Source organism: Phytomonospora sp. NPDC050363 (assembly GCF_040655735.1).
GTDB lineage: Bacteria > Actinomycetota > Actinomycetes > Mycobacteriales > Micromonosporaceae > Phytomonospora.
Genome location: NZ_JBFAKK010000025.1, coordinates 1 through 53,503, shown reverse-complemented (window position 1 = coordinate 53,503; position 53,503 = coordinate 1). Strand labels below are relative to the sequence as shown.

The 53,503-nt window shown below is 70.1% G+C and carries 55 protein-coding genes; 24 read left to right on the top strand and 31 right to left on the bottom strand.

Annotated features, from left to right (window positions below):
* Positions 1-162: 162 nt before the first annotated feature.
* Positions 163-1,437, bottom strand: a complete 1,275-nt coding sequence (locus tag AB0I28_RS38000) for a DUF4253 domain-containing protein (protein ID WP_357500977.1) — start codon at positions 1,435-1,437, stop codon at positions 163-165.
* A gap of 112 nt (positions 1,438-1,549) precedes the next feature.
* Between AB0I28_RS38000 and AB0I28_RS37995 the strand changes: the two genes are divergently transcribed.
* Positions 1,550-1,906, top strand: a complete 357-nt coding sequence (locus tag AB0I28_RS37995; RefSeq protein ID WP_357500976.1) for a VOC family protein — start codon at positions 1,550-1,552, stop codon at positions 1,904-1,906.
* Here AB0I28_RS37995 and AB0I28_RS37990 read toward each other — a convergent pair.
* Entirely contained in the window at positions 1,890-2,021 is a 132-nt protein-coding gene (locus AB0I28_RS37990) for a hypothetical protein (RefSeq protein WP_357500975.1), read from the bottom strand. The genes AB0I28_RS37995 and AB0I28_RS37990 overlap by 17 nt on opposite strands.
* Before the next feature lie 155 nt (positions 2,022-2,176).
* Between AB0I28_RS37990 and AB0I28_RS37985 the strand changes: the two genes are divergently transcribed.
* Together AB0I28_RS37985 and AB0I28_RS37980 are read left to right on the top strand one after the other, a co-directional pair.
* On the top strand, positions 2,177-4,567 hold the full coding sequence (locus AB0I28_RS37985; RefSeq protein ID WP_357500974.1) for a phosphoketolase family protein: 2,391 nt from the start codon (positions 2,177-2,179) through the stop codon (positions 4,565-4,567).
* A 369-nt stretch (positions 4,568-4,936) separates the two neighbouring features.
* The gene (locus AB0I28_RS37980; RefSeq protein ID WP_357500973.1) at positions 4,937-6,655 is read left to right on the top strand and encodes a GAF domain-containing sensor histidine kinase; all 1,719 of its coding nucleotides are present in this window, start codon (positions 4,937-4,939) and stop codon (positions 6,653-6,655) included.
* Between the two features lie 217 nt (positions 6,656-6,872).
* On the opposite strand, the gene AB0I28_RS37975 is transcribed toward AB0I28_RS37980, so the two are convergent.
* Both AB0I28_RS37975 and AB0I28_RS37970 read right to left on the bottom strand, forming a co-directional pair.
* Positions 6,873-8,024, bottom strand: a complete 1,152-nt coding sequence (locus AB0I28_RS37975; RefSeq protein ID WP_357500972.1) for a serine hydrolase domain-containing protein — start codon at positions 8,022-8,024, stop codon at positions 6,873-6,875.
* Positions 8,025-8,203: 179 nt separating this feature from the next.
* Entirely contained in the window at positions 8,204-8,992 is a 789-nt protein-coding gene (locus AB0I28_RS37970) for an SGNH/GDSL hydrolase family protein (protein WP_357500971.1), read from the bottom strand.
* A gap of 153 nt (positions 8,993-9,145) precedes the next feature.
* Between AB0I28_RS37970 and AB0I28_RS37965 the strand changes: the two genes are divergently transcribed.
* Positions 9,146-9,766 (top strand): hypothetical protein, encoded by a 621-nt coding sequence (locus tag AB0I28_RS37965; RefSeq protein WP_357500970.1) that lies wholly within the window; start codon positions 9,146-9,148, stop codon positions 9,764-9,766.
* Positions 9,767-10,035: 269 nt separating this feature from the next.
* On the opposite strand, the gene AB0I28_RS37960 is transcribed toward AB0I28_RS37965, so the two are convergent.
* Complete coding sequence (locus AB0I28_RS37960; RefSeq protein ID WP_357500969.1) at positions 10,036-10,602, bottom strand: hypothetical protein; 567 nt, start codon at positions 10,600-10,602, stop codon at positions 10,036-10,038.
* Positions 10,596-10,871 (bottom strand): hypothetical protein, encoded by a 276-nt coding sequence (locus tag AB0I28_RS37955; protein ID WP_357500968.1) that lies wholly within the window; start codon positions 10,869-10,871, stop codon positions 10,596-10,598. The genes AB0I28_RS37960 and AB0I28_RS37955 overlap by 7 nt, the downstream gene beginning before the upstream one ends.
* 312 nt (positions 10,872-11,183) lie before the next feature.
* Between AB0I28_RS37955 and AB0I28_RS37950 the strand changes: the two genes are divergently transcribed.
* Entirely contained in the window at positions 11,184-11,657 is a 474-nt protein-coding gene (locus AB0I28_RS37950) for a carboxymuconolactone decarboxylase family protein (protein WP_357500967.1), read from the top strand.
* Positions 11,658-11,900: 243 nt separating this feature from the next.
* Here the strand turns inward: AB0I28_RS37950 and AB0I28_RS37945 are convergent, their stop codons facing one another.
* Positions 11,901-12,458, bottom strand: coding sequence for a TIGR03086 family metal-binding protein (locus tag AB0I28_RS37945; protein ID WP_357500966.1), 558 nt, complete (start codon positions 12,456-12,458; stop codon positions 11,901-11,903).
* Positions 12,459-12,523: 65 nt separating this feature from the next.
* Here AB0I28_RS37945 and AB0I28_RS37940 point away from each other — a divergent pair, with 65 nt between their 5' ends.
* Complete coding sequence (locus AB0I28_RS37940) at positions 12,524-13,339, top strand: AraC family transcriptional regulator (protein ID WP_357500965.1); 816 nt, start codon at positions 12,524-12,526, stop codon at positions 13,337-13,339.
* Positions 13,340-14,073: 734 nt separating this feature from the next.
* Here AB0I28_RS37940 and AB0I28_RS37935 read toward each other — a convergent pair.
* Both AB0I28_RS37935 and AB0I28_RS37930 read right to left on the bottom strand, forming a co-directional pair.
* Entirely contained in the window at positions 14,074-14,721 is a 648-nt protein-coding gene (locus tag AB0I28_RS37935; protein ID WP_357500964.1) for a TetR/AcrR family transcriptional regulator, read from the bottom strand.
* A 45-nt stretch (positions 14,722-14,766) separates the two neighbouring features.
* Positions 14,767-15,192 carry a nuclear transport factor 2 family protein gene (locus AB0I28_RS37930; RefSeq protein ID WP_357500963.1) on the bottom strand — a complete coding sequence of 142 codons (426 nt, stop codon included), beginning with the start codon at positions 15,190-15,192 and terminating at the stop codon, positions 14,767-14,769.
* A 146-nt stretch (positions 15,193-15,338) separates the two neighbouring features.
* Between AB0I28_RS37930 and AB0I28_RS37925 the strand changes: the two genes are divergently transcribed.
* From AB0I28_RS37925 to AB0I28_RS37895, 7 genes are all read left to right on the top strand, one after another.
* Positions 15,339-17,480 carry an MMPL family transporter gene (locus AB0I28_RS37925; RefSeq protein WP_357500962.1) on the top strand — a complete coding sequence of 714 codons (2,142 nt, stop codon included), beginning with the start codon at positions 15,339-15,341 and terminating at the stop codon, positions 17,478-17,480.
* Between the two features lie 92 nt (positions 17,481-17,572).
* Positions 17,573-18,187 (top strand): TetR/AcrR family transcriptional regulator, encoded by a 615-nt coding sequence (locus AB0I28_RS37920; RefSeq protein WP_357500961.1) that lies wholly within the window; start codon positions 17,573-17,575, stop codon positions 18,185-18,187.
* Between the two features lie 19 nt (positions 18,188-18,206).
* On the top strand, positions 18,207-19,538 hold the full coding sequence (locus AB0I28_RS37915) for a biotin carboxylase N-terminal domain-containing protein (RefSeq protein WP_357500960.1): 1,332 nt from the start codon (positions 18,207-18,209) through the stop codon (positions 19,536-19,538).
* Positions 19,535-20,446 (top strand): hydroxymethylglutaryl-CoA lyase, encoded by a 912-nt coding sequence (locus AB0I28_RS37910; RefSeq protein WP_357500959.1) that lies wholly within the window; start codon positions 19,535-19,537, stop codon positions 20,444-20,446. The genes AB0I28_RS37915 and AB0I28_RS37910 overlap by 4 nt, the downstream gene beginning before the upstream one ends.
* 131 nt (positions 20,447-20,577) lie before the next feature.
* Positions 20,578-21,810, top strand: a complete 1,233-nt coding sequence (locus AB0I28_RS37905) for a hypothetical protein (RefSeq protein WP_357500958.1) — start codon at positions 20,578-20,580, stop codon at positions 21,808-21,810.
* A 277-nt stretch (positions 21,811-22,087) separates the two neighbouring features.
* Entirely contained in the window at positions 22,088-23,023 is a 936-nt protein-coding gene (locus tag AB0I28_RS37900; protein ID WP_357500957.1) for a chaplin family protein, read from the top strand.
* A gap of 130 nt (positions 23,024-23,153) precedes the next feature.
* Positions 23,154-24,176, top strand: a complete 1,023-nt coding sequence (locus AB0I28_RS37895; protein WP_357500956.1) for a chaplin — start codon at positions 23,154-23,156, stop codon at positions 24,174-24,176.
* 69 nt (positions 24,177-24,245) lie between these two features.
* Here the strand turns inward: AB0I28_RS37895 and AB0I28_RS37890 are convergent, their stop codons facing one another.
* The 6 genes from AB0I28_RS37890 to AB0I28_RS37865 all read right to left on the bottom strand — a co-directional run bounded on the left by AB0I28_RS37890 (position 24,246) and on the right by AB0I28_RS37865 (position 30,019).
* On the bottom strand, positions 24,246-24,995 hold the full coding sequence (locus AB0I28_RS37890; protein ID WP_357500955.1) for an SDR family oxidoreductase: 750 nt from the start codon (positions 24,993-24,995) through the stop codon (positions 24,246-24,248).
* Positions 24,996-25,064: 69 nt separating this feature from the next.
* On the bottom strand, positions 25,065-25,895 hold the full coding sequence (locus tag AB0I28_RS37885; protein WP_357500954.1) for a helix-turn-helix transcriptional regulator: 831 nt from the start codon (positions 25,893-25,895) through the stop codon (positions 25,065-25,067).
* Between the two features lie 199 nt (positions 25,896-26,094).
* Positions 26,095-27,363: a PQQ-binding-like beta-propeller repeat protein gene (locus AB0I28_RS37880; protein WP_357500953.1), complete on the bottom strand. Its 1,269-nt coding sequence runs from the start codon at positions 27,361-27,363 to the stop codon at positions 26,095-26,097.
* Positions 27,364-27,389: 26 nt separating this feature from the next.
* Entirely contained in the window at positions 27,390-28,166 is a 777-nt protein-coding gene (locus tag AB0I28_RS37875) for a hypothetical protein (protein ID WP_357500952.1), read from the bottom strand.
* Between the two features lie 27 nt (positions 28,167-28,193).
* Positions 28,194-29,030: a hypothetical protein gene (locus AB0I28_RS37870; RefSeq protein WP_357500951.1), complete on the bottom strand. Its 837-nt coding sequence runs from the start codon at positions 29,028-29,030 to the stop codon at positions 28,194-28,196.
* Between the two features lie 443 nt (positions 29,031-29,473).
* Positions 29,474-30,019, bottom strand: a complete 546-nt coding sequence (locus AB0I28_RS37865; RefSeq protein WP_357500950.1) for a DUF488 domain-containing protein — start codon at positions 30,017-30,019, stop codon at positions 29,474-29,476.
* 96 nt (positions 30,020-30,115) lie between these two features.
* Between AB0I28_RS37865 and AB0I28_RS37860 the strand changes: the two genes are divergently transcribed.
* From AB0I28_RS37860 to AB0I28_RS37845, 4 genes are all read left to right on the top strand, one after another.
* On the top strand, positions 30,116-30,910 hold the full coding sequence (locus tag AB0I28_RS37860; RefSeq protein ID WP_357500949.1) for a hypothetical protein: 795 nt from the start codon (positions 30,116-30,118) through the stop codon (positions 30,908-30,910).
* Between the two features lie 310 nt (positions 30,911-31,220).
* Entirely contained in the window at positions 31,221-31,709 is a 489-nt protein-coding gene (locus AB0I28_RS37855; protein WP_357500948.1) for a chaplin family protein, read from the top strand.
* A 138-nt stretch (positions 31,710-31,847) separates the two neighbouring features.
* A complete protein-coding gene (locus AB0I28_RS37850; protein WP_357500947.1) occupies positions 31,848-33,392 on the top strand; it encodes an acyl-CoA carboxylase subunit beta in 1,545 nt (514 codons plus the stop codon).
* A gap of 14 nt (positions 33,393-33,406) precedes the next feature.
* Positions 33,407-34,555, top strand: a complete 1,149-nt coding sequence (locus tag AB0I28_RS37845; RefSeq protein ID WP_357500946.1) for an acyl-CoA dehydrogenase family protein — start codon at positions 33,407-33,409, stop codon at positions 34,553-34,555.
* A gap of 53 nt (positions 34,556-34,608) precedes the next feature.
* On the opposite strand, the gene AB0I28_RS37840 is transcribed toward AB0I28_RS37845, so the two are convergent.
* Genes AB0I28_RS37840 through AB0I28_RS37830 form a run of 3 tightly spaced genes read right to left on the bottom strand, consistent with a single transcriptional unit; the run spans position 34,609 to position 36,313 of the window.
* A complete protein-coding gene (locus AB0I28_RS37840; RefSeq protein ID WP_357500945.1) occupies positions 34,609-35,019 on the bottom strand; it encodes a VOC family protein in 411 nt (136 codons plus the stop codon).
* Positions 35,020-35,079: 60 nt separating this feature from the next.
* Entirely contained in the window at positions 35,080-35,475 is a 396-nt protein-coding gene (locus tag AB0I28_RS37835; protein WP_357500944.1) for an AraC family transcriptional regulator, read from the bottom strand.
* Between the two features lie 7 nt (positions 35,476-35,482).
* Positions 35,483-36,313, bottom strand: coding sequence for a helix-turn-helix transcriptional regulator (locus AB0I28_RS37830; protein ID WP_357500943.1), 831 nt, complete (start codon positions 36,311-36,313; stop codon positions 35,483-35,485).
* 81 nt (positions 36,314-36,394) lie between these two features.
* Here AB0I28_RS37830 and AB0I28_RS37825 point away from each other — a divergent pair, with 81 nt between their 5' ends.
* Entirely contained in the window at positions 36,395-37,102 is a 708-nt protein-coding gene (locus tag AB0I28_RS37825; RefSeq protein WP_357500942.1) for an SDR family oxidoreductase, read from the top strand.
* A gap of 341 nt (positions 37,103-37,443) precedes the next feature.
* Here AB0I28_RS37825 and AB0I28_RS37820 read toward each other — a convergent pair whose 3' ends face one another.
* Both AB0I28_RS37820 and AB0I28_RS37815 read right to left on the bottom strand, forming a co-directional pair.
* Positions 37,444-38,223: a rhomboid family intramembrane serine protease gene (locus AB0I28_RS37820; RefSeq protein ID WP_357500941.1), complete on the bottom strand. Its 780-nt coding sequence runs from the start codon at positions 38,221-38,223 to the stop codon at positions 37,444-37,446.
* A gap of 140 nt (positions 38,224-38,363) precedes the next feature.
* Positions 38,364-38,888 carry a peptidylprolyl isomerase gene (locus AB0I28_RS37815; protein WP_357500940.1) on the bottom strand — a complete coding sequence of 175 codons (525 nt, stop codon included), beginning with the start codon at positions 38,886-38,888 and terminating at the stop codon, positions 38,364-38,366.
* Between the two features lie 119 nt (positions 38,889-39,007).
* Between AB0I28_RS37815 and AB0I28_RS37810 the strand changes: the two genes are divergently transcribed.
* Complete coding sequence (locus AB0I28_RS37810; protein ID WP_357500939.1) at positions 39,008-39,538, top strand: YtxH domain-containing protein; 531 nt, start codon at positions 39,008-39,010, stop codon at positions 39,536-39,538.
* Between the two features lie 153 nt (positions 39,539-39,691).
* Positions 39,692-40,081: a YciI family protein gene (locus AB0I28_RS37805; RefSeq protein ID WP_357500938.1), complete on the top strand. Its 390-nt coding sequence runs from the start codon at positions 39,692-39,694 to the stop codon at positions 40,079-40,081.
* 129 nt (positions 40,082-40,210) lie between these two features.
* On the opposite strand, the gene AB0I28_RS37800 is transcribed toward AB0I28_RS37805, so the two are convergent.
* Positions 40,211-40,345 (bottom strand): hypothetical protein, encoded by a 135-nt coding sequence (locus AB0I28_RS37800; RefSeq protein WP_357500937.1) that lies wholly within the window; start codon positions 40,343-40,345, stop codon positions 40,211-40,213.
* A gap of 127 nt (positions 40,346-40,472) precedes the next feature.
* Between AB0I28_RS37800 and AB0I28_RS37795 the strand changes: the two genes are divergently transcribed.
* Complete coding sequence (locus tag AB0I28_RS37795; RefSeq protein WP_357500936.1) at positions 40,473-41,978, top strand: alpha/beta hydrolase; 1,506 nt, start codon at positions 40,473-40,475, stop codon at positions 41,976-41,978.
* Here AB0I28_RS37795 and AB0I28_RS37790 read toward each other — a convergent pair.
* From AB0I28_RS37790 to AB0I28_RS37750, 9 genes are all read right to left on the bottom strand, one after another.
* Positions 41,959-42,606 carry a response regulator transcription factor gene (locus tag AB0I28_RS37790; protein WP_357500978.1) on the bottom strand — a complete coding sequence of 216 codons (648 nt, stop codon included), beginning with the start codon at positions 42,604-42,606 and terminating at the stop codon, positions 41,959-41,961. The two genes, AB0I28_RS37795 and AB0I28_RS37790, sit on opposite strands and share 20 nt — an antisense overlap.
* Positions 42,597-43,820, bottom strand: coding sequence for a sensor domain-containing protein (locus AB0I28_RS37785; RefSeq protein ID WP_357500935.1), 1,224 nt, complete (start codon positions 43,818-43,820; stop codon positions 42,597-42,599). Before AB0I28_RS37785 ends, AB0I28_RS37790 begins: the two co-directional genes overlap by 10 nt.
* Positions 43,821-43,924: 104 nt before the next feature.
* Positions 43,925-45,079, bottom strand: a complete 1,155-nt coding sequence (locus AB0I28_RS37780; RefSeq protein ID WP_357500934.1) for an FAD-dependent monooxygenase — start codon at positions 45,077-45,079, stop codon at positions 43,925-43,927.
* A gap of 71 nt (positions 45,080-45,150) precedes the next feature.
* Positions 45,151-46,005, bottom strand: a complete 855-nt coding sequence (locus AB0I28_RS37775; protein ID WP_357500933.1) for a potassium channel family protein — start codon at positions 46,003-46,005, stop codon at positions 45,151-45,153.
* Positions 46,006-46,230: 225 nt separating this feature from the next.
* A complete protein-coding gene (locus AB0I28_RS37770) occupies positions 46,231-46,557 on the bottom strand; it encodes a hypothetical protein (RefSeq protein ID WP_357500932.1) in 327 nt (108 codons plus the stop codon).
* A gap of 124 nt (positions 46,558-46,681) precedes the next feature.
* Positions 46,682-47,380 carry an SDR family oxidoreductase gene (locus AB0I28_RS37765; RefSeq protein ID WP_357500931.1) on the bottom strand — a complete coding sequence of 233 codons (699 nt, stop codon included), beginning with the start codon at positions 47,378-47,380 and terminating at the stop codon, positions 46,682-46,684.
* Between the two features lie 103 nt (positions 47,381-47,483).
* The gene (locus tag AB0I28_RS37760) at positions 47,484-47,663 is read right to left on the bottom strand and encodes a DUF397 domain-containing protein (RefSeq protein ID WP_357500930.1); all 180 of its coding nucleotides are present in this window, start codon (positions 47,661-47,663) and stop codon (positions 47,484-47,486) included.
* A 221-nt stretch (positions 47,664-47,884) separates the two neighbouring features.
* Positions 47,885-48,805, bottom strand: a complete 921-nt coding sequence (locus AB0I28_RS37755) for an aminoglycoside phosphotransferase family protein (protein ID WP_357500929.1) — start codon at positions 48,803-48,805, stop codon at positions 47,885-47,887.
* 529 nt (positions 48,806-49,334) lie between these two features.
* Positions 49,335-50,435: a PLP-dependent aminotransferase family protein gene (locus AB0I28_RS37750; protein WP_357500928.1), complete on the bottom strand. Its 1,101-nt coding sequence runs from the start codon at positions 50,433-50,435 to the stop codon at positions 49,335-49,337.
* Positions 50,436-50,489: 54 nt separating this feature from the next.
* Between AB0I28_RS37750 and AB0I28_RS37745 the strand changes: the two genes are divergently transcribed.
* Together AB0I28_RS37745 and AB0I28_RS37740 are read left to right on the top strand one after the other, a co-directional pair.
* Positions 50,490-51,545 (top strand): serine hydrolase domain-containing protein, encoded by a 1,056-nt coding sequence (locus AB0I28_RS37745; protein WP_357500927.1) that lies wholly within the window; start codon positions 50,490-50,492, stop codon positions 51,543-51,545.
* Positions 51,535-52,065 (top strand): YbhB/YbcL family Raf kinase inhibitor-like protein, encoded by a 531-nt coding sequence (locus AB0I28_RS37740; protein ID WP_357500926.1) that lies wholly within the window; start codon positions 51,535-51,537, stop codon positions 52,063-52,065. Before AB0I28_RS37745 ends, AB0I28_RS37740 begins: the two co-directional genes overlap by 11 nt.
* An 18-nt stretch (positions 52,066-52,083) precedes the next feature.
* Here AB0I28_RS37740 and AB0I28_RS37735 read toward each other — a convergent pair whose 3' ends face one another.
* Complete coding sequence (locus AB0I28_RS37735) at positions 52,084-52,503, bottom strand: PH domain-containing protein (protein ID WP_357500925.1); 420 nt, start codon at positions 52,501-52,503, stop codon at positions 52,084-52,086.
* Between the two features lie 163 nt (positions 52,504-52,666).
* Here AB0I28_RS37735 and AB0I28_RS37730 point away from each other — a divergent pair, with 163 nt between their 5' ends.
* The gene (locus AB0I28_RS37730) at positions 52,667-53,359 is read left to right on the top strand and encodes a DUF6348 family protein (RefSeq protein WP_357500924.1); all 693 of its coding nucleotides are present in this window, start codon (positions 52,667-52,669) and stop codon (positions 53,357-53,359) included.
* The last annotated feature ends 144 nt before the right edge of the window (positions 53,360-53,503 follow it).

Sequence of the window (53,503 nt, the reverse complement as noted above, 5' to 3'; positions counted from 1 at the left end):
GGGGTGGGTCGGCCGCCCGCTGTCCCCCGTCCCGTCCTGTCGGTGTCGGGGCTCCCGTCTGTGTTCCGCCCCCCCCCTTACCGGCGGGGGCGCCCCGTGGGCCCCCCCCGCTTCTCGTGGTGATGTTTCACGTGAAACATCGAAAAGTCGGAGGTGTCCGGCTCAGTCGTTCCACCGGAAGTACCAGGCCTTGCTCTTGACCATGTGCACCGCGAGGTCGTCGAGGGTCGGCACGCCCGCCGCCAGCAGATCCGGGCAGTAGGCGTAGACCTCCTGCGCCAGGTCGACGGCGTCGGCGGTATCGGTCGGCGGCTCGGCGACGTAGAGCTCCAGCACGTCCCACGACATCGCGACGACCTCGACGTCGACGCGCTCGTCCCACCGGCGCAGGACCGCGGCGTGCTCGGCGCCGAAGATCTCCCAGTTCGTCGATCCGGCCCACGGCAGCAGCGCCGGGACCTGCCAGCCGTGCTCGGCCTGCACCAGGCCCAGCAGCCCGGACGTCTTGGCGATGGTGAAGGTCGAGTCGCCGCGGGTGGGGAGGGTCGCCACACCGCGCGGGGGCTCACCGGCCTCGGCGGCCTTCGTGCGCAGCAGCTCCTCGACGTCGACCTCGGCGAGGCGGGCGAGCTCGTCGTCGCCTTCGTGGAGGACGCTCTCGGCGTCGTCGAGCCAGCCGTCGGCGGGTCCGAGGAGGACGGGCAGCCAGCCGGTGCGGTCGTGGACGCGGCGGATCTCCAGCCACCAGCCGAGGGCCTCGTGGTCGGCGACGGGGAAGGCCCACAGTCTCGCCGAGCCGCGTGTGGTCACCAGTTGCATGTGCGGGACGGCCACACCGGCTGAGCGCAGGGCGGCGCGCGGGGAGCCGGAGGCGTCGACGGGCAGGTCTTCGACGACCGCCTCGGCCTCGCCGGGCTCCGGCTCGGGCGCGGCGGGCGGGTCGATGCTGAGGAGTTCACGGCGGGGGCGCGAGGGCGTGAACAAGTCGGGGAACTCCGGCGCACGGGACGTGGGGCGTGGGATGTCCTCGACGGGAGGGGGCGGGGTCACCGGCTCCTCGGACATGCCTCCGCGGAACGGCAGGACCGTCGCCAGTGGGGCGTCGTCGGTATCCGTCGAGGACGCGGTCACGATGGGCACCGGCTGCTCCGCTTCGTTCTCGGGTTCGTCGTCACCCGGGGAGTCGGGCGGCTCGGCGACGGTGGCGGGAGAGTCGCCGACGTCGGCGGGTGGAGTCTCGGCGGCCTGTTCGGGTCCGGATTCCGGCTCGGGCTCCGCGGCGGGCTCGGGCAGTGGCGCGGCGTCACCGAGCACACCGCCGTCCGACCCCGGCCGGGCCGTGGTTTCGTCTGGGCTCGCCTCGACCCCGCCGGTCGCGTCGGCGTCGTCCGCCGACTCGTCCGCCGGACGCCCGAAAAGCCGCTGAAGGAGTCCCACAATGTCGAATCTTGCCCGCTTGGTACGACAACAGCAACATGGGGCTCGCATATGGACACGGATATCCCCGTTGCGCCATAAAGCTTCTCATGTTTCTGCGAGACTGACTCACATGCTCACCGTCGGAACGGTCGTCCTGGGCGTCGAAGACGTCCCGCGCGCGGCCGCGTTCTGGTGCGCGGCCCTCAACCTCGTTCCCCGTGACGTCGTTGACGGCGACTTCGCCGTCCTCGTCCCCGGAACCGGGCACGGCACCTCGATCGCCCTCGGCCGCTCGGCCACGCCGGTCCAGAAGCATCCCCGGGTCCACCTCGACCTCTACTCCGAGGACCCGGCCGCCGACATCGAGCACCTGCTCGGCCTCGGCGCCACCCGCGTCGCCGACTGGGACCTGTACCCGGCCGACCCCGACTTCACGGTGCTGGCCGACACCGAGGGCAACCGCTTCTGCGTCATCGACAAGAGCTGACGCACTCCACCGGCCCTTCCGACGCGCGGGCGCTCAGCGCCCCGGTCACCATCCCCAGGACCATGCCGCCGGCGAGTGCGACGGCGGCGAGTCTGAGCAGACGCTTCCAGGTCATCACGATCCCCCTCCGCTCGCGGGACTCGGGAAACCCACGAACGACGACAAACTATATGAAACGCCCCATGATCGCCGAACATCGGCCAGTTGATCACTGTCCTCGATTGCCCGGAACCGGCCCGCGCGGACGTGCTTTCGCGCCACAGTGGCCTCATGACGAGCACCGAGACCAACTCCCCGGCCGCCCTGACGCCCGATGAGCTCGGCCGTGTCGAAAGGCTGTGGCGCGCGGCGAACTACCTGACCGTCGGCCAGATCTACCTCCTCGACAACCCCCTGCTGCGCCAACCGCTGCGGCCGGAGCACATCAAGCCGCGCCTGCTCGGCCACTGGGGCACCTCACCGGGCCTCAACCTCCTCTACGCCCACCTCAACCGCCTCATCCGGGCCCGCGACCTCAACGCGATCTACATCGCCGGTCCCGGGCACGGCGGGCCGGCGCTGGTGGCCAACACCTGGCTGGAGGGCACCTACACCGAGCGGTATCCCCTGATCACCCGCGACGGCGAGGGCATGCGCCGGCTCTTTCGCCAGTTCTCCTTCCCCGGCGGTATTCCCAGCCACGTCGCGCCGGAGGTCCCCGGCTCCATCCACGAGGGCGGCGAACTCGGCTACTCCCTCGCGCACGCCTACGGTGCCGTCTACGACAACCCCGACCTGCTGGCGCTGTGCGTCGTCGGCGACGGCGAGGCCGAGACCGGTCCGCTCGCGGCGAGCTGGCTGTCCAATGTGGTCCTCAATCCGGCGCGTGACGGCGCGGTGCTGCCGGTGCTGCACCTCAACGGATACAAGATCGCCAACCCGACCTTCCTGGCGCGCATCCCCGAGCCCGATCTGCTGAGCATGATGCGCGGCTACGGATACGAGCCGCACGTCGTGCACGCCCGGCCCGGCGACGACCACGCGCAGGTGCACCGCCGGCTGGCGTCGGTGATGGACCTGTGCCTCGACCACATCAGCGTGATCCAGCATCATGCGCGGACGACGTCGCGCCCTACGCGCCCGCGCTGGCCGATGATCGTGCTGCGCACACCGAAAGGCTGGACCGGGCCGTCGCAAGTGGACGGCGTTCAGGTGGAGGGCACCTACCGCGCCCACCAGGTGCCCCTCTCAGGCGTCCGCGACAATCCTGCGCACCTGGAGATGCTGGAGCGGTGGATGCGCTCTTACCGGCCCGATGAGCTGTTCGGCGCCGACGGCGCGCCGGTCGAGGAGATCAGTCTGGCCACACCCGAAGGCGACCGGCGGATGAGCGCCAACCCGCACGCCAACGGCGGGGAGCTGCTCAAGCCGCTGATGCTCCCCGACCACCGGGCCTTCGGCGTCGAGTGCCCCTCGCCGGGTTCGGCGATGGAGGAGTCGACGCGCGTGCTCGGCCGCTGGCTGCGGGATGTCATGCGCGCCAACGACGATCGCTTCCGGCTGTTCGGTCCCGACGAGGTCGCCTCGAACCGCTTGGACGCGGTCTTCGAGGTCACCGACCGGGTCTTCGTCGCCGACATCGAAGGCACCGACGACCATCTGGCACCTGACGGCCGCGTCATGGAGGTCCTCTCCGAGCACCTGTGCCAGGGCTGGCTGGAGGGATACCTCCTCACCGGCAGACACGGCCTGTTCACCTCCTACGAGGCCTTCATCCACATCATCGACTCGATGTTCAACCAGCACGCCAAATGGCTCAAGACCACAAGGGACATCCCCTGGCGGCGGCCGATCGCGTCGCTGAACTACCTGCTGTCGAGTCACGTGTGGCGCCAAGACCACAACGGCTTCTCCCACCAAGACCCCGGCTTCATCGACCACGTCGTCAACAAGAAAGCCGAGATCATCCGCGTCTACCTGCCACCCGACGTCAACACGCTGCTGTCGACGATGAACCACTGTCTGGGCAGTCAGCACTACGTCAACGTCGTGGTGGCCGGCAAGCAGCCGCAGCCGGTGTGGTTGTCGATGGCCGAGGCCGACGCGCACTGCCGTCGCGGGATCGGGATCTGGGACTGGGCGAGCAACGACGACGGCGACCCCGACGTCGTCATGGCCTGCGCCGGCGACGTTCCGACGCTGGAGACGATCGCCGCGGTCGACCTGATCCGCCGCCACATGCCCGGCCTGAAAGTCCGCGTCGTCAACGTCGTCGACCTCATGCGCCTCCAGGACGAAAAGGAGCACCCGCACGGTCTGTCCCCACGGGAGTTCGACGCCCTGTTCACCACCGACAAGACCGTCATCTTCGCCTACCACGGCTATCCGTGGCTGATCCACCGTTTGACCTACCAGCGCACCAACCACGACAACATTCACGTCCGCGGCTACAAAGAAGAAGGCACCACCACCACACCCTTCGACATGGTCATGCTCAACGACCTCGACCGCTTCCACCTCGTCATGGACGTCATCGACCACGTTCCGGGTCTGGCGGTCAAGGAGGCGGCACTGCGGCAGCGGATGTTCGACGAGCGGCAGCGCGCGAGGGACTACACGCGCGCTCACGGGGAGGACGCTCCGGAGATCAGCGACTGGGTCTGGCCCGACTCGCCCGTCTGAGACGGGCTCGCTCGTCTGGACCATCTCGCTGGTTCGGGACTGCCCTGCGGCTTAAGCGCGGTGTGGCCCCTCTACCCCGGCACGGTAGAGGGACCACACCTCCGCATCCCCGCCGAAAAGCGCGGGCACGGACCGCCATCGGCCGATGACGGGCGTAGTGGGCAGAGTCCTTGGGAAGCGTCCTCGGGTTGAGTTCGCATGAACACTTCCTGACTCAAAGAATCCCTCGATAACAGTGCAGCGGGGAGGCCCATTCGTCCTGAACACCTGGGCCGAATGTCTTGAGTGGACGCTGCGGCCGGTTGATCTTCACTCGCGGTGATCATCACGCCACTGGCATGATCTCCTCATTCTCCGTAACATCGAAGGGTGGCCGAGCACACACCGATCACCTCGCGCTGGCCAGGTCTCGACATCCCCCCGCTGGGCGAAGTCCAGCTAGACGCCCTCTTGGAGGAGCTGCTCACCCGCGTTCGCGACATCACCCTCGGACGCGAACGACTCGGCGGCCTGCTGGACGCCGTGGTCAGCATCGGCAGCGACCTGGAACTGCCCGCCGTGCTCGACCGGATCGTCACCGCGGCCTGCAAACTCGTCGACGCCAGATACGGGGCGCTCGGCGTCCTCGGCCACGACCGCCGGCTCGTCGCCTTCCACACCCACGGCATCGGCAAGGACAAGCGCGACGAGATCGGCGCGCTCCCATGCGGTCGGGGGATTCTCGGCCTTCTCATCGACGACCCTTCGCCGGTGCGCCTGGCCGACCTCGCCTCGCACCCGAAGTCGCACGGTTTTCCCGCCGGACATCCACCCATGCGCAGCTTCCTCGGTGTGCCCGTGAGCATCCGCGAACGCGACTTCGGGACTTTGTACCTCACCGAAAAGCTGAGTGCCGAGGAGTTCAGCGAGGACGACGAGCGCGTCGTCGTCGCGCTGGCCGCCGCGGCCGGCATCGCCATCGAGAACGCACGGCTCTACGACATCAGCCGCCGGCGCCTGCGCTGGCTGGAGGCCGCCGCCGAGATCACCGACGTCGTGATCGGCTCCATCGACCAGCAGGCCGCCCTGCGCCTGGTCGCCAAGCGCGCCATGGAGACCTCCAACGCCGAGGTCGCGATGGTCCTCGTCCGCGACCCCGGCGACATGAGCGAGGTCGTCGTCGAAGTGGCCCTCACCGCCGAGGGCGACCTCCCCATCGCCGGTGAGCGCGTGCCGCTGACCGACGACGCTCTCGGCGGCGTCATCATCAACCGGCGCCCGACCCAGGTCGAGGACCTCGGCAAGTCGGCGGCCTGGCCGCACCCGATCGAATGCGGCCGCGCGCTCCTGGTTCCCTTGGCCACCAGCGAGACCGCCTATGGCGCGCTGGTGGTCGGGACGGTCAGCTCGGTCTCGCTGAACTACTCCTCGGCCGAGATCGGGCTGCTGGAGTCCTTCGCGGGGCAGGCGGCGCTGGCCCTCGACCGCAGTCGCGCGCAGCTCGACCGGGCGCAGCTGGCGGTCTTCGAGGACCGCGACCGCATCGCCCGCGACCTGCACGACGTGGTGATCCAGCGGCTGTTCGCCACCGGCCTGCATCTCCAGAACGTCGTCAACATAACGACCCGGCCGGTGGTGGTCGAGCGCATCAACGCCGCCGTGGACGCCCTCGACGCGACGATCCGCGACATCCGGGCGAGCATCTACGCCCTGCACGGCGGCAGTGTCGGGGACCTGCGTCTCGGTGTGCACACCGCCGTCGAGGCGGCCTGCGACAGTCTCGGTTTCCGGCCGCATGTGACGCTGTTGGGGCCGGTCGACAGCGCCGTTCCGCCGGCGGTGCGGCCCGAGCTTCTGGCCGCGCTGCGCGAGGCGCTGTCGAACGTGACGCGCCACGCGCAGGCGTCCACAGTGGAGGTGGAGGTCGCCGCCGACGGCGAGTCCGTCGAACTGACGGTCGTCGACGACGGCTGCGGGCTGGGGGAGTCCAAGCCGCGCGGCGGGCTGCTGAACCTCGCCGCCAGGGCGCGCAAGCTCGGCGGGACCTTCACCCTGGACAGCGGCGAGGGCGCCGGGACCCGGCTGAACTGGCGTGTTCCCTTGCTCTGAGTCGTACCGCGGGTGACCCTTCGGGCGCGGAGTGTTAGATTCGCCGCAGCATCGCCGACGTGCCCGGCCGGTCCCGCGAGGGTCCGCGCCGGGGTGGGCGAGGGAGGGGTGCCCGGCCGGGTTCGGGAAGTGATCCGGCCGGGCACGAGCACCGCGAGGTGCCCGGGGCGTCCCTTGTGGACCGTGTGCCGGGGAGGACCGCGGGTCCTCCCCGCGCTCACGCCGTCGCGGCCTCGACGACGGCCGCGATGATCGGCCGGTTCTCCGGTGAGCCGCCGCCACCGCCGAAGACGAAGCGGTTGCGCAGGTAGCTGTAGGCCACACCGCTGGCGGGGTCGGCGAAGGACGTCGATCCGGTCGCGCCCGAATGGCCGAAGGCGTCGTCGCCCAGCGAACCGTACCGGCGCGAGGGGACCTCGAAGCCGAGCCCGAAGTGCCCGGACTGGCCGTCGACGAGGTCGACGCCCTCCATCGACACCCCGGCGAACTCGGCGACCGTCTCCGGGCGCAGTAGGGGATCGAGCCCGTCGACCCGGTGCAGCGTCGCCGCGTACATCTTCGCCAGGCCGCGCGCGTTGCCGACACCGCCGGAGGAGGCGGGGCCCAGCCGGCGCACCAGCGGGCTGTTGCCGAAGGCGACGCGGTCCACCGCTTCCCCGGAGTTGGCGTTGAACGCGATTCCCCGCAGGCTGTCGGGATCCAGCGGATGGGCCGCGAGTTCGGCGGCCTGCTCCGGGGTCGGGCGCATCGCCTCGACCGGCACGAAACGCGGTTCGAGGGCCTCGGGCAGGCCGAGGTGGTAGTCGAGTCCGTAGGGCACGCGGATCCGCTCGGAGTACAGCTCCTGGATCGACTTGCCGGTCACCCGCCGGACGACCTCGCCGGTCAGCGCGCCGATCACGAACCCGTGGTAGCCGTAAGCGGTTCCCGGTTCCCAGAAAGGTTTCTGGCCGGCGAGGCGCTCGGCGATCCGGCGGTCGTCGGCGAGTTCGTCGAAGGCGAAGCCACCGTCGACGCCGATGAGTCCGGCGCGATGGGCGATGAGCTCGCGGAAGGTGATCCGCTCCTTGCCCTCGGCGGCGAACTCCGGCCAATACCGCGCGACGGGAGCGTCGAGTGCGATGACGCCGTCCTGGACCAGTAGTGCGGCGACCAGGTGCGCGGCGCCCTTGGCCGAGGAGTAGTTGGGGAACAGGGAGTCTCCGTCGACGCCGGGTGGCCCGGTCCACAGGTCGACGACCGGTCTTCCCTTGGCGTACACCGACAGCTGTGCGCCGAGGCCCTCCTCGGCGGTGACCGCGGCGGTGAACTCGTCGCGGACCTTCTCGTAACCCGGTGAAACGTGGCCGTGTACTTCGGCGGTGGACATGGCGGCTCCTTGGCGCGTGCGGGTTTGCACGGGGAGGCAACCGGATTCGCCGGACGCGGATTCCGGGGTGTTCCGCAGGTCACCTGCGTACCGGTCCGCCTCAGCGCTTGCGGTTGCGCGCCATGTACATGCCCGCGAGCCATGCCACGAGGAGCAGGATCGCCAGGCAGCCGAACGCTTTAAGAACCACCGTCACTCCACGGTTTCAGGTCGGGACGCTTGGGATCGATCATGTCGCCCGAGGACTTCCCCGTCAATCGCCGCCGCACCCACGGCGCCAGGTGCGTGCGGGCCCAGGCGACGTCGGACTTGCGGGAGGTCAGCCAGGTCGCGCGCGGCAAGGGGTCGAGCGGCGCGTCCCAGGAGGCGTCGGGGTCGATCTTCAGCGCGGTCAGCACGTGCGCGGCGACCCGGCGGTGGCCGGCGTCGGACAGGTGCAGCCGGTCGATGCTCCACATGCGACGGTCGTGGAAGGCCTCGTCGTGGAAGAGGTCGATCAAGACCGCGTCGTGCCGCACGGCGACGCGGTGTGTGGCGTCGTTCAGGGCGCGCACGCGCTGCTGGATGAACCGCCGCGCGGGCAGGACGTGGCTGACGTCGGCGGCGGTGAACAGCACCACCGTCGAGCCGATCGCCGACAGCATCCGCACGACCTCGTGCAGTCGTGTGGCCAGCGTCACCGGGTTGAAGCCGCGCCGAAGCGCGTCGTTGCCGCCGGCCGCGAAGCTCACCAGCTCCGGCCCCGACCGCAGCGCCATCGGCACCTGCTCGTCGACGACCGCGTCGAACAACCGGCCGCGCACGGCGAGGTTGGCGTAGCGGAAGTCCGGATTGACCGAGGCCAGCCGCCCGGCGACCAGGTCCGCCCAGCCGCGATATGTACCGTCGGGCCGTCGATCGTCCATGCCCTCGGTGAAACTGTCACCGATCGCCACGAAGCTCGACCACTCGTCCCTCGCGCCCGACACCCGCCGCCTCCTCGCACTCGAACTCGCCGGTAGGTTGCCCAGTCTTGCACCCGTCCCGGCGCCATCGCCATGATCGAACCAAATCGTGATTTGGTGGCGCGCGCGTCATCAACGATGATGTGGGGGACACCTCACCCGACACGGAGGACGGCGATGCACGAGAGCTGGCCCGAAGAGGCCTCGGTGACCCACTTCCTCGGCAAGCCTCCTCGGCCGACGCGGATCACGATCGGGGCGGTGTCCTTCGGCGTCGCCGCGCTGCTCAACCTCGTCATCACCGGGATGTACACCACCGCCGGGGAGAGCGCGTCGGGCAACTGGCTGCTCAACCCGATCGACGGGCTCACCTCGATGCCGCCGCTGATCTTCGGTCTGGTGACCGTGGTGTGGCTGGGGCTGGTGGGCTTCTACGTGTGGCGCGGTGCCGGCTGGGTCCTGAAACCGGCGAAATGGACCGGTCTGGCCGGAGTCGTCTCCTGCGGGCTGCTCGGGATCCTCGCCATGCCGGGCATCTCGACGGTCACCAAGTCCGAGGGCCTGCTGACCTTCTACGCGATCCTCACGCTGCTCAACAGCGTGGCCTACGCCACCGCGGCGCTGGCGCTGGTCGGCCGCAACGCCGCCGACTACTTCCGCAAGCGCCCCGACGGCGGCGCCACCACCCCGGTGCCGCAGCAGATCCAGCACCCGCAGGACAACCACTTCGGGCAAATGGAACCGCCGAAGTTCGACCCGCCGCCCTTCGAGCCGCCCAAGTTCGGCGACCCGAGGTAGCAAGGCCGAAGGTCCCGCGCATCCGTGCCCTTGGGACCTTCCGGCGGCGCCCGGCGACGGTGAAGCTGTAGGGGACCATCGGCCGGAGGCCGGTGCCCGCCGACGTCCACAGTGGATGCCGAAGCGGTCGGGTGACCCGCGAGCAGGAGTCAGGTGCGGCGGCGAGGTATCTGCGGAACCGAGCTACACGTACGCCGGTCAAGGCGTCCAGCATCCGCGTCGCCAGGCGGGGTGGCCGAACACGCTGCCGCCGAGGCAGACCGACTGGATCATCGTGCGACCCCGGCGATCATCGCAGGGTGACCTCGACCAGCGTCGACTCGAGGCCGAGGCGATCCGCCCGACCGGGACCTCCTCGGCGAGCGCGATGAGGGCCACGCGCAGGGTCGGCGCGGGATCGTAGACCCACGATGGCCGCCGAGATCCTCGAGCCTGTAGAGGTAGCCCAGCGCGAGTCGCGCGGGATGGTCGAAGGCCGCCTCCCCGCCGGGCAGCGGCGCGTAGGCGAAGCGGCCGACGCGCATGAAGTCGGCGTATCCGGCGAGCAGGATCTCGCCGTCCCAGTAGGGCCCGTCGCCGCCGGGTCCGAGGGAGTCGTGGGCGACGCCGAGGAACGGGCCGGGAACGCGGTGCTCGCGCGCGGTCGCCACGACCTGGGCGTGCTGGCGCTGGACCGCTTGCGCGGCAGTCGATGGCGGGGTGGTGCGCCGGTGGCCACCGCCGGGACGCTGAACCCGGGCGGTGCCGTCGGGGTCGACGCGGATCACGGCGTCGTCGATGATCAGGCTCGGTCCGGAGGCGAACGTAAGCGGCCGTGCCAGCGCCGAGGTCAGCAAGTGCAGTACGGGGTGTGCGGCAGCTGCGTGCCCACTTCACCGACGCCGGGCGCGATCGAGCGGCGAAGTGCACTGTGGACTGTCGAGACGGGCGCGTCCACGGCGGTGACCCGGACCTGCTCGGCGCCGGTGAACCCGACCGGACCAACCGCCGCGCCCAGATCGGGCAGCAGTAAGGCCGGTGGCGGCGGATCCACCCCGCGCAACCGCGCCACCGCCGCCGGCGCTTCGGCGTCGGCGAACAGGTGATGGTCGCCCGCCGACTTCACGGCGACGACGCCGCCCGCCTCCCGTCGGCCACCCTCCTACCGCCCCCGCCCCCGCCCCCGCCCCCGCCCCCGCTACTCACCGCCCGCTACCGGCTACCGGCCACCGGCCACCCGCCTCCCGCCACTCACCGCCCACCACCTGCCGCCCGCCACCTGCCCCGCTGCGGGGGAGCGGGTGCGGGGTGGGGGTGGGCGCTCCTGTGGGGTAAGGCATGGGGGTGGCCGAGGGTCGTGACGCGTGTCATTCTGACCTGCGGAAGGTGTGCGCGGCCGCGCGCGTTGAGGCGGATACACGAGTGAAGGAGTCGGGCGATGACCGAGCCGAGGATCCGGATGCCGAGAGTCGCGGGAGCGGCCTACCAGGCGCTGGAGGAAGTCGAGCAGACCCTGCGAAAAATCGACACCCTCGACCACAAGCTCCGCGAACTGGTCAAGATCCGCGCCTCCCAGATCAACCAGTGCTCGGTGTGCCTCGACGTGCACATCCGCGAGATCCTCACCCTCGGCGAAGGCCCCGAGCGGATCTTCCAGCTCGACGTCTGGCGCGAGTCGCCCTACTTCACCGAGCCCGAGCGCGCCGCCCTCGGCCTCACCGAGGCCATCACCCGCCTGGGCGAGGACGGCGTCTCCGACGAGGTCTGGGCCGAGGCCGAGAAGCACTACGACGCCGAGGAACTGGGCAACCTCGTCATGACGATCTCGCTGATCAACGCCTTCAACCGCATCAGCGTCGCCGCGAAACAGCGGCCCCGCGTGCGCAAGTACTTCGACGCGCCGAGCTCCTGACCGCGCGGAGTTCCTGAGTCTTCTGTCCGCACAGAGGCGGCGGGGTGCCCGGCCGGCACCCCGCCGCCGCATTTTCGGCGTCCGGCGGTCCCAGCGCACGACGAAAGGTGCGGACCCCGCTTCCCGAGTGCGGGGCCCGCGATGCGTGTCGAGCACGCTGCATACGAACATATCGAACAGCAGTGGCATTGATGATCTTAACTGCGGCGTGTCGCCGGAGCGTCACTCGAACGGGCGACCCGCTCAGCGCGGCTCGCGACCGCTGGCCGCCAGCAGCCGCTCGAAGGGCGTGGCGTCGGCCGGAGCCTCGACGGCCTCGCCCAGCACGCTCATCTTGCGCGCCATCGGCGCGATGTCGTCGAGAAGACCGAGCAGGGCTGTGACCGCACCCGGGTCGGGCGTGAAGTCCTGGCCGGTCGCGCGGGCCAGGTCCCACGGGTGCACCGTCATGTCGAGCAAGCCCATCAGCCCGACCGTGCGCTGCGGCAGCCCCATGCCGGCCGACACGCCGTCGAGGGCGCCCGGCGCACCCCACGCCTCGGCGAGGCGCTCGGTCTCGGTGACCAGCTGCGCGCGCCAGTCGCCGGTGAGGCGGTCGGGGGTCTCGGAGAAGTCGGCGGCCGCGCCGCTCGCCAGCACCTGAAAGTTGGTGACCACCAGGAAGAGGTGGTTCAGCAGCTCCCGGACGTCGTACTCGGCGCAAGGAGTCGGGGCGCCGAGCCGGTCGTCGGGGATGCCCTCGAACACGGGCCGGGCGGCGGCGGAGGCGGCCTTCAGCAGGCCGCTGATGTCTTCGCTCATATGTTCCAGACTAGGCCCCGAAAGGCCGACGTGCTTTGAACAAACGCGACATAGGCTGGGGCGTCATGGCTGGTCCGCGCAAAGACACCCGTGGGATCGTCGCTCCCGGCGAGTTGATGGCCCGCGTCCGTTTCCGGCGCTTCGAGCCCGCGCGGCCGCTGCGCCGCTACGTCGACAACTACTGGTTCATCGACTGGGACCTCGACGAGCCCTACGAATCGCGCGTCGTGCCGCACCCGTCGGTCAACCTCGCCTTCGAACGCTTCGAGGGCGCCGCCGACTTCGGCGGTGTCAACGGGATCGAGCAGGACCTGTTCAGCATCAAGCTGTACGGCGTGGGCCGGGTGTGCGGGGCGAAGTTCCGGCCCGGCGGGTTTCGGCCCTTCCACGGGCAGGCCGCCGGCGCCCTCAACGACCGGCGGATCCCCCTCGACGAGGTCTTCCCCGGCACCGCCGACGCCACCGCCAAGGTGCTCGACCCACCCGAGGAGCTCGCACGCGTCGCGGCCTTCGACGAGCTGCTGCTCTCGCTGGCGCCGAAGACGCCCGACCCCTTGGCGGACAAGGCCATGGAGCTCATGGACCGGGTCCGCGTCGACCGTTCGGTGCAGCGCGTCGACGAGTTCGCCGCCCTCGCCGGCATGTCGGTGCGGGGCCTCCAGCGGCTGTTCGCCGACTACGTCGGCATCAGCCCCAAGTGGGCGATCATGAGGTACCGGATTCATGAGGCCGTCGAGCTGGCCGGCGCCGACGCCGACTGGGCACGGCTGGCCGCCGACCTCGGGTACAGCGACCAGGCGCACCTCGTCCGCGACTTCACCGCAACGCTCGGCGTGCCGCCGGCGGCGTTCGTGCGGGCGACGGCTACGACTCCGGTCTAACTCCCGGCGGCGCCGTCCGACCCAGGTCGCAGACCCGGTATCCACTCACGGCCCGATGCGCACGACGTCCGAAACGGACACCATCGGAACATGACGAGGACACTCCTGGCCGCGCTCGGCGCGGCGCTCATGTTTGCTGTTGCTGCACGCGCGTCGGCCGCGCCCGGGTTGGCCGCACTCGGGTCGGCTGCACTCGTGGCGGTTACGCGTGCCGTGCGCGGCAACGGCGGCGCCGCGGGAACCGCGCGCGGGCTCCCCCAACGCGCTCGCCGCCTTCACGACCGCCGTGGCCACGTCTCCGGCAACAGTCCCAGGGACGGCCCGGAAGGCCTCGACCGACACCGGTTCGGCCGCTTCGAGACTGCCGAACTCGCTGCGGCGACCCGCGCCGCCCACCGGTGGTGGTAACCGGGCACGCCAACGTCCGACACGGCGGTACCCGACCTCACGCGCAACGGTGTGGCCGGTGCCGGTGCCGGTGAGGGTGAGGGTGGGTACGCCGGCCGACCTCGGCCGCCTCCTCCGGGCGCCGTTCTCGGTTGAGCCTCCGGTGCGGCTCAAGGCCACCTTGCCCGCCGGGCGGACGGTGTGGTTCAAGACCCTCCACGCCGCCGAGCATCCAGCGCGGCCCGCCGCCCCAGCCGCCGTTGGAAACGATGTGAAGCCCGATGCCGTGTTCGGGCAGCAGGAAGGTGATGTCGTGGAAGCCGCCCAAACCGCCCCCAACCCGTTCCCTAAACCGCTCCGTCCCCCACCAGCGGCCCCAGGTACCCGCCGACCGCGCGCTTCAACTCCGCCACCATCGCCGGCCGCTCGCCCGGCCCGGCCGCCAGCACCATGCGCAGCAGGGCCGCGAAGATGCCCACCGCAACCTCCGCGCCGCGGCGCCGGCGGTCGGGCGCGAGCTGCGGCGCGCGGACGCCGAAGATGACATCAATGCGGACCAGCATCACCGCGTGCAGTGGCTTCTTCGCCTCCGACACCTGACTCGGCACGCCGGGATCGGCCAGGAGGGCCTGGAACCCGGGGTTGGCGAGGTTGAAGCTCACGATGGGGTCGACGATCCGGTCGAGCATCTCCGTCAGGGGGAGCCTGGCGACCTCGTCGGCGAAGGCCTCGCCGTGGGCGGCTTCGAGCAGCCGGATGTAGCGCTTGGCCAGCGCGCGGGCGATGTCGTCCTTGTTGGCGAAGAACTGGTACAGCGAACCCGGTGAGATCCCGGCCCGCGCGGCGATGGCGTTCGTGCTCGTCGCGGTGAAGCCGACCTCGCCGAAGCAGTCGGCGGCGGCGTCGAGGATCTGCGCGATGCGCAGCTCGCCGCGCACCTGCCGTTTGCGGTGGTCCTGGCGCCGTTCGGGGCGCCCTTCGGTCCTGGAGTCCATCGCGCTCCCGTCCAGCCCTCGCCGTGCCCGGATCCTACTCGCCGATCAGCGCGCGCCGAAGGCCTCGGCGACGGCCAGGGAGTCCTCGTACACGTGGTACCGCACGATGCGCCCCTCCTCGACGGTGAAGTGCAGCGCGACCCGCGCGGTGTAGGCGCGGCCGGTTGGGCGCGCGGTCTGCTCGATCACACCGAGGACGACGGCGTCGGCACCGTCGACGAGCACCCGCAGCCCGGAGAAGCCGGCCTTCTCGGGGATGTGGTGCTCGGCGATCGAGATGAAGTGCGCGGCGACCTCGGAGGCCTTCGAGCGGGATCTGATCCACGGCGTCTCGGCGAACGGACGCTCGGGCCAGTTCAGCTTCCAGTCGACCTCGTCGGCGAAGAGGGCGGCGATGCCTTCGGCGTCGCCGGTGGCGGTGTTGGCGAGGAACTGGTCGATGACGGCGCGGGTGTCGCTGATCTTGGTCATGCCCCGAGGCTAGCCGGGCTCCCCTGACACCTTCCGTCAGTGGAGCGGGATCTCAGCGTCGTCTCAGCCACACCCGCGAAAAATACGAGCGACTACTCGCATTCTGCTAATGCGAGCCGGTGCTCGCATTCTACTCTGGAGCTTCCATGCCCTCAGCGAAAAGCCCTGCCGCGCAACGGTTGCGACCACGGCCGGTGCTCATCATCGGCCTGCTCGTGCTCCTCGCGTCGGCCGTCTACGGGGCCGGAGCCCTCAACGTCTTCACCCTCTCGCGCTTCGAATCGCCCGGCGCCGAGTCCGACCTCGCCTCCCAGGCCCTGCTCACCGAGTTCGACACCGGCACCGCCAACGTCGTCCTACTCGTCACCGCCAACGACTCCGATGTGGACAGCCTCGCCACCGCGAGCGCCGGACGCGACCTCACCGCCGAACTCGCCGACCACCCCGGCGTCGCCGAGGCCCGCTCCTACTGGACCGGCGCCTCCCCGACCCTGCGCGGCGAGGACGGCACCACCGCCCTCGTCCTGGCCCACATTCCCGGCGACGCCACCGAAGTCCGCGCCGACATCCTGCCCGGCCTCACTGAGGCCTTCAACCGCACCGACCCCGCGCTCACCATCGCCGTCGGCGGCGCCGACGAACTCTTCCGCGAGGCCGCCGAGCTGGCCCGGGGCGACTTCCTGCTCGCCGAGGCCATCGTCCTGCCCGGCCTGCTGATCCTGCTCCTGGTCCTCTACCGCAGACCCGTCGCGGCCTTCCTGACCCTCGGCATCGGCCTGTTCTCCGTACTGTCCACACTGGCCCTGCTGCGCCTGGTCGCCGGCTTCGTCGAGGTCTCGACCTTCGCGGCCAACCTCACCCTCGTCATGGGCGTCGGCCTGGCCGTGGACTACTGCCTGTTCATCATCACCAGGTTCCGCGAGGAGATCACCGCCGGAAAGTCCATTGAGGACGCCGTGTCCCGTGCGACCGCGACCGCCGGGCGGACCGTCCTCTTCAGCGCCGGAACCGTCGCCGTCAGCCTCTCGGTCCTTCTCCTCTTCCCCTTCCCCTTCCTCCAGTCCTTCGCCTACGCCGGCGTCTTCGTTCCCCTCACCGCCGCCGTCGGCGCGGTCGTCATCCTCCCCGCGGCCTTGCGACTGTGGGGACACCGCGTCACCCGCGCCAAGAAGGCGTCCACAGGGGACGGTCGCTGGCACCGCATCGCCACCGCCGTCATGAAGCGCCCGGTGCTGACCGGCGGCCTCGCCCTGGTCGTGGTGCTGCTGCTGGCCTCGCCGTTCCTCGGCGTGCGCTTCGGCCTGCCCGACGAGCGCGCGCTGCCCGCCGACGCGCCCGCCCGCGTCGTCACTGAGCAGATGAACTCCGCCTTCTCCAGTGAGGAGACCGACGCCCTCCAGATCGTCACCACCACCGCCGAACCCGGCGACGACATCGCCGCCTACGCCGTGGCGCTGTCGCGGGTCGACGGCGTCGCCCAGGTCGACTCCTCCGCCGGGCGCTTCGCCGGCGGGAGCCGCGTCGGCGACGGCGATGCGGCCTACGCCGAGGGCTCGGCGGCCTGGCTGTCGGTGGTCCCGACCTCGGAGCGGCTCGACCGCGACGGCACCGGCCTGGTCGCCGAGGTCCGCGCGGTCCCGGCGCCCTTCGAGGTCCTGGTCGGCGGCTACCCGGCCGACCTCACCGACTTCCGCGACGCCATGCTCGACCGCCTGCCGCTGGTCCTCCTGCTCATCCTCATCGCCACCTTCGTCATCCTCTTCCTGATGACCGGCAGCGTCGTCATCCCCGTCAAGGCCACCGTGCTCAACCTGCTGTCGCTGGCGGTCATGTTCGGCGCGCTCGTCTGGATGTTCCAGGACGGCAACCTCGCCGAGCTGATCGGCTTCACCCCGCAGGGCTCCTTCGAACCGTCCATCCCGATTCTGATGTTCTGCGTCGCCTACGGCCTGTCCATGGACTACGAGGTCTTCCTGCTCTCGCGCATCAAGGAGGAGTGGGACCGCACCGGCGACAACACCGCCGCCGTCGCCCGCGGCATCCAGCGCAGCGCGCCCCTGGTCACCATGGCCGCGGCGATCCTCGCGTTCACCTTCGCCGTCTACGCCACCGGCGACGTCGTCTTCCTCCAGATGCTCGGCATCGGCATGGCCATCGCCGTGCTCGTCGACGCCACCCTCATCCGCGGCGTGCTGATGCCCGCCCTCATGCGCCTGACCGGCCGCGCGAACTGGTGGGCGCCCGGTCCGCTGCGCCGACTGCACGCCCGGGTGGGCCTGCGCGACTGACCGTGACGTGCGCCGCTTCGCGCGAAGCGGCGCACGTCCCATCTGGTGAACGACCGTTCAGTCTGAAACATGTGAGGGCTAATCTCATCCGAATGAGCAGCACACCCACCGAGACCGGCAGCGGCCCGGTCGCCAGGTCCCGGCGCGAGGAGATCCTCGAGGTCGCCGTGCGGATGTTCGCCACCCGCGGGTACCACGGCGTCTCCATGGACGACATCGGCCGCGCCGTCGACGTCACCGGCCCCGCCCTCTACCACCACTTCAAGGGCAAGGAGGCCATGCTCGTGGCCGCCCTGCGCCCGGTCAGCCAGCGCCTGCTCAGCGGCGGGCGCAAGCGCGTCGAGGCGAACCCCGACGACCCCCGCGCGGCGCTGCACGCCCTCGTCGAGTTCCACGTCGACTTCGCGCTGACCAACCCCGCCGTCATCGCCCTCCACGTCCACGAACTCGACCGCCTCCCCGACGAGTCGCGCCACGAGATCCGCAAGCTCCAGCGGCAGTATGTGGAGGAGTGGGTGACCGTGCTGGTCGCCCTGCGTCCCGAACTGTCCGAGAAGCAGGCGCGTGTGCTGGCCCACGCCGCCTTCGGCCTGATGAACTCCACGCCGTACTTCACCCAGCGCGGCCAGGGCGGTCACACCGACCACCTCGACACCGCACGCCTGCTTCGCGAGGCGACTCTCGGAGCACTGGCGGGGACGCCCTAACGACCGTTAAGGTGGTGGCGTGTTCGAGTCGCTGCTCATCGCCAACCGGGGCGAGATCGCCCGCCGGATCATCAAGACCGCCAACAAGCTCGGAATCCGCACCGTCGCGGTCCACTCCGAGGCCGACGCGGATCTTCCCTACGTGCGCGAGGCGCACGAGTCGGTCCACATCGGACCGGCCGATCCGGCCCAGTCGTACCGCAACATCGACGCGATCCTGGCCGCGGCCAAGCAAAGCGGCGCCGCGGCGATCCACCCCGGATACGGGTTCGGGTCGGAGAACCCCGAGTTCGCCCGCGCGGTCGGCGACGCCGGCCTCATCTGGGTCGGCCCCGAGCCCGAGGCCATCGCCGCCATGGGCGACAAGATCAACGCGCGCAACCTCATGTCGGCCGCCGGCGTGCCCGTCGCGCCCGGCACGGGCGAGCCCGTCGACAGCGCCGAGGCCGCCACGGCCCGCGCCGAGGAGATCGGCTACCCCGTCATGGTCAAGGCCGCCGCGGGCGGCGGCGGGATGGGCATGGCCGTCGCCGAGGACGCCGGGGCGCTGCCGAAGGTCTTCGAGCAGATCCAGGGCGTCGCCGAGCGCCTCTTCGGCTCCGGTGACGTTCTCATCGAGCGCTTCTACCCGCGCGTGCGCCACATCGAGGTGCAGATCCTCGGGCTCGCCGACGGCCGCGTCCTCACCCTCGGGGAGCGCGAGTGCTCGGTGCAGCGGCGCAACCAGAAGCTCGTCGAGGAGACGCCCAGCTGCGCGCTCGACCCCGAGCTGCGCGCCCGGTTCCTCGACGCTGCCCGCCGCGCCGGGGAGGCCGTCTCCTACCGCAACGCCGGCACGGTCGAGTTCCTCCTCGACGTGGACACCCGCGACTTCTTCTTCCTGGAGATGAACACGCGCCTCCAGGTCGAGCACCCCATCACCGAGGCCGTCTACGGCGTCGACCTGGTCGCCGCGCAGCTCAAGGTCGCCGCCGGTGAGGACCCCAAGATCAACGATCCCTCGCCGGCCGGCCACGCCATCGAGTTCCGCGTGAACGCCGAGGACCCCAAGCGCTTCCTGCCCGGTCCCGGCGTCATCACCGAGTGGACCGAGCCGCAGGGGCGCGGCGTGCGCGTCGACTCCGGCTACGCGCAAGGTAATACAGTGCCGCGCTTCTACGACTCCCTCATGGCCAAGCTGATCGTCAGCGGCCCCGACCGCGCGACCGCGCTGAGCCGCGCGCGTCAGGCGCTGTCGGAGTTCGCGATCGCCGGCCCGAAGCAGAACCTGCCGTTCTTCCTCGAACTGCTCGACAACCCCGAGTTCACCGAGGGCGTCTACGACACCGGCATCGTCGGGAGGATGCGATGAACTTCTCCAAGCTGCCCGCCGCGGTCTCGCTGCGGGAGGTCGGGCCGCGTGACGGCCTGCAGAACGAGGACCCGGTCTCCACCGACGACAAGGTGCGCCTGCTCGACGCGCTGTCGCAGACCGGCGTGGGGCGCATCGAGGCCGTCAGCTTCGTGCACCCGCGAGCGATCCCGCAGATGGCCGACGCCGCCGAGGTGTGGGCGCGGGCGAAGAAGAACCCCGACGTGCGCTACTCGGCGCTGGTCCCCAACACCAAGGGCGCCCACCGCGCCCTTGAGGCGGGCTTCACCGAGATCGAGGTGGTCGTGTCGGCCTCGAACACGCACAACGAGAAGAACGTCAACCGCTCCACCGAGGACTCGCTCGACGACATCACCGGGCTGATCTCCCTGCTGCACAAGGAGAACGCCTCGGCCGAGGTCATCATCTCGACGAGTTTCGGCTGCCCCTACGAGGGCGACGTCGACCCCGCGCGGGTCGCCGCCATCGTCGACCGGGTCATCGCCGACGGTGCCGACCGCGTCTCCTTCGGCGACACCACCGGCATGGGCACGCCTCGCCGCGTCGCCGAGCTGCTGGAGCTGGTGCGCGGCTCGCACGCCGACACCCCGCTGCTGCTGCACTTCCACAACACGCGCGGGACGGCCCTGGCCAACATCCTCACCGCCCTGGACTACGGCATCACCGAGTTCGACGCCAGCGTCGGCGGGCTCGGCGGCTGCCCGTACGCCCCGGGCGCGACGGGCAACGTCGCCAGCGAGGAGGTCGTGCACATGCTCGCAGATATGGGAATAGATACAGGTGTCGATCTGCACGCATTGATCGAGGCGGCCCGACTCGCGCAGGACATTGTCGGCCGTGAACTGCCCAGTGGTGTGCTCCGGGCGGGCCCGCGACTACCCGAATAGGCGTGAACACAATTCTTTGAAAAAAGTCGCGGGAAGGCGTGACCTCCCCGCGACCCCTTCGTTGATTACAGTGAGTGCCGATGGATTAACCTCCATCGGACGAGACCGGAAGAACCACGAAGGGAATCATTGTGTCGGTGTCCAGCCGAAGGAGCCGCGACATTCGTCGCGCCGCCGGGCTGCGCCGTCGATTCCCCACGCGCAGCGTGCTGCGCGGCATCGTGGTCGCCGGTCTGGCGGGTGCGGCCTGGTGCCTCGGTGCCGTGTCCGCCCACGCCGCCGTGACGGACGACTCGTTCGCGTACGACCTCGCGCCCATGACGACTTCCTCGCTCAGCGGGGCCGTTGAAACGTCGGTGCAGGCCGCAAATCCGACCCAGTCGAACCAGCTGGACCCGAACGCCTCGCTCTACCTGGACGTCGTACCTGTCGAAGGTGCCGCCGGGAAGGGCCCGAGGTCGACCGAGAGTTCAGTCCGCAACGGCGGAAACGAGCACGGAGCGGCCGGCGAAGCCTCGCCCGCCGCTACGGACACCGTCGCTCGCAAGGAAGAGCAAGGGAAGTCCTCCCGAGACACCCGGTCGAAAGACCGGTCCGACTCCGCCAGCAGCGACGCCGTCCCGACGAGTGACGCGCCGCTCGACCTGGTGGAGGACACGGTGAAGCCCTTCGGGCTCAGCCGTGTCATCGCCGCCCCGGCCGCGCCACTGGACCCGTACCTCGGGCTGGTGCGACCGGTCAGCGAGCCATTGGCGAGTGTCGCCCGCCCCGTCTTCGACCCTCTCTCCGAGACGGTCGGCAGCGGGGGCATGGGTGCCGTCACACAGCCAGTGGCCGGTGTGCTTCATGAGGTGACGGCGCCAGTCGCCATGGTCGTCAGCCCTGTGAGCGCGTCACTCGCGCAGGTTGCGCCGATCGTCCCGGCCATACCCGGGAACGCATTGGGGACCTTCGTGTCGCGGCTCGATGGCTCGCTCATCGGTCCGGATTCCGGCGCGGCGAACGGGCAAGGTGTCACCCCTGCGCAGGCTCTGCTCCACGCGGCCGGGTACTCCGCCGAGTACCAGCCCGGAGCGGAACGCAGTACCTCGTCTCACGACGCGGCGGTCATCTTGAGCAGCGGTAGGGGCCACGCCCCGTACGCTCCTCTCCCGTCGCAGTACCCGATGGGCCCTGACCTGGGGCACATCACCGGTGGTGGGCTCTCCGGCGGTGCCGGGGCCACCCTGCACGACGGTGGCTCGGCCACCGCGCATCAGAACCTCATGGCCGGCGACCCGCGGGTGTCTCGCGTCGCGCCGGCAACGGCCAACATGGGTCTGCCTTCCGAGCGGATCGCCGACCCGGTCGTCTCTCCCGATTAGTCTGACCCGCCGGGAAGGCTGCGGTCGACAATCTCCACGCAAGGTTCGCCTAAGAGTGCGACCGCGTCCTCCCATTGCGGAATGCCAAAGCCACCGCTGATGTAGCAGCGCGCAGGCTTCGCCAACAAAAGGCAGCAGCAGCTTAATCGGAAACAAATACCGCAGCGTGAAAGCGCACATGCGCTTTAATGCGCGCGGAAGTCGCCAGAAACGTCCGTTCACGCCAGGAACGGGCAGGTCCATAAACAATTCCGTTCTAGGAAGGCACACAGCTCTCATGAAGAAGAGTCTCGCTCGCAAGGCCATCCGTACCGGGATCCTCGCCGCCGGCTTCCTGCTGCTCTCGGGCGGCGCCGTGCAGGCGGCCGACCTGGGCACGACCGGCAACTACGGCGCCGGCAACGGCAACCAGGTCGTCGCCGCCGTCCAGGCTCCCATCACCGCGTGCGGCAACGCCGTGGCCGTGGCCGGCACCTCCAACGCGTGGTGCAACGGCGACGCGACCGCGAACATCGCGCCCGACGCGCTGAACAACCTGTGGAGCTCGGACAACTACGGTCTGCTCAACGGCAACCAGGCCGCCGCGACCGTCCAGGCCCCCATTGCCGTCTGCGGCAACGCGGTCGCCGTCCTCGGCGCCTCGAACGCCGGCTGCTCCGGTAACTCCAGCGCCAACATGGGTCGCAACCACGTCGAGTCGGCCCCGGTCACCGAGGTCGCCCCGATCACCGAGGGCCGCAGCTACGACCTCGTGAGCTACGGCAACTACGGTGCCCTCAACGGCAACCAGGTCGCCGCGATCGCGCAGGCCCCGATCGCCGTGTGCGGCAACGCCGTCGCTGCGGGCGGTGTCGCGAACGCCGGTTGCGACGGGTCGGTCCACGCCGTGGCCAAGCCCTCCCTGACGCCGAACATGTACACCAGCGACAACTTCGGTCTCGGCAACGGCAACCAGGTCGGCCTGGGCGTCCAGGCCCCCATCACCGCCTGCGGCAACGCGGTCGCGGTGCTGGGCGCCTCGAACGCCGGCTGCCGCGGAAACGCGACGGCGCAGTCGGGTTCCGACCACGACTCGCACGACCACCACTCGCACGGTGACGTGCACACCACCAAGAGCACCAAGAGCACCAAGACCACCAAGGAAGCGCCCGCCGCGGCCCGCTCCACGTCCGGCCTCGGTGGCCTGGACTCGCTGACCGGCCTGCTGGGCTAGTAAGCGCGAGCGTCCCCGACGCGGGACGTCACGAACCGAAGTGAAGTACGGCCGGGTGGAGACGAGAGCTCCGGCTCCACCCGGCCACCCCACCTCGGACCACAGCCAACCAGGAAGGATGTGTTAGTCCATGAGGAAGACATGGGCCCGCACAGCCACCCGGGCGGGAGCCCTCGCGGCCGGCCTTCTCCTGTTCCTCGGGAGCGGCGCCCACGCGGCGGAACTCGTCTCAGACGACGAGAGCATCGGAGCCAACGGCTCGCAACTGCTGTCGCCGCTCCAGTCACCGCTCGACACGTGCGGGGACCGGCTCAACCTCGGCGACGCGGCGGACACCGCCTGCGAGACTGACGGCGACGCGCGTGTCGGTGTGGCCGACATGCGCACGCAAGACAATGAGGGAATCCTCAACGGCAACCAGATCCAGGCCCCGGTCCAGGTCCCCGTGAACGCCTGCGCGGTCGCGGCGACCCTTCTCGGCAGCGCCAACTCCACCTGCGTCGGCGGGGCCACGGCCACGGCCGGCGGCGGTGAGGGCACCGCGCAGACGATGGACTCCCGGCGCAACAAGGGAATCGGGAACGGCAACCAGTTGCTGGCCCCGGTCCAGGTCCCCGTGAACGTCTGCGGGCTCGCCGTTCCGGTGCTGGGAACCGCCCGCGCCAGCTGCGCGGGAAGCGCCACCGCCACCATGGGGCAGCACGGCGGGATGACCACGTCGGACAACGACGGCATGGGCAACGGCAACACGCTCGTAGTGCCGGTGCAGGTCCCCATTAACGTGTGCGGCAACGCGATCGCGGCCGTGGGGGACTCCCAGGCCGACTGCCTCGGCGGCAGCGACGCCCAGAACGACACCAAGGTCGGCGGCGTTCGCGGTACCGACCGCGAGGCGCCGACGCAACTCAACCTGCCGCTGCTCGGCGACGACCAGGACGACGACAGCGGCGCCCGTGACGCCAAGTCCGTGGTGACGGCCAGGCGGGACGGCTTCTACTCCGGTACCGACTCGACGGACAACCGGCTTCTCGGCGGCGGCAACCAGCTGCTCACCCCGATCCAGCTGCCCACCAACCTCAGCGGCAACTCGATCGGCGGGGCCGGCACGGCCGACGCGCTCAGCCTCGGCGGCGCCGTGGCGGCGCTCCACTAGACCAATAATCCGCACCACCACCACCGGATCCCGGCGCCCGCGAGGGCGCCGGGATCGTGGCGTGGGCGGTCACGCCACCGGGATCGAGCCGAGCAGCCCGCCGTCGACGACGAGGTCCTGCCCGTTGACGTAGGACGCGTCGCCGCCGGCGAGGAACGCCACCGCGGCGGCGGTCTCCTCGCTCGTGCCGATCCGCCCGGCGAGCGTCTCGGCCGCCGCGGCCCGCTGGCCCTCCTCGCCCATGGCCTCGTCGGACATGCGGGTGCCGATGTAGCCGGGGCTCACCGAGTTGACGCGGATTCCGCGCGGGCCGAGCTCGGCGGCGACGGTCCGCGCGAGGTTGTGCACGGCCGCCTTCGTCGCCGAGTACAGCGTCGCCGTCGGCAGACCGCGGTGGAGGGTCCAGGAGGCGTTGATGACGATCGAGCCGCCGTCGGCCAGCAGCGGCAGCGAGCGCTGGACGGTGAAGAAGAGTCCCTTGAAGTTGACGTCGACCGAGCCGTCGAAGTCCTCGGGGGTGATCTCGGCGAAGGGTTTGAAGGTGCCGACGCCGGCGTTGGCGAACAGAACGTCGAGGCGCCCGTGCTTCTCGGCGACGACCGACATGAGGCGGTCGATGTCGTCGAGGCTGCCGGTGTCGGCGGCCACGGCGGTCACCCGCGGCGAGTCGAGCGTCGCGAGGGCCTTGTCGAGGCCGGCCTGCCCGCGCCCGGTGATGACCACGTGCGCGCCTTCGTCGAGGAGCCGTCGGGCGGTGGCCAGGCCGATGCCGCTGGTGCCGCCGGTGATGAGTGCGATCTTGCCGTCGAATCGAGTCATGGGGCAAGCTTCGGCGGCCCGGCGACGCTTCGACTGACGCTCTTTATCCGGGGACCGCCACCACCAGGCTCAGACCGTGACGCCGGCCAGCAGCGTCGCCAGCCGCTCCTCGGTGCCCGTTCCGGGCCGCGCACTGTGCAGGACGAGGCGCTCACCCGGTCGGTCGGGGAGGGGGAGGGTGACGTTCTCGAAGACCAGGTCGCCGACCCGCGGGTGCAGGATCGCCTTCACGCCGGGGCCTATGTCGGCGACCTCGTGGCGCGCCCACACTTCGGCGAACTCCTCGCTGACCGACGCGAGGTCGGCGGCGATCTCGGCGAAGTGCCCGTCGCCGGGGTGGCGGGCCGACTCGGCGCGGAACATCGCGGCCATCGTCACCGACACGTCGGCCCACTCGCGGACCGTCGCCTGGTAGGCGACGTTGGTGAAGAAGGTCACCAGGCAGTTGTGGTCGTCGGCGCCGAAACCGAAGACCAGCTCGGCGGCGCGGTTGACGGCCAGGAAGTTCCAGTAGCGGTCGATCACGTACGCCGGCCGGGGCAGCCACCCGTCGAGGACCCGGCGGAGTTCGTCGGGGACCGGCCGCGACGCGCCCGCGCGCGGGGCCGGTTCGGCGAGGCCGGCGAGCAGGTGGAGGTGGCGGCGTTCGGTGTCGCCGAGGCGCAGGGCGCGGGCGATGGCGTCGATGACCTGCGCGGACACCGTGATGTCGCGCCCCTGCTCCAGCCACGTGTACCAGGACACGCCGACCCCGGCGAGGACCGCGACCTCTTCGCGGCGCAACCCCGGCGTGCGCCTGCGCATGCCCGGGGGCATGCCGACGTCTGCGGGGGAGAGGCGGGCGCGTCGGGTGCGCAGGAAGTCGCGCAGCTCCGCGCGGCGGTGGTCGGTGGCGGTCACAGGACCACGGTAGTCACCGATCCGACGGGGTCGGGTGGACGCGTGCGCGGGCGACGGCCGGGTCCACACGCTCGCACCGCGCTCGAATCGACGCTGATCACCCACTCGACGGGCTGTCCGGCATCGTGAACGACCACCATTGTGGACACACCGACCAGACCGTCAGGACGCGCCTCAGGTGGTGTCCTGGTCCAGCGCTTCAGTAGTCGTCGAGTTCGATGAGGCTGACCTGTGCACTGGTGTCGGGACCGGCGGCGGCCATGGCGCCGTCTCCGTATCCGATCGCTTGCATGTCGGTGAGGGTGCGGGAGGTGCCGGTGGCGAGATCGAGGAAGAACAGGCGGTTCTCGCCTTGCCCGAGGGCGATCGGGTGGGAGCTCGTGACGATCCAGGTGTCGTCGGCGTGGTGCTCGTAGATCTGCTGTCCACCGAAGCGTTCGGCTTCGATGGTGCTTTGCCAGTGGGGCTCACCTGTCTTCAGGCTGGTCGCGGTGAAGATGCCGCGATGGTCGTCCAGTTCAAGGACCATGTCGGTTCCCAGGTAGGCGATGTTCTCTCGCCGACACGGCTTCGGAGCCACAGACCCGGTGGTGAGGTCGATGATGCGGCTTTGCCCGTCGTTCGCGGGCTCGTCGATCAGGCGCCCGTTGAGGACAACCGGGTTTGCGGGGTACTCGGCGCCGTAGGAGTAGTCGGCTTCTGTCCTGGCCGTCCATAGAACATCGCCGTTGGAGGGGTCGATGCCCTGGATCGCGCCGGGTTCACCCTCGTAGAGGAGCCTTCCATCGAAGATCAGATACTCATTTTCAGCCGATCGCGCTGTCGGTTCAGTTGGCCACCGCCCCAGCTGGTTTCCCGAAGTGAGGTCGAATGTCGTGATGGTCTGGCCCGTCGAATCCGTGAACGCGATGAGACTGCCGTCGCCTTCTCTCTGTAGCCGCTGGGAGGCTGGTGGTGTCTCAACCCGCCAGAGCATGTCGCCGGTGGTGAGTGTGTGGGCCGCGAGGGTGCAGGGCGTGTACAGGTCCCATCCGCAGTCGAGTGTCGTCACAGAGGATTCGCCGAAGGTGAGCACGCCGGCGTAAGAGGTCCAGCGTTCGATACCGGTGCGGAGGTCGAGAACCTGGTCATAGCCTTCAGCCACGCCAAGGTATGCGGGCCTGAAGATGAAGGAATCGCCGACCACGGTGTCGGTGTCGGTGTCGGCGACATAGATACCTTCCTCATCGAGTACCGGACGCAGGTAGAGCCGCCAGAGACGATCACCGCTTTCACGATCGAAGGCCATCAGCCCCCACTGCGCGGTTACGACGACGACGTTCCCGCCGATGTCGGCGCGTTGTGGCGCACCGAAATCGGCGGGAACATCTATGGTCCAGCGAGGCTGAGGCGCGGACACGACCGGTGGACGGAATTCGACGGAGGGCACCGAGGCGACGAGTGCGGCGCCGGCGGCCAGGATCGTCAAGGCGGCCATGATGGAGCGTGGGGTGCTCACGGCGCCAGCCGTAGGGTCGAGCGCAGAGCTTCGACCTCCGGTGACCGGACGCCTGCCCCGGACAGGAACGCCTCGGCGGTCGCACTCTGCGAGTACAGGCAGTTCCCTACCCTGGTCAAGTCGTCCGGAGTCCAGCTGGACCTGTTCGATTCGAGGTCGTCCAGCGCGCCCTTCGTCTTGTCGTCGGCGAAGAACCAGGGGTCGTTTCTCGCGTGGGGCAGCACGACTATCGCAGTGCCGGTGTCGAGTTCCTCTTCCTTCCCGTTGATGGTCAGAAAGACGGTGAGCCGGAAGAACACCATGAGCGGCGGTGGATGCTCTTCGGCGATCTGTACACCGAACGCAAAGCTGTCGGCCTCATCCGGCCCGAGTTCCTGACTGGTCTTGACGAAGTAGTCCTCGCCTGCGGCCGCGTCGAGCGGCAGAGCCAGACCGTAGACCGCCGACACCGCAATCGCTCCCGCGGAGTGGCAGGCGTGCAGGGTGAGTGCCTCGTCGATGTGCACGCGTGCTGCGGTCACGATGCCGCGTGCTTCGCCGCGGTTCAGCAGCGTGATGACGATCGCGGGATGTTCCAGGTCGGGAAAGTCCGGGAGGTGCTCTGACACCGCGATGTCGACGAAGGTGAGGTCGGCCGACTTCGGCGGCGCCGGCTTCGAGGTGAGCACCGGCACCCCGATCGCGCCTACCGTACCGATGAGAGCGAAGCAGCCTGCGACGATCGTCGCGCGCATGGTCGCGGTGCGTCTGTTCCACCAGGACTTTCGCTTCACGTTTCCTCCCCTCTTTTGGGTTGCCTGCTAACTTGTGGCCGGTGGCGGGATCCATCCGCATGACACCGTGTCGTCGTGCCGCGTCAGACGGACGAGGGTCCAGCCATCGGTGTCATGGTCGATGCCGACGGCTTCGCTGAAGTCGGTCCAGATCCCCACGGGCGGGGCGGCGAGGTCACGGGCGACCAGTGGTACGCCGGTCTCCGGCATTGCCACCGGTGTGTTTCCCGGCCCGAGTTCACACGCCTCGGCGGCTCCGAACGCCGGTGCTGTCGCGACCGGGAAACCGTCGCGCACCGCGATGGTGATCACGCTCTCGAACACGCGCCCGTCGACGCAAAGACTGATCTCCTTCGCTGTCCAGATCGGGATTTCGATCGTTCCGCCGACGGCACGAGGCGGTCCGCCCCCGACGTCGCACCCGGCACGGACCATGATCTGCTGAGACAGCTGCATCGGGGCACCGTCCTGCCACAGCCAGACATAGAACGAGGTCGGATTCGAGGTCCCGCCCGTGAGCTGTTGGACGATGGTCAGGGCGTCGACATCGTTGTCGCCGTCGAGGTCGGCGTACACCGGGTCCCACAACTCGGTGTAGATGTAGGAGTTGAACTCGTTCGCGCGTCCGTCCTCGAACGCGATCTCCGAGTCCTTTCCCTTGTTGAAGACCGTGTTGTTCCAGTCGTGCGACGTGATCGCATCATTGAACGGCTGTTCAGCGGCCGTGGACGCAGACGGCTCGGTCTGCTGCCCTATCGGTTCCGTCTCCGTCGCTCCCGGTGGCCCGATGCCAGGTGCGGCGCCACTGCATGCAGTGAGCACCCCGGTCGCCATCACGACAATGACCAGCGCCAGAGCACGCACACGCCTGTCACGGCGCTGGCCTGCACTGAGACGTCGCCTGACCAGCGCAAAGGACTCGTCCCCACCCGGTCCCACATCCCGCCCGGGGACGGCGGACTGGAGTAAGCAGACCCGGTCCTTAGGTTCCGCAATACCCCCGTGTTGGCTCCCCATCCGTCCATTGTGCCCGATGTCGACTGCTGGGAATCGAACTCATTTATCCGGGCTCGGTGGGCACATATTGCGGGGAAAAGAACAGTGCGAGAACCAGACCGCCCGCCGCGCAGACAAGGACTCGCGCGGCGGGCCGCCACCAGCCTTCGAGCAACCGGCTCACGAGCAGTGCATTGGACGAGCCTTCAACAGATTGCGGTACCGGCGCGATTTGGCAACCTACGCCAAACGCGTCCGGCACCACCGGTTCGGCTCGATCATCGCCGCCATCATGATCACCAGGACACGGCCTAGACCCTGTCCTGGGGCTCCACCCGCGCGGGGTAGGTGAGGATGCCGTCGCGGACCCGCACGGCCTCGTTCAGCACCGCCGGTCTCGTCGACGTCGCGGACATGATGTGCTCGACCTCGGCCCCCGCGACGAGCAGCGCGTCGGTGATCAGGCGCCGGTGGCAGCGCCACGGCACCGCCTCGCTGCACATGACGGCGGGACGCTCGTGGTCGGCGAGCGCGAGCAGTTCGCTCAGGCCGTCGGCGAAGTCGTCGGTCGCCATGTAGTCGGCGTAGTCGCGGAAGGCCTTGACCCGCCAGGCGTCGTTGACGCTGGGGGTGCCTTTCGGTGTGTGCCGCCGGCCGCCGAGCTTGGGCGCCCACCGGTAGCCGATGTCGGCCGGAAGGGCGTCGATGATCGCCTGCCGGTTCCACTGGGGGAACTTCCGCGAGGACGGGTACGAGCGCACGTCGACCAGGCGGGTGACGTCGTTGGCGCGCAGCATGGCCAGGACCTCGGCGAAGTCACGGGTCGAGTGGCCGATCGTGTAGATGTGTCCGGTCATGGGCGCCCCCACACCCAAGTTAGGCCATCGACGGCGCCGCTCACGCGATCCGCCGAACCCTCGCCACACGCCCCATCCATCCACCACCATGGATGTATGACCACCGACATCGTCACCGCGTGGGACACCGACTCCCACGCCGACCGGGAACTGGCCGCCGAGGTCTACCAGCGCATCGGCCGTGAGCTGCCGGAGCAGGCCGCGCACGACGCGCACCCCGGCGCCCTCGGCACGGTGTCGGCGCGCCGGGACGGCGAGCTGCTGGGCTGGGCGTGCCTGTACCGCGACGAGTCGGACGGCGTGTGGGTCGAGGCGCTCGCCGCGTCGCGGCTGGCGCACGGCTTGTCGACGACGCTGTACGACGCGGTCCCGCCCGACGAGGACGAGAGCGCCGCGGTGGTCGCGCTGTTCCGTCGTGCGGCCGAGCAGGCGCGCGAGGCGGGTGTCGGCGTGCTGCGCTGGTCGGGCGAGGACACCGGCGCCGCTGCGGCGGCGGCCAAGGCGCTCGGCGCGCGGGAGCTCGCCGAGATCGCGCGGACATGGCGGGCGGAGACGGCGCACTACCGCAAGCCGTCGAGGGTCCCGTCGGTGGAGACGCAGGAGATTCCGGGGGTGGGCCTGGCGGCCGGTGCCGCGCGGGTCGACCTGGAGCCGGGCGGCACGCAGGTCTTCGTCAACGCCGCCGTCGCCGTCCGTGACGGGGGAGCCGGTCCCGAGCGGCTCGCGGGGCTCTTCGCCGAGGCGGTCGAGCATCTGCGCCGGGAGCATCCGCGCGTGCGGGCGCTGACCGTCCACGAGGTCGAGGCCGAGGGCGGACCGGTCCGCTCGGCGCTGGAGCTGTCGGGCTTCGGGGTCGACACGCGCACGAAGAATTTCGAACTGGCACTGTGACTGAGAGTGTTCATCATATAACGGTGTCCTTCGATATCTAAGCTTGTTTTACCTCGTCTTTCGCCGCGAGTTGCGAATCACTTCTATCGGCGTCTATCTATATGCACGGGAAATGTGCTTCCCCGAACGACGGGGGGAATATGAAGTTCCTGGTGGAAATCCGTTTCCTCCAACCTTTCGACTCGTTTCCCTTTACGGTGGCAACACGTGAGGCAGTCCTCACTGGCACATTGGTGGTGCGAAAGCCCTGTCCACCCAGGCAGTAAGAAGACGACGAAGTGACGAGTCAACCGAAAGGCAGGAAGTTTCCATGAACTCAAGCCTCGCGCGCAACGGCGTACGAGTCGGCATGATCGCCGCCGGACTGGTTCTGCTCGCGGGTGGTACCGCGCAGGCCGGCGGAAACGCCACGACGAGTGACAACTACGGTGCCGGAAACGGCAACCAGATCCTCACCGGCGTCCAGGTTCCGGTCAGCGTTTGCGGAAACGCGATCGGTATTCTCGGCGTCGCCAACGCCGGCTGCCACGGTGACTCGACCGCCACGATGAACACCAGCCACGGCAAGAAGGGCCACGGCCACGGCCACGGCCACGGCCACGGGCACGGCCACGGGCACGGCCACGGCCACGGCCACGGCCACGGCGGCAACCACACGAGTGACAACTACGGCCTCCTGAACGGCAACCAGGTCGACACCGACGTGCAGATCCCGGTGTCGGTGTGCGGCAACTCGCTCGCCATTCTCGGCGTCGCCAACGCCGGCTGCAGCGGCAACGCCACCGCCAACAACGGCTAGTAGCAGCACCCAAGGCATGAGGGCGGGAGCGACGTGACGTCGCTCCCGCTTTTCGGCGCCCTCCGCCTGTGCGGCCGGCCCCGATCTCGGATAACCTAACGCTCGTTAAGGGACGTCCGGCGCAGCGAGGCGGCAGGTATGAAGCACGAGCACAACCTCGACGAGCTCTCCAAGCAGATTCGGTCCGGTGGGGCCGAGAAGTACCACGCGGCCAACCGCGCCAAAGGCAAGCTCTTCGCCCGCGAGCGCATCGCGCTGCTGGTCGACGAAGGCTCCTTCGTCGAGGACGGGCTGTTCGCCAACGCCCTGTCGACGGGGCCGGGCGGCGACCCGGACCTGCCCGCCGACGGCGTGGTGACCGGCACGGCGACCATCGACGGCCGCCGGGTGTGCCTCGCCGCCAACGACTCGACGGTCAAGGCCGGGTCGTGGGGCGCGCGGACGGTCGAGAAGCTGCTGCGGATCACCGAGCGGGCCTACGACACGCAGGTGCCGATGGTCTACCTCGTCGACTCCGCCGGCGCCCGCATCACCGACCAGGTGGAGCTGTTCCCGGGCCGTCGCGGCGCCGGGCGGATCTTCTACAACCAGGTCCGCGCCTCGGGTTCCATTCCGCAGGTGTGCGCCCTGTTCGGGCCGAGCGCGGCCGGCGGCGCCTACATCCCGGCGTTCTGCGACGTGGTCGCGATGGTCGAGGGCAACGCCTCGATGTACCTGGGGTCGGACCGCATGGTCGAGATGGTGACCGGCGAGAAGACGACGCTGGAGGCCATGGGCGGCGCGAAGATGCACACCACCGAGTCGGGTGTGGGGCACTTCCTGTGCAAGACCGAGGCCGACGCCCTCCAGGTCGTCCGCGACTACCTGAGCTACCTGCCGTCCAACCACAGTGGACAGGGTCCGGTGACCGAGGCCCGCGAACCGGAGCCGGCCGAACTGTCCACGCTGGTCCCGCCGAACGAGCGGCAGGCCTTCGACATCCGCAAGCTCGTCAAGGGGCTCGTCGACGAGGGCAGCTTCTTCGAGATCCAGGCGCGCTGGGCCAAGGAGCTCACCACCGGGTTCGCGCGCCTCAACGGGCAGCCGATCGGCGTGGTCGCCAACAACTCCATGTTCAAGGGCGGCGTGCTGTTCGTCGACTCCGCCGACAAGGCGGCGCGTTTCGTGCAGCTGTGCGACGCCTTCAACCTCCCGCTGCTGTTCCTGGCCGACGTGCCAGGCTTCATGGTCGGCTCGGCCGTCGAGAAGCAGGGCATCATCCGCCACGGTGCCAAGATGATCAGCGCGATCTCCGAGGCGACCGTCCCGAAGATGTGCGTGGTGGTCCGCAAGGCCTACGGCGCCGGGCTCTACGCCATGGCCGGTCCCGGTTTCGCGCCCGACGCGACGATCGCGCTGCCCACGGCGAAGATCGCCGTCATGGGCGCCGACGCGGCCGTGAACGCGGTGTACGCCCGCAAGATCGCGGCCATCGAGGACGACGAGGAGCGCGCGAAGTTCATCGCCGACCAGCGCGCGGCCTACGAGGAAGACATCGACATCACCCACCTGGCCGCCGAGCTGGTCGTCGACACGATCGTCGAACCGGACCGGCTGCGTGACGAGCTGATCGCCCGTTACGCGGCCGCGGCGACCAAGGACCGCACCTTCTCGCGCCGTCGACACGGCATCACGCCAGTCTAAAAAGGAGTATTACCATGCACTTTGGACTGTCCGAAGAGTATTCGGCGCTGCGGGAGAGCGTGCGGGCCTTCGCGACCGACAAGGTCGCACCGGTGATCGGCGAGTTCTACGAGCAGCGCAAGTTCCCCTACGAGCTGGTCCGCCAGATGGGGCAGATGGGCCTGTTCGGCCTGCCGTTCAGCGAGGAGTACGGCGGCATGGGCGGCGACTACTTCGCGCTCTGCCTGGCGCTGGAGGAGCTCGCGCGCGTCGACTCGTCGGTGGCGATCACCCTCGAAGCGGCCGTCTCCCTCGGCGCGATGCCGATCTACCGCTTCGGCACCGAGGAGCAGAAGGCGAAGTGGCTGCCGCGCCTGTGCCGGGGTGAGGCCCTGGCGGCGTTCGGGCTCACCGAGCCCGGCGGCGGCTCGGACGCCGGCGCGACCAAGACGAAGGCCGTCGTCGACGGCGACGAGTGGGTCATCAACGGCTCGAAGTGCTTCATCACCAACGCCGGCACCGACATCACCGACTTCGTGACGGTCACCGCCGTCACCGGGACGACCGAGAAGGGCGGCCCGGAGATCTCCTCGATCATCGTGCCGCGCGGGACACCGGGCTTCACCGTCGCCGACGAGTACTCGAAGGTCGGCTGGCTGGCCTCCGACACCCGCGAGCTGTTCTTCGACGACGTGCGCGTGCCGCTGGCCAACCTCGTCGGCGAGCGCGGTCGCGGGTACGCGCAGTTCCTGCGGATCCTCGACGAGGGGCGCATCGCGATCGCCGCGCTGTCGGTGGGCCTGGCGCAGGGCTGTGTCGACGAGTCGATCAAGTACGCGCATCAGCGGGAGGCCTTCGGCCGTCCGATCGGGCAGAACCAGGCGATCCAGTTCATGGTCGCCGACATGGAGACCCGCGCGCACACGTCGCGGCTGGCGTACTACGACGCGGCGGCGCGGATGCTGGCCGGTGAGCCGTTCAAGCGGCAGGCGGCGATCGCGAAGCTGCACGCGTCGGAGTGCGCGGTGGACAACGCGCGGGCGGCGACGCAGATCCACGGCGGGTACGGGTTCATGAACGAGTACCCGGTGGCGCGGATGTGGCGCGACTCGAAGATCCTGGAGATCGGTGAGGGGACCTCGGAGGTCCAGCGCATGATCATCGCCCGCGACCTGGGGTTCTAGGCGAGGACGTGGCGGCCCCGCGCTCGTGCGCGGGGCCGTTGTCGCGTCCGGCCTCAGGAGGGCAGCTGGGTGAAGCGGATGCTGTTGCCGAAGGGGTCGCGCAGCCCGCAGTCGATGCCGTACGGCTGCTCGGTGGGCTCGTCGGTGAACTCGACGCCCTTGGCCTTGAGCGTCTCGTAGGTCTTGCGGCAGTCGTCGGTGGTGAAGATCAGCCCGCCGCCCGTGGCGCCCTTGGTGACCAGCGCGCGGACCTGCTCGGCGGTCTCCTCCGACAGTGACGGAGGGCCGGGCTTTTCCAGCAGGATCTGGCGGTTGGTGTCGCCGGGGATGCCGACGGTCAGCCAGCGCATGAAGCCCATGTCGACGTCGGCGGTGACTTCGAGGCCGAGTTTGCCGACGTAGAAGTCGAGGGCCTCGTCCTGGTCGAGGACGTAGATCTGCGAGTGCGTGATGGTGTTGAACATGGTGTCGACGTTACCGACGTGGGCGGCCGAAAACTTATCCGAAACCGCTGTTCTCGCCGCTCAGGCTCTCGGCCGGCCCCACGCCTTGGTGTAGCAGGTCGGGATGTAGGCGGCGGTGGCGTTGTCGTTGCGGTAGGTGCGCGGGGACTTGCCGACGATGTCGTGGAAGGTGCGGCTGAACGTGCCGAGGCTGCCGAAGCCGACCTCGAAGCAGATGTCGGTGACGCTCTTTCGGGTCTGGCGCAGCAGGAACATGGCGCGCTCGACGCGGCGGCGCTGGAGGTAGCGGTGCGGGGTCTCGCCGAAGGTCGCGCGGAAGGTGCGGTTGAAGTGCGCCTCCGACACGTGGGCGATGCGCGCGAGCGTGGGGACGTCGAGCGGTTGCGCGTAGGCGCGGTCCATGGCGTCGCGTGCGCGGAGCATGCGGCGGTTGGTGTCCTCTTCGGCGCGGCTCACCTGGTCATCACGGCATCTCCTCAGGGGGTTCGGCGCCGAGCAGCGCCAGGGCCTTCTCGGCGGCCGAACCCGGCTCGGCCTGGTACACCACCAGCCGCCGTCCGCCCTCGGGCAGCGCCAGCGTCTGTGATGTCAGCTCCAACTCGCCGGCCACCGGATGCCGGAAGCTCTTCGTCCGCGAACTCCACCGGCGCACGTCGTAGCGCGCCCACAGCCCGGCGAACTCCGGGGAGGCCGCCGAGAGCTCGGCGACCAGCGCGGCCAGGTCGGCGGCGTGCGGGTCGGCGGTGCCGACCGAGCGTAGATGCGCGACGTTGTCGGCGCACGAGGCCGCCCAGTCGCCGAGGATCTCGCGGGCACGCGGGTCGCGGAAGATGTAGCGGATCGTGTTCATCCGCGCCGGCGCCTCCGCCAGGCCCGGCAGCAGCGCCAGGCCCTCGGCGTTGACCGCGAGCACGTCGCTGACCCGGCTCAGCAGGTACGCGGGCGCCGGACTGACCGTCTCGACGAGCCGCCGCTGCGCCTGCGTCGGCTCCGGCGGCGCACCCGCCCGCGCCCGCGCGCCCGCCGCGCGCAGCACCAGCGAGTCCAGATGCGCGCACTCGTCCTCGCCCAACCGCAACACGACCTGCAGCGACCGCACCAGCCGCACACTCGGCCGCGACTCGCGCCCCTGCTCCAGCCGCGTGTAGTAGTCGACGCTCACCCCGACCGCCGCCGCCAGCTCTTCACGCCGCAACCCCGGCGTGCGACGACGCTCGCCCTCGGGCAGCCCGAGATCGGCGGGCGCCACCCTCGCCCGCCGGGCACGCAGGAAGACGCCCAGCTCGTTGTCCACCGCGCAAGCCTAAAGGGGGTGCCGCGCACCCAGGTGAAACGCACCCTGAACGACGCCCGCGAAGCGACGCAGGATCGGCCCATGACCACCACACTGATCATCGGCGGCGGCTCCGGCATGGGCCGCGTGCTCGCCGCCGCCCTCCTGACCCGCGGCGAATCCGTCGTCATCGCCGGCCGCGACGCCGCCCGCCTCGAACACGCCGCCGCCTCGCTTCCCGACGGCGACGTCCGCACCCGCACCGTCGACCTCGCCGACGAGACCCGCGTGCGCGAGCTCTACGACTTCACCGGACCCGTCGACCACGTCGTCACCACCGCCGTCGACGTCTCAGGTGCCTACCTGCCCGTCGCCGGACTCGACCCGCGCCTGGCGCGCGACGCCTTCGACATCAAGGTCCTCGGCCCGCTGCTACTGGCCAAGTACGCGCCCGGCCTGGTCAAGGAGTCGCTGACCATCACCGCCGGCTTCAACGCGCACCGGCCCGCGCCCGGCGGCGCGGTGATCGCCACCGCGAACGGCGCGATCGAGGCGCTCGTGCGGGCGCTGGCCGTCGAGATCGCGCCGATTCGCGTCAACGCGGTCTCGCCCGGCTGGGTCGACACCGACCTGTGGGACCGGCTCGCCGGCGACGACCGGGCGGCGAGGCTGTCGGGGATGGCCGCGCGACTGCCGGTCGGGCGCGTCGGCCGGGGCGAGGATCTGGCGGAGGCGTTCATCGCGGTCTCGCGCAACGGTTTCACGACCGGCTCGGTGGTGCACGTCGACGGCGGGCAGCGCCTGGTCTGACCGGCTTGGCCTGAGCGCGCGGCGGCGACCCGTCGAACGGATGTTTCACGTGAAACGGACCCCTTCTCGGGCTCGCTGGAGGCCTTCGAACGTATGTTTCACGTGAAACATCGCCGCCTCAGGCGTGAAAGGGTCCCACGCGAGTGCGCGGGGCCCTTTCTGTCGTGCGCGACTGGAGCGAGATGCCCCAGAAGTTCAGCACGCCCTTGTCGCCAGGCTGGACGTCGCTCGCAGACACGGGCAGGTCGGCCTGGACGGCGGCGACGGCCGCGGCCACGGTGAGGCCGAGGGCGGCGGGGGCACGAACCCGGAGGTGGGCACCTCCGGACACAGGGGTGGCTCTAGCCGTAGAACGGATCGCCCAGGAGCACCTGGGTGCGGTAGGCGACCATGACGGCGAGCACGATGAGCACGAAGACGAAGACGCCGGCCTGCACGAGGGTCCGCTTCCCGCGGGGGGCGTAGGCCAGGCCGAGGGAGAGGATCGCGCCGGTGACCAGGCCGCCGATGTGCCCGGCGATGCTGATCGAGCTGATCCAGAAGGTCGCCATCACGTTGATGACGAGCAGGACGACGATCGAGGTCGTCTCGCGGCCGAGTTTGCGGTTGATGAAGAAGACCGCGACGAACAGGCCGAAGATCGAGGTCGAGGCGCCCGCCGACAGTTGCAGCGGGCTGCTGAACAGGTAGACCGCGACGTTGCCGCCGATGCCGGCGACGAGGTAGAGCGCGGCGAAGCGGATGTGCCCGAGGGTGCGTTCGAGGTAGCGGCCCAGAACGTAGAGGGCCCACATGTTCAGCCCGATGTGCAGCAGTCCGAAGTGGACGAAGTCGGCGCTCAGGAGACGGTAGTAGGCGCCTTCGGAGACTCCGGTGTAGACGGTTCCGCCCGACTCGGCGCTGACGCCGAGAACCGCGCCGTAGAGCTGGATGGGGCTGAAACCACTGCCCCCGCCGATGCCGAAACCGCCGAGAGAGGAGCCCTTCGACAGGATCGCGTCGAGGAGGAAGATCGCGACGTTGAGCGCGATCAGCGTGAAGGTGACGTACTCGGTCTTGGCGACGACTCCGCCGCCGAAGCTGCCGGCCGCGCGCCGGACCGTACGACGGCCCTCATTCACGCATTCCGGACATTGGAAGCCGACTGAGGCTTCATGCATACAATTAGGGCAGATCGGGCGGTTGCACCGTGAGCAGCGAACATATGTCTCGCGCTGTGGGTGGCGGTAACACGTGACCGACCCGATCTGCCCTGCGTCCATTAACGCTTGATGGTAACGCGCTCGATGACGACTTCCTTGACCGGACGATCGCCAGCGCTCGTCGGGTTGGCGTTGATGTCATCAACGACCTTCTCCGACTCGGGGTCGGCGACCTCACCGAAGATGGTGTGCTTGCCGTTGAGCCAGTTCGGGGCGGTCGTGGTGATGAAGAACTGGGAACCGTTGGTGCCCTTCCCCATCTGGATGCCCGCGTTGGCCATGGCCAGCTGGTACTTCTTGGTGAACTGGAGCTCGGGGTGGATCTCGTCGTCGAACGTGTACCCCGGGCCGCCCCGCCCGGTACCCGTCGGGTCGCCGCCCTGGATCATGAAGTCCTTGATGACCCGGTGGAAGATGACCCCGTCGTAGTACGGGCCGGAGCCCTTCGCGCCCGTCGACGGGTCGGTGTACTCCTGGGTGCCCTCGGCGAGTCCGACGAAGTTCCGCACCGTTTTGGGCGCGTGGTTGTCGAACAGGTTGAGGTTGATGTCGCCGAAGTTCGTGTGCAGTGTCGCGGTGGTCATGCGTCCCATCCTGCCATGGGGTTGATCGTGCTCACCGAATCGGGCAACAGCCGCCGACAAAACGTGCATGATGATCGAGGTAGCTGGGTATGTGATTGGCGAACAGGAGGTGGACAGCGGTGCCTTTCGGAAAATCTGCTAAGAACCGTACACAGGTCGTTCGTAACGAACTCGGCCAGAGTTTCGGCCACTTCAGGACGGCCGCATCGCACGCCGCTCAAGGAGCGGCGGAGCGCATCGGTCCCAAGGTGGGAAGCGCGATGGTCACGATCGGGCTGCGAAAGCCCCCCAAGCGTCGCCGGTGGCCCTGGATCGCAGGGGCGATCGGGGTCGGCGCCATCGCTGGTGTGGCTGTGCTGAACATGGTGAAGCGCCGTCGCGATCAGTGGGAGGACTACACCGCCACGGAAGCGGGCGATGACCTTCGGGACATCGGCCGCGACGCGGCGGGCAAGTCCCGAGGATTGGCCGACGACGCCGGCGACAAGGCCAAGGACTTGGCCGGCAAGGCTCAGGAAAAGGCCGCCGACATGGCCGGCAGCGCCCGCGACAAGGCGGGTCAGCTGGCCGACAAGGCGAGTGCCGCCGCGGGTCGCGCCGGCGACAAGATCCGATCGGGTTCCCCGAACGGTCTCAACACGTCACGGTGACCAGCTGCCAGACGCGTAACGCGCCCCCGGCCTCACGGCCGGGGGCGCGAACTTTTTTGCGCGGGCATGTCGAAACGCACGAGTCGGTTCCGATAAAGCTGTAGAGGGGGCGCTCGGTGATGCGGCGCCCGACGACGGCGAGGAGCCGAGACGATGAAGTACATGCTGCTGATGCAGGCCACCGCGCTGGACATGGCCGCCGGGCCGGCGAGCTGGGCGCGGGAGGACGTGGTCGCCCACGTCGAGTTCATGCGCGAGCTGATGGAGAACTACTTCAAGCCCGGTGAGCTCCTCGACGCGCAAGGGCTCGCGGCCCCCGACACCGTGCGGGTCATCCAGGCCGGTGACGACGGCGAGCCGATCGTCACCGACGGGCCCTTCCCGGAGTCGAAGGAGTTCCTCGCCGGGTACTGGCTGCTGGAGCTCGCCGACGAGAAGCGCGCCGTCGAGATCGGCGCGCACATCTCGGCCGCGCCGGGGCCCGGCGGGAAGCCGTTGAACTTCCCGATCGTGCTGCACCCGATCGGCCAGGCGCCGGCCTAGGGATCTTCGCGGCGGCTCGAACGGATGTTTCACGTGAAATATCGGCTCGGGCCGCCTCTTCACGCTGTGATCACCGTCCTGCCCTCGCCGCGAGGGCGGCCTCGCGCCCGCCGAGGACGGACCGCGACGTCACACGCCCGGCCTGCGCCGGGAGGAGGTCGCGCGGCTCGCCGGTCTGTCGGCCGAAGCCGACCAGCGGCTGTTCGTGTTCACCGCCCCACCGGGCTCGGCGTCGGTGGCCATGCTGGAGCTGCTGCGCGTCATCGGGGGACAGGCCTTCGCCGCCTGATGGTCCACCCGGCACTACCCCCCATCCGTCAGCCAGCGCTATCGCCCCCGGCCTCCCCGGATTCCTAGGGTCGAACCGACCCCGAATCCAGTGAGGAAACCCATGCGCACACGCAGAATCGCCGCCGCTCTCGGCGCCGCGCTGCTCGTCGGAACGATCCCGGCACCCGCCACCGCCGACCCCACGGTCACCCCGCTGAACTGGCACTCCTGCAGCACCGGACCCGGCGACGAGATCGGCGCGGCCCTCGACGCCGCCGGCGCCCGGTGCGCCGAGCTGACCGTCCCCCTCGACTACTCCCGCCCGCGCGGCCGCACCATCGACATCGCGGTTTCCCGCCTGCCCGCCACCGACCCGGCAGCCCGGCGCGGCGCGCTCGCCCTCAACCCCGGCGGGCCGGGAGATCCCGCCTTGGACCTCGTCCTCGAACTGGCCGAGATCTCACCCGAGGTCGCCGCCCGCTACGACCTCATCGGCATGGACCCGCGCTTCGTCGGCCGCAGCAGCCCACTGAGCTGCGACTGGGAGACGGGCCTGTCCATGCGCGGAGCCGGGCCGACCTGGCAGACCTTCGCCGAGGGCGCCACCCGGGCACGCGAACTCGCCGCCGGGTGCGTCGAGGGAAACGAGGCCCTCCTGCCGCACGCCACCACGCGCAACACCGCACGCGACCTCGACCGCGTCCGCGCCGCCCTCGGCGAACCGAAGCTGTCCTACGTCGGCTGGTCGGGCGGCAGCTACCTGGGCGCGGTGTACACCCAGATGTTTCCCGAGCGCGTCGACCGCTTCGTGCTCGACAGCGCCGTCGACCCCGAGGTCTACGGTCCGCGCGTGACCCGCGCGATGGGCGAGGCGACCGAGGCCGCGCTGCGCAACTGGGCCTGCTGGGCCGCCGAACGCGACGCGACCTACCACCTCGGCACGACCCGCGACGCGGTCCTGGCCACCGTCGAGCGCGTCCGCCGGGCCGCCGAGGAGCGCCTGCTGCGAGTCGGCGATCACCTGGTCGACGCCCGGCTGCTTCCGGTGCTGCTGTTCCTGCCCATCCGCTTCGACACCGAGGAGGACCTCGCCGGCATCGCCGCCGACGTCCGGGTGCTGGCCGACGCCGCCGACGGCCGCCGGGTCACCCCGACCCCGGGCCTGGAGACGCATCTGAGGATGGCCACGACGCCGAACGGGATCGGCGACGGCACTCTGTTCCTGTGCGCCGACCGCGCCGCGCCCCGCGACCCCGAGACCTATTACCGCGACATTCGCGCGCACCGGTCGAGCGAGCCGCTGTTCGGCCCGCTGACCCGCAACATCACGCCGTGCGCGTTCTGGCCGACCGCGCCGGTCGAGGCGCCGACCCGCATCGACAACGCGGTGCCCGCGCTGATCGTCGGCGCGAGCGGGGACCCGCGCACACCCCGCGCCGGCCAGCTCGCGATGCACCAAGCGCTGTCGGGTTCCCGGATGATCACCCTCGACGACGCCCACCGGCACCTCGTCTACGGAGTGGAGGGAAACCCATGCGTCGACGGCGCCGTGAACCGGTACCTGCTCGACGGGGTGCTGCCGGCCGCCGACCTGACCTGCACGCGCGTCAGCGCCGCAGGTAGCTGAGCACGGCCAGGACCCGGCGGTGACCGTCCTCGCCGCCGGTCAGGCCGAGCTTGGCGAAGATGTTGCCGATGTGCTTGGCCACTGCGGCGTCGCCCACCACCAGCTCCCGGGCGATCGACGCGTTGGCCCGGCCCTCGGCCATCAGCGTCAGCACCTCCCGCTCGCGGGGGGTGAGCGCGTCGAGCGGGTCGACGACCCGCTGCCGCGTCAGCAGCTGCCGCACCACGTCCGGGTCGATCACCGTCTCACCGGCGGCGACCCGGACGACGGCGTCGGCGAACTCCGAGACCTCGCCGATCCGGTCCTTGAGCAGGTAGCCGACACCGCCGCGCCCCGCCGGGCCGAGCAGCTCGGCCGCGTAGGCCGTCGCCGCGTGCTGCGACAGCACCAGCACCGCCAGCCCTGGGTGGGCGTCGCGCAGCGCCACCGCCGCGCGCAGCCCGTCGTCGGTGTTCCCCGGCGGCATCCGCACGTCGGTCAGCACCAGGTCGGGGCCGTGCTCGGCGACGGCGGCCGGCAGCGCCACGGCGTCGCCGACCGCGGCGGGCACCGTGTGCCCGAAGGCCTCCAGCAGCCCGACCAGTCCGGCGCGCATCAGCACCGAGTCCTCGGCGACGACTATCCGCAGAGCCACGGCAGCTCCACCCGCACCGACGTCGGCCCGCCCACCGGGCTGAGCACCGCGAGCCGCCCGTCGAGAACGGCGGCCCGGTCGGACAGGCCCTGCAAGCCCGAACCCCGTGCGAGGTCCGCCCCACCCCTCCCGTCGTCGACGACCGTCAGCACCAGCGACCCTGCGCGACGCTCACCGCTGACCGTGATCCGCCCGGCGGCGGCGTGCCGGACGGCGTTGCCGACCGCCTCGGAGACCACGAAGTACGCGGTGGACTCCACCGGCGCCGACGGGCGCTCGCCGAGGCGGATGTCGAGCTCCATCGGGATCGGGCAGCGCTCGGCGAGTTCCTCGACGGCTGCCGCGAGCCCGTGGTCGGTGAGCAGTTGCGGGTGGATGCCCCGGACGAGTTCCCGTACGCCCGACTGCGCCAGGCGGGCCTGCCGGTGCGCGTCGGCGACGAGCTCGCCGGCCCGGCCGGAGTCGGGACCCAGCTCGCGGGCGGCCAGGCCGAGGCTCATGCTGAGCAGGGCGAGCTGCTGCTGGGCGCCGTCGTGGAGGTCGCGCTCGATCCGGCGCCGCTCGGCTTCGAAGGCGGCGACCAGGCGGTCGCGGGAGTGGGCGAGGTCGCGGACCCGGCGGTCGAGTTCGGCCCGGGTCGGCTCCAGGAGCGAACGCGCGAATGCGGCCTGCGCACCGGCGAGCACGCAGAGGCCGTAGACGGTCAGGGTCGTGAGGGGCAGCATCGCGAGCAGGCTGAAGGCCGTCGCCTCGCCGAAGGTGTCGACCAGGTGCTCACCGAGCCGGAGTTCGGCGTTGTCGCCGGCCACCACGAGCAGGGGCATGGCGAGCAGGACCAGGCAGACGCCCAGGACCGCGAGGGCGAGGAGGTCGAGGGCGGGCAGGACGGTCAGCAGGCAGAGGGCGTAGCCCAGTTCCCGCCAGGTCGCGCCTTCCCGCAGGCGGGTGCGCAGCCAGACGCGGCGGCCGGGTTCGGGGACGTTGTGCGGGTCGGTCACGCCGGCCGGGTGGATCAGCCGCAGCCGCCATCGTTCCCAGCGGCCGACCGGGAGGCCGACCAGCACGAACGTGGGCAGCACGGCGAGCCAGCCGGCCAGCGCGAAGAGGGGTGTGGTGACCAGGTAGGCCAGGCAGCGCCACGGCCACGCGGAGCGCAGGAAGCGCGGCGGGTGGGCCATCGTCGGCCACAGCGTGGCTTCGCTCGACATGGCGACGACGCTACAAGGCCGGCCGCCTGCCGAAACGGTCTCCAGATCTACCTTCGGGGTAGAGCGGGCACTACCTCGGTCCGTGCGATGTGGACGGAGTCGCCTTAGCCGACGGGCGGGTTCCACTCGTAGATGGAGCCGATGGTGCGCATGCTGATCGTGGCGGGGGTGAGGTCGGCGGTGAGGTCGCGGAGGAAGGCGGCGGTGCCGCTGCGGGTCTGGATGATGCGGCCGATGCGGCCCGAGCGGGTGGCCAGGAGGGTCGTGCGCGGACGGCGGGCCTCGTCGTAGGCGTGCAGGCCCTCGTCGACGCCTTTGCCGAGGACTTCGGTGAGGTGGACGGCGTCCTCGATCGCGAGGCAGGCGCCCTGGCCGATGTCGGGTGTGACGGCGTGGGAGGCGTCGCCGAGGAGCGCGACCCGGCCGCGCACGAAACTCGGCAGCGGCTGCCGGAGGTAGTGGACGTCGTGGCGCAGGATCGCCTCGTCGGGTGTGGCGGCGATCAGTTGCGGGATGGGGTCATGCCAGCCGGCGAAGCGGGCGAGTACGTCGGCGGCTCCGGAGGGCAGCCGCGCCCCGGCGGGCAGCGTCTCCGACGCGTACCAGTACACGCGGCCGTCGGCGAAGGGCACGACGCCGAAGCGCCGGGCACGCCCCCACGACTCGCTGAGGCGGTCACCGAAGTCGATGCCGCGGGCGCGGTCGGCGGGGACGATGCCCCGCCACACCGGGTAGCCGGCGTACTCGGGCCCCGGGTAGGTGGGGAACAGGCGTCGCCGGGCGGTGCTGTGCACGCCGTCGGCGGCGACGATGAGGTCGGCGGTCACCGTGACCGGACCCCGGGGCCCGTCGAAGGTCGCCGTGCCGTCCGGCTCGACGCCCGTCACCGTGTGCCCGGTGCGCAGTGGCGTGTCACCGAGCGCGTCGGTGAGGACCCGGTGCAGGTCGGCGCGGTGCATGGCGGTCAAGGGAGCGCCGTAGCGGGACTCGATCATGGCGCCGCGCGCGTGCGAGATCCGCCGCCCCGAGCGCAGGCGGATCTCCATGCCGTCGAGCCGTCCCGCGACGGTGTCGAAGGAGCCGCGCAGACCCAGGTAGTCGAGGGCCTTCACCGCGTTCGGCGCGATGCTCACACCCGAGCCGACCGTGTCGATGGCCGCCGCCCGCTCGTAGACCTCGACACGCCAGCCCGCGCGCCGCAGTGCCACCGCGGCGGTGAGGCCGCCGATTCCCCCGCCGATGACGATCGCAGTGCCCATGGGAGATCCCTCCGGTGTTAGATGATGTAACAAACACTAGAGCCTCTAACTATGGGTGTCAATCAGACAGGTCACTCCGGTCGCCGCGGACCCGGCGGCGATCGATCCGACGCCTCCTGCCCCGGTGTCCGCGCCCCTTCGGGCGACTCCGCGCTCGCCTCGGACGCCTTCTCCCGCGCCTCACGCTCCTCCCGCAAATCGGCGATCTCCGTGCGCAGCGCCCGCACCTCGACCAGCACGGCGGCGATGTCCTCCCGCGTCTCCTCCTCCGACTCCTCTCCCTCGGCGGCGACCTTCTCGACCACCCACGAGGCCAAGGAGCCGGTCACGAAGGCGATGAGCCCGATCCCGGTGAGCATCAGCGTCACCGCGACGAACTTCCCCTCGACCGTCACGGGGAAGAAGTCCCCGTACCCGACGGTCGTCACCGTCACCACCGCCCACCACAGCGCGTCGGGGTAGTTGAGGATCTTCCCGTCGGGCGAGGCCCGCTCCGCGTCGAGCACCGCCAGCGCCGACACGATCACCATCAGGACGACCGTGCCGCCGACGAACACCCCCAACCGCGCCCTCGCCCGCATGTGCGCCTGCCGGGTCAGCGCCTCGACCAGCACCACGATCACCCGCAGCAACCGCAGCGGCCGCGCCGGCGGCAGCAGCACGATCACCAGGTCGATCAGGTTCGCGCGGATGAACCCGCGCTTGTCCCGCGCGATGATCAGCCGCGCGATGTAGTCGGCGGCGAAGACCGCCCACACGACGATGTCGACGACGACGGCGGTCGTCTTGACCGACGGGTGGATCCCCGGCCACAAGACCGGGACGGCGTAGGCGACGAGGAAGGCGACCGCGAGGGTCGTGAGGATCCAGCGGGTGCGCTGCTCCCAGCGTTCGAGTGCGGGCTCGGTGTGAGCAGGTGGCGCCATGTAACCCAAGGTGGCACGGGGTGTGGGACGACGGAAGGGGCGTTTCGGCCGGAAGCGGGGGCGGGTCAGCCGCGACAGGCCACCGACAGGCCGATCACCAAGGCCGCTCGCGATGAGCGTTCGCGAAGGTCCATCGCGAAGGTCCAGCGCGGGTTCTGTGGTTCGAGCCCTGGCCCGACCCCTCCTCCAAGTTCCAAGCTGCAAGGCCCGGCGGCGCCCTCCCGGTCACGATGGTCGGCCGCTCTCCGAAGGGTCCTCCACGCCCATGCGCTTGCGGGCACAGCGGACCTCGTCGATGAGGCGGCCGAACATCCAGCGCGTGTGCGCCAGCGCCGTCGCCGCGACGACCGCCGTGAGGTGGGCGACGGGTTCGCCGTCCTCCCCGAGGGCGGCGACTTCGAGCGCGTACCTGCGGCCCTCCTCAAGCGTGGTGGCCGTCAGATCGAAGGTCCAGTCGCCGTTGCGGACCTGGCGCTGGAAGTCGGGGGCGTAGAGGTCGGTCAGGTCGGTGCCGGACTGGGCAGAGACGTGGGCGAAGGCGGTGGCGGTCATGGCTGGCTCCTGTTCGTCGACGGCGGTCGTGAGGCCGTGACTCAAGACAAGCAGGCGCGAAGGCGGATCAAAAACGTGAAGCGGTTGAGGCTGTGGATAACCGACCGGTTGTGGATAACTCGGTTCAGATCTGTTCGAAGCGGAACTCGCGAATGAAGCAGTCGCGAGGCTGCCCGACGGCGAACAGCACGCAGGCGGCCACCGACGCCGCCGTCAGCGGCGCGCCCACCGAGCGCTCGCCCTCCTGCACGAAGTCGGGCGGGTACAGCGAGATCACCCGCACCCCCTCCCCGCGCAGGCGGGACGAGAGGATTTCGGCGAAGCCGGCCTGCGCGTGCTTGGCGGCGTAGAAGGCGGGGTGCGCCTCGGACCGGTGCTGGCCCGGTTCGCCGGCCGCCGACACGATCGTCACCACGTCGGGCCGTGGGGAGGCCTTCAGGAGGGGGAGAAGGTGACGGGTCAGGAGGAGTGTGCCGGTCGCACCCGCGGAGATGGTCGCGACGATCTCGTCGTCGGTGGCGTCGCCGAGCTCGCCGTGGAGGTAGGGGGCGCCGTTGTTGATCAGGACGTCGACGTGCGGGGTGTGTTCGGCGACGGCCGTGGCGAACGCGCGCACCGAGTCGGGCGAGGCGAGGTCGCAGGTGAAGGCCCTCGCCGTCCCCCGGCCGCCGGCGCGGATCAGCGCGGCCGTCTCTTCGGCGGCGGCCGGGTCGCGGGCGGCGAGGAGGACCTCGGCGCCCCCGTCGGCGAAGGCGAGGGCGAGGCGGCGGCCGAGGTCGCGGCCCGCGCCGGTGACGGCGACGGTGAGTCCGTGGAAGGTCATGGGGGTGATGGAAGCACTTCAAGAGCGCTTGAGGTCAACCCGTGATTTCTCGCCCGAGGGCGGCGCCCCGGTCCGTGGCGGGGACCGGGGCGCGGGTCGCGGGTCAGGGGGCGAAGGTGGCGAGGAAACCGCGCCAGTCCTCGCGGGTGACGGTGAGGTGCCCGGTGCCGCGGGCCTTGGTGTCGCGCACCCCGACGCCAGTCGGGAGGGCGGCGACTTCGACGCAGTTGCCGGTCTGGCCGCTACGGCTGGAGGTTCGCCAGATCAAGCGATCACGCTTCACGGTGGTCTCCCCACTTCCTTGACGAACGGCCGATGTTCGTGGCTTGAGTGGATGGTCCGCCAACGGCGGAGGTGAATAGGTAACCAACATGACAAAGCCCCGGTCCGGGAAGCGGTGGACCGGGGCGCGAGTTGGGGCGGGGCGTCAGCGGGTGGCGGGGAGACCAACGAAAGCGTGGCCCTTCGGATCCCGTTTCGAGGGGCCCTCACGTTCGGCCCGCCCTAGCGCTCCGAGTAGATCTCGTCGAGCACCCGCAACGACTCCTTGGCCACGGCCTCGTCGCCCTCGTCCTCACCGTCGACGCTGTACATGGCGGTGGCGAGCGTCTTCCACAGTGCCCAGCCGCGCCCGCGCGCCCAGGTCGCGTCGTCGACGGACAGGCGCTCGCGGAAGACCCTGCGCCCCTCGGCGGTGAGCATCGTCCAGGCGACGGCGAGGTCGCATGACGGATCCCCGACGCCGCAGGTGCCGAAGTCGATGACCGCCGACAGTTTCCCACCGTCGAGCAGGAGGTTTCCCTTGGCGATGTCGCCGTGGAACCAGCGTTCGACACCGTCCCAGCGCGCCTCCAGCGCCGCCGCCCAGATCTCGCGGGCCAGGTCGACGTTCGTGTGCCCGGCGAGGGCCTCGATCCCGTCCCGTGTGTAGGTCTCGAAGGTGCGCAGGGTGCCCCCGCGAAACCAGTTGTGGATCCCCGGGCGGGGGCCGTCGGCGGGGTCGATCTTCTGGAGGGCGAGCAGGAAACCGGCGAGGTCCTCGGCGAACGCGAGAGGGTCGGCGATCCGGTCGACGCTCGACGGCTCGCCGTCGATCCACTGGTAGACCGACCACGGGAAGGGGTAGTCGGCGCCGGGCTCGCCTTTACCGAGGGGTACCGGGATGGGCAAGGGGAGGACGGGGGCGAAGGCCGGCAGCCACCGGTGCTCCTTCTCGACCGCCTGGGCGTACTCGGCGGCGCTGGGCATCCGCACCAGCATCGCGTCGCCGAGGTGGAAGGTCCGGTTGTCCCACCCACCGTCGGACACGGCCCGGACCGGCAGGCCGGCCCACTGGGGAAACTGCTCGGCGACGAGCCGGCGGACCTGCTCCACACCGACGTCGACGCGCTTGGGGACGGGACCGAGATCCGGCGTGCTGCTCACGAGGAAACCCTTTTCGTACATGGACGCCGGTCGATCGGCGACGACTCGCGCCGAGTAAACCGCCGCGAGGGACCCGCGTCCACGGGTTTAGGGACGGGAAGCGCCTCAACCGCAGCCGACGCCAGAGGGGGTGCGGGTGGAGACGGAGTCTCCCCTGCCCTGCGAGCGCCAGCGAGCAAGAGGGAACGTTGTGTGGAGACGAAGTCTCCCCATCAGGAAGGGGGAGCGGAGCGACCGGCATAAGAGTGGCGCCGGGTGGAAATCGGAACGCCGCGGGGGGAGTCGGCGAGCCTGTCCACCCGGCGCCACATGGGGGGGCGGGGGGTTGGTCTCTGGATGGCTCCGTCGGGGTTGGCCGTCGTGTGCCATCGCAAGCGATTGTTAACCGCCGGAGCACGGGTTCGGAATGGCTTTTCCCTGGCGGACAACCGCCATGGCGCATATACGACAGCCGACCTCTACACCGTGCTCAGTGAACCTGCACTAAACGTTAGCGAGAGTGGTACTTTCGACCGTCCACTACGGACAGTTACCGCACTGCGTGTACCGCTTCGGCGAGGCGTTTGACCCCTTCGTCGATGTCCTCGGTCTTAACGGCGGAATAGGCCAAGCGCAGAGAGCCCTCGCCGCCTTCGATGAGGAAGTCGGTGCCCTTGACGACGGCGAGGTGACGGGCGGCCGCGGCGTGCAGCAGCTCGTCGACGTCGACGTCCTCACCGAGTTCGACCCACAGGAAGTAGCCACCGTCGGGGACGGTGAACTTCGCCTCCGGCAGGTGCTTGCGCAGCGCGGCGGCCAGTGCGTCGGCACGCTCGTTGAGAGCGAAGCGAACGGTCTTGACCGACTGGTCGAGGGCACCGCTCGTGGCGAACTGGTGCACGATCGCCTGCGCGACCATGTTCGGCGCGATGTAGGTGTTCGTCGCCGCCTTGCAGATCTGCGCGATCAGACTCGACGGACCGACGAGGTACCCGACGCGCACACCCGGGCAGATCGTCTTGCTGAACGACGACGCGTAGACGACGTTGCCCTTGCCGCCGTCCATGTCCAGCAGACGCGGCAGGGTCTCCCCGCGGAAACGGACGTCGTGGTACGGGTCGTCCTCGAAGATCAGGAACCCGTACTCCTCGGCCAGCGCCAGCAGCTCCTGCCGCTTCGGCATCGACAGCGTCACGCCCGCCGGGTTCTGGAAGTTCGGGATGATGTGCGCCAGAGCGGGACGGACGCCCGACTCCAGCAGTGCCCGCAGCTCGGCGACGTCGAGACCGTCGTCGGCGAGCGTGACCGGGTGCAGATCCCCGCGACGGGTCTGGAGCCCGAGCAGGGTGCGGTCGTAGGTCGGCCGCTCCACGATGACGGGAGTGTCCGCCTTGACGAGCTGGTCGAACAGGAAAGCGTCGGCCTGCATCGACCCGTTGGTCACCATGACCTGGTCGACGTGCACGCCGTGCTTCTTGGCGATCCACTCGCGCAGCGGGACGTAGCCCACCGACGTGCCGTAGCCGGTGACCCCGCCCGGGTCGGCGTCGAAGGCGCGGACCGCGGCGGACTTGAGACCCTCGACGTCGACGATGTCGAGAGAGGGCGCGCCCCGCGCGAAGGAGATGGTTTTGGTGTCGGCAACTGACATGGCCCAAATCGTACGGGCATCGCCGCAGGCCATCACCGGTCGTACGCTGTTCAGGTGAGCCAGGACGCGAAGGAACTTCAGCAGGTCATCGACGGTGCGGTACCGGAGGTCACTCCCGGCGCGGTGGCACTCGTCTCCATCGGCGGAACCGTGGTTTCCCAGGCAGTGGGAGGCGAGCTCGCCCGCTTCGCCGACACGCGGGAAACCCTGCTCGACGAGCGGGAGCCGGTCACCCTCGACACCGTCTACGACCTGGCCTCCCTGACCAAGCTCTACGTGACCGTGCTCGCACTGTCGCTTGTGGACGAAGGGGCGCTCGCCCTCGACGAGCCGGTGGAGCGCTGGCTGCCCGAATACGGCGACAGCGCGTGGGTCACCCTGCGGCAGTTGCTCACGCACACGTCGGGGCTGCCGGACGTGTATGCCCCGCGTGGCGTCGACGGCCCCTCCCGTTGGCGGTCGGTGATGTCGGTGGGGCTGCTCGACGCGCCGGGCACCGTCCACCGCTACTCCTGCGTGGGTTTCCAGGTCGCCGGGCGGATCGTCGAGTCGGCCGGGGGCGCGGGGCTCGACGCCCTGCTTGCCGAGCGCATCGCCGAGCCGCTGGGTCTGAAGTCCACGGGTTTCCTGCCCGCCGACCCGTCCCGTTGCGCGGCCACCGAGATCGACGAGCGGGGCACGTGCCGCGGGATCGTGCACGACGAGGCCTCCTACGCGCTGGGCGGCGTCGCGGGAAACGCCGGCGTCTTCGCCACCGCGCCGGAGGTCCTGCGTTTCGCCGAGGCCCTGCGCACCGGGGAACTGCTCTCGCCGGCGTCGGCGGAACTGATGACCACGCCGCAGACGACCGTCCCCGTCGACGGGGGGTGGCGGCAGGCACTCGGCGCGCGCATCGGCGACCCGGCCATGTGCGGACCGCTCACCGACGCCTACGGGCACACCGGATTCACCGGCACATCGCTGCTCGTCGACCCCTCCCGTGAGGCCACGGCGGTGCTCCTCACAAACCGGGTGCATCCGTCACGTACCCGGTCAACCGTGAACCCGGTACGGTGTGCGGTGGCCCAAGTCACCGATACGATCTGGAGGACTCAGCGCAATGGCGCTTAAACGCACCCGCGCACCTTGGCCGTACGACTTCCTGCCCGCGGTCGACGAGTTCGGTGTCGCCTCGGCGGACGTCCGTGACGGCGAGCTCCTCGCCGACGACTTCGTCTACAGCGGCGGCAACGTCTCGCCCGAACTGACCTGGAAGGGTTTCCCGAAGGCGACCAAGGGCTTCGCGGTGACCTGTTTCGACCCCGACGCGCCCACGGCCTCCGGCTGGTGGCACTGGATCGTCCTCGGTATTCCCGCCGAGGTGACGACCCTGGCGCGCGACGCGGGCAAGGCGGACGGCTCCGGCCTGCCCGACGGCGCCTTCCACGTCCGCAACGACTACGGCACCGCCGACTACGGCGGCGCGGCCCCGCCTCCGGGGGACCACCCGCACCGGTACCTGTTCGCGGTGCACGCCCTCGACACCGACGACCTCGGCGTCGGGCCCGACATCACGCCGGCCGTCGCCGGGTTCAACCTCACCGCGCACACGATCGCCCGCGCGGTGCTCACGCCGGTATACCAGCACTAGCCGAGGATCGGTGCGCGCTCACTTCCCGGCGCGCGCCGCCTTCAGTTCGTCGACGACGTCGGCCGGGTCGGCGCCGATCTCGTAGCGGCTGAACAGGTAGATCGTCTCCCCGACGTCGATCTCCAGCAGGTGGGAGCGACCCGCGAGGCGGCGGCGGGAGTCGACGCGGATGCGCTCGATCTGACCCCACAGGATCCGCCGCTGCCCGAAGAAACCGCGGCGGATCAAGACGCCCTCGGTGTCGACGGCGAGGGTGATCGGGGAGAGCAGGTCGCGCACGGCGTAGGCGCCGAGCAGCAGCGCCGCCAGGGCCGCGACGACCAGCCGGCTCGCGTCGTGGGCGAACCACAGCGCGACCAGCGCGAACGCGGCCGTGCCGGCGAGTTTGACCGCGATGATGGGGCGCGGAACCCGCCAGGTGCGCAAGATGCTCTCCACGATGACCAAGTGTGCCGTACTCGGCGCGTTGCGGGGGCGGTGGAGTTGGGGCGGGTGCGGGGAGTTTCGGGGAGTTCGCTTCGGGCGCAAGGGATGGCGGGGCCGGGGTGGGGGAGGGGGTGTGACGGAGTAGACGTTGGTTCGGTGGGGATAGATTCCGCGCATGTCCATGCCTTCAGCCCTTGCCCAGGGCGCGCCCCGGCTCCCGGAAGAGCAGGTTCTCGACCTTGTGGCCGCGGAGCTCGTGCGCATCAGCGGTCAACCGTGGACCCGAGAGGGACGGCTTGTCCGGGGTGGCGCGAATGCCGCCGTCGGGCTCGGGGCCGATCACACCGGGTTTCCGGCGCACCTTGACCTGGTGTTCTTTCCCAACCTCGATCACGCGGTGGAGACCTCCATCCGGGACTGCACGATGGGGCTCGGGACGAGCCTGGAGGAGGCGGTGGGGCAGGCCGTCTCGCTCTGGGGGGCGGTGACGGCTTCGGCGATCCTCGAGCTGTTCTTCCTCGATGGGAGTCGGGCGGTGCACGTTCCTGCCGACGACGCGTTCGGGATGCCGGGGTGGCATGTGATTCAGGGGGAGCTCGTCTCGCTGGGGACGGCGGCGATCGCGGAGTGGCTCGCCGAGAATCCGGTACTGCCGCGGTTGGCGGCGGCGCTGGGGGAGCTGCCGCGGGCGCAGCTCAACGGAGTGAAGGTGGTCATCGGGGGGAGCGGCGACCGGTGGACCGTCGAGGTGCGGGTGAACGGGGATGAGCACGAGGAGGCGAGCGCGGCGCTGGAGTCGATGGGGTGGCCGAGGACGGGGGAGTTCTCGATGGCGAGGATGTTCGCGTTGCTGGTGCATCCGGTGTGAGGTGGGGGCGGCTTTCGGAGGCGGTTCCCGGCGTTAGATCCGGCTGGGTGGCTCCGCCCCCAGCACCCCCGCTGGGTGGCTTCGCCCCCAGACCCCCACCAAGGACTCCGTCCCTGGACCCTGCTGGGGCGCTGCCCCAAACCC

Coding starts and splice junctions, on each gene's coding strand:
- AB0I28_RS37995 (WP_357500976.1), top strand. CDS start 1,550: ATGCTCACCGTCGGAACGGTCGTCCTGGGCGTCGAAGACGTCCCGCGC.
- AB0I28_RS37990 (WP_357500975.1), bottom strand. CDS start 2,021: ATGACCTGGAAGCGTCTGCTCAGACTCGCCGCCGTCGCACTCGCCGGC.
- AB0I28_RS37985 (WP_357500974.1), top strand. CDS start 2,177: ATGACGAGCACCGAGACCAACTCCCCGGCCGCCCTGACGCCCGATGAG.
- AB0I28_RS37975 (WP_357500972.1), bottom strand. CDS start 8,024: ATGTCCACCGCCGAAGTACACGGCCACGTTTCACCGGGTTACGAGAAG.
- AB0I28_RS37965 (WP_357500970.1), top strand. CDS start 9,146: ATGCACGAGAGCTGGCCCGAAGAGGCCTCGGTGACCCACTTCCTCGGC.
- AB0I28_RS37950 (WP_357500967.1), top strand. CDS start 11,184: ATGACCGAGCCGAGGATCCGGATGCCGAGAGTCGCGGGAGCGGCCTAC.
- AB0I28_RS37945 (WP_357500966.1), bottom strand. CDS start 12,458: ATGAGCGAAGACATCAGCGGCCTGCTGAAGGCCGCCTCCGCCGCCGCC.
- AB0I28_RS37940 (WP_357500965.1), top strand. CDS start 12,524: ATGGCTGGTCCGCGCAAAGACACCCGTGGGATCGTCGCTCCCGGCGAG.
- AB0I28_RS37935 (WP_357500964.1), bottom strand. CDS start 14,721: ATGGACTCCAGGACCGAAGGGCGCCCCGAACGGCGCCAGGACCACCGC.
- AB0I28_RS37930 (WP_357500963.1), bottom strand. CDS start 15,192: ATGACCAAGATCAGCGACACCCGCGCCGTCATCGACCAGTTCCTCGCC.
- AB0I28_RS37925 (WP_357500962.1), top strand. CDS start 15,339: ATGCCCTCAGCGAAAAGCCCTGCCGCGCAACGGTTGCGACCACGGCCG.
- AB0I28_RS37920 (WP_357500961.1), top strand. CDS start 17,573: ATGAGCAGCACACCCACCGAGACCGGCAGCGGCCCGGTCGCCAGGTCC.
- AB0I28_RS37910 (WP_357500959.1), top strand. CDS start 19,535: ATGAACTTCTCCAAGCTGCCCGCCGCGGTCTCGCTGCGGGAGGTCGGG.
- AB0I28_RS37900 (WP_357500957.1), top strand. CDS start 22,088: ATGAAGAAGAGTCTCGCTCGCAAGGCCATCCGTACCGGGATCCTCGCC.
- AB0I28_RS37895 (WP_357500956.1), top strand. CDS start 23,154: ATGAGGAAGACATGGGCCCGCACAGCCACCCGGGCGGGAGCCCTCGCG.
- AB0I28_RS37890 (WP_357500955.1), bottom strand. CDS start 24,995: ATGACTCGATTCGACGGCAAGATCGCACTCATCACCGGCGGCACCAGC.
- AB0I28_RS37865 (WP_357500950.1), bottom strand. CDS start 30,019: ATGACCGGACACATCTACACGATCGGCCACTCGACCCGTGACTTCGCC.
- AB0I28_RS37860 (WP_357500949.1), top strand. CDS start 30,116: ATGACCACCGACATCGTCACCGCGTGGGACACCGACTCCCACGCCGAC.
- AB0I28_RS37855 (WP_357500948.1), top strand. CDS start 31,221: ATGAACTCAAGCCTCGCGCGCAACGGCGTACGAGTCGGCATGATCGCC.
- AB0I28_RS37850 (WP_357500947.1), top strand. CDS start 31,848: ATGAAGCACGAGCACAACCTCGACGAGCTCTCCAAGCAGATTCGGTCC.
- AB0I28_RS37845 (WP_357500946.1), top strand. CDS start 33,407: ATGCACTTTGGACTGTCCGAAGAGTATTCGGCGCTGCGGGAGAGCGTG.
- AB0I28_RS37840 (WP_357500945.1), bottom strand. CDS start 35,019: ATGTTCAACACCATCACGCACTCGCAGATCTACGTCCTCGACCAGGAC.
- AB0I28_RS37825 (WP_357500942.1), top strand. CDS start 36,395: ATGACCACCACACTGATCATCGGCGGCGGCTCCGGCATGGGCCGCGTG.
- AB0I28_RS37815 (WP_357500940.1), bottom strand. CDS start 38,888: ATGACCACCGCGACACTGCACACGAACTTCGGCGACATCAACCTCAAC.
- AB0I28_RS37805 (WP_357500938.1), top strand. CDS start 39,692: ATGAAGTACATGCTGCTGATGCAGGCCACCGCGCTGGACATGGCCGCC.
- AB0I28_RS37800 (WP_357500937.1), bottom strand. CDS start 40,345: ATGACGCGCAGCAGCTCCAGCATGGCCACCGACGCCGAGCCCGGTGGG.
- AB0I28_RS37795 (WP_357500936.1), top strand. CDS start 40,473: ATGCGCACACGCAGAATCGCCGCCGCTCTCGGCGCCGCGCTGCTCGTC.
- AB0I28_RS37785 (WP_357500935.1), bottom strand. CDS start 43,820: ATGTCGAGCGAAGCCACGCTGTGGCCGACGATGGCCCACCCGCCGCGC.
- AB0I28_RS37780 (WP_357500934.1), bottom strand. CDS start 45,079: ATGGGCACTGCGATCGTCATCGGCGGGGGAATCGGCGGCCTCACCGCC.
- AB0I28_RS37775 (WP_357500933.1), bottom strand. CDS start 46,005: ATGGCGCCACCTGCTCACACCGAGCCCGCACTCGAACGCTGGGAGCAG.
- AB0I28_RS37770 (WP_357500932.1), bottom strand. CDS start 46,557: ATGACCGCCACCGCCTTCGCCCACGTCTCTGCCCAGTCCGGCACCGAC.
- AB0I28_RS37765 (WP_357500931.1), bottom strand. CDS start 47,380: ATGACCTTCCACGGACTCACCGTCGCCGTCACCGGCGCGGGCCGCGAC.
- AB0I28_RS37750 (WP_357500928.1), bottom strand. CDS start 50,435: ATGTCAGTTGCCGACACCAAAACCATCTCCTTCGCGCGGGGCGCGCCC.
- AB0I28_RS37740 (WP_357500926.1), top strand. CDS start 51,535: ATGGCGCTTAAACGCACCCGCGCACCTTGGCCGTACGACTTCCTGCCC.
- AB0I28_RS37730 (WP_357500924.1), top strand. CDS start 52,667: ATGTCCATGCCTTCAGCCCTTGCCCAGGGCGCGCCCCGGCTCCCGGAA.